Annotated in this window: 55 protein-coding genes and 2 tRNA genes (2 of these 57 only partly in view); 33 read left to right on the top strand and 24 right to left on the bottom strand. The window is 67.6% G+C overall.

The features are described 5' to 3' along the window. A protein-coding gene (locus NJ1_RS23285; protein ID WP_067697898.1) for a peptide chain release factor 3 crosses the window boundary here: on the bottom strand, positions 1-738 show its start. 891 nt of this gene lie to the left of the window's left edge; the window shows 738 of its 1,629 coding nt (coding positions 1-738); it begins with the start codon at positions 736-738; the stop codon falls past the left edge of the window. A 109-nt stretch (positions 739-847) separates the two neighbouring features. Continuing rightward, positions 848-1,414, bottom strand: coding sequence for a TetR/AcrR family transcriptional regulator (locus NJ1_RS23280; protein ID WP_084478671.1), 567 nt, complete (start codon positions 1,412-1,414; stop codon positions 848-850). 283 nt (positions 1,415-1,697) lie between these two features. On the opposite strand from NJ1_RS23280, the gene NJ1_RS23275 reads away from it, so the two are divergent. The 4 genes from NJ1_RS23275 to pth all read left to right on the top strand — a co-directional run bounded on the left by NJ1_RS23275 (position 1,698) and on the right by pth (position 4,795). Beyond that, on the top strand, positions 1,698-2,366 hold the full coding sequence (locus NJ1_RS23275; protein WP_067697894.1) for a lysophospholipid acyltransferase family protein: 669 nt from the start codon (positions 1,698-1,700) through the stop codon (positions 2,364-2,366). Positions 2,367-2,486: 120 nt separating this feature from the next. Continuing rightward, on the top strand, positions 2,487-3,275 hold the full coding sequence (locus NJ1_RS23270) for an SDR family NAD(P)-dependent oxidoreductase (protein WP_067697892.1): 789 nt from the start codon (positions 2,487-2,489) through the stop codon (positions 3,273-3,275). A gap of 320 nt (positions 3,276-3,595) precedes the next feature. Further along, a complete protein-coding gene (locus NJ1_RS23265) occupies positions 3,596-4,192 on the top strand; it encodes a 50S ribosomal protein L25/general stress protein Ctc (RefSeq protein WP_067697890.1) in 597 nt (198 codons plus the stop codon). Between the two features lie 21 nt (positions 4,193-4,213). Then, a complete protein-coding gene (gene pth, locus NJ1_RS23260) occupies positions 4,214-4,795 on the top strand; it encodes an aminoacyl-tRNA hydrolase (RefSeq protein WP_067697888.1) in 582 nt (193 codons plus the stop codon). A 193-nt stretch (positions 4,796-4,988) separates the two neighbouring features. Here pth and NJ1_RS23255 read toward each other — a convergent pair whose 3' ends face one another. Both NJ1_RS23255 and NJ1_RS23250 read right to left on the bottom strand, forming a co-directional pair. After that, positions 4,989-6,635, bottom strand: a complete 1,647-nt coding sequence (locus tag NJ1_RS23255) for a fatty acyl-AMP ligase (RefSeq protein WP_067697886.1) — start codon at positions 6,633-6,635, stop codon at positions 4,989-4,991. A 185-nt stretch (positions 6,636-6,820) separates the two neighbouring features. Then, positions 6,821-7,993 carry an aminotransferase class V-fold PLP-dependent enzyme gene (locus tag NJ1_RS23250; protein ID WP_067698016.1) on the bottom strand — a complete coding sequence of 391 codons (1,173 nt, stop codon included), beginning with the start codon at positions 7,991-7,993 and terminating at the stop codon, positions 6,821-6,823. 120 nt (positions 7,994-8,113) lie between these two features. Here NJ1_RS23250 and egtA point away from each other — a divergent pair, with 120 nt between their 5' ends. From egtA to NJ1_RS23225, 5 genes are all read left to right on the top strand, one after another. After that, positions 8,114-9,442, top strand: a complete 1,329-nt coding sequence (gene egtA / locus NJ1_RS23245; RefSeq protein ID WP_245717540.1) for an ergothioneine biosynthesis glutamate--cysteine ligase EgtA — start codon at positions 8,114-8,116, stop codon at positions 9,440-9,442. 2 nt (positions 9,443-9,444) lie between these two features. Beyond that, positions 9,445-10,782, top strand: a complete 1,338-nt coding sequence (gene egtB / locus NJ1_RS23240; RefSeq protein WP_422615770.1) for an ergothioneine biosynthesis protein EgtB — start codon at positions 9,445-9,447, stop codon at positions 10,780-10,782. Next, positions 10,782-11,561, top strand: coding sequence for an ergothioneine biosynthesis protein EgtC (gene egtC, locus NJ1_RS23235; RefSeq protein ID WP_067697882.1), 780 nt, complete (start codon positions 10,782-10,784; stop codon positions 11,559-11,561). Before egtB ends, egtC begins: the two co-directional genes overlap by 1 nt. Then, positions 11,558-12,529 (top strand): L-histidine N(alpha)-methyltransferase, encoded by a 972-nt coding sequence (egtD, locus tag NJ1_RS23230; protein WP_067697881.1) that lies wholly within the window; start codon positions 11,558-11,560, stop codon positions 12,527-12,529. Before egtC ends, egtD begins: the two co-directional genes overlap by 4 nt. Positions 12,530-12,631: 102 nt before the next feature. After that, positions 12,632-13,024 (top strand): hypothetical protein, encoded by a 393-nt coding sequence (locus NJ1_RS23225; RefSeq protein ID WP_067697879.1) that lies wholly within the window; start codon positions 12,632-12,634, stop codon positions 13,022-13,024. 34 nt (positions 13,025-13,058) lie between these two features. On the opposite strand, the gene NJ1_RS23220 is transcribed toward NJ1_RS23225, so the two are convergent. The 6 genes from NJ1_RS23220 to NJ1_RS23195 all read right to left on the bottom strand — a co-directional run bounded on the left by NJ1_RS23220 (position 13,059) and on the right by NJ1_RS23195 (position 17,651). Further along, the gene (locus NJ1_RS23220; RefSeq protein WP_067697877.1) at positions 13,059-13,697 is read right to left on the bottom strand and encodes a DUF2461 domain-containing protein; all 639 of its coding nucleotides are present in this window, start codon (positions 13,695-13,697) and stop codon (positions 13,059-13,061) included. A gap of 2 nt (positions 13,698-13,699) precedes the next feature. Continuing rightward, the gene (locus NJ1_RS23215) at positions 13,700-14,425 is read right to left on the bottom strand and encodes a PTS sugar transporter subunit IIC (protein WP_067697875.1); all 726 of its coding nucleotides are present in this window, start codon (positions 14,423-14,425) and stop codon (positions 13,700-13,702) included. Between the two features lie 97 nt (positions 14,426-14,522). Further along, complete coding sequence (locus tag NJ1_RS23210; protein ID WP_245717539.1) at positions 14,523-14,840, bottom strand: hypothetical protein; 318 nt, start codon at positions 14,838-14,840, stop codon at positions 14,523-14,525. Between the two features lie 175 nt (positions 14,841-15,015). Then, positions 15,016-15,996, bottom strand: coding sequence for a ribose-phosphate diphosphokinase (locus NJ1_RS23205; RefSeq protein WP_067697873.1), 981 nt, complete (start codon positions 15,994-15,996; stop codon positions 15,016-15,018). Continuing rightward, positions 15,993-17,471, bottom strand: a complete 1,479-nt coding sequence (glmU, locus tag NJ1_RS23200) for a bifunctional UDP-N-acetylglucosamine diphosphorylase/glucosamine-1-phosphate N-acetyltransferase GlmU (protein ID WP_067697871.1) — start codon at positions 17,469-17,471, stop codon at positions 15,993-15,995. The genes NJ1_RS23205 and glmU overlap by 4 nt, the downstream gene beginning before the upstream one ends. A gap of 109 nt (positions 17,472-17,580) precedes the next feature. Then, a tRNA-Gln gene (locus NJ1_RS23195) sits at positions 17,581-17,651 on the bottom strand. A 319-nt stretch (positions 17,652-17,970) separates the two neighbouring features. On the opposite strand from NJ1_RS23195, the gene NJ1_RS23190 reads away from it, so the two are divergent. Then, on the top strand, positions 17,971-18,600 hold the full coding sequence (locus NJ1_RS23190) for a TetR/AcrR family transcriptional regulator (RefSeq protein ID WP_067697869.1): 630 nt from the start codon (positions 17,971-17,973) through the stop codon (positions 18,598-18,600). A 202-nt stretch (positions 18,601-18,802) separates the two neighbouring features. After that, complete coding sequence (locus NJ1_RS23185) at positions 18,803-19,450, top strand: TetR family transcriptional regulator (RefSeq protein ID WP_067697867.1); 648 nt, start codon at positions 18,803-18,805, stop codon at positions 19,448-19,450. 124 nt (positions 19,451-19,574) lie between these two features. On the opposite strand, the gene NJ1_RS23180 is transcribed toward NJ1_RS23185, so the two are convergent. Then, positions 19,575-19,979, bottom strand: a complete 405-nt coding sequence (locus NJ1_RS23180; RefSeq protein ID WP_067697865.1) for a DUF1801 domain-containing protein — start codon at positions 19,977-19,979, stop codon at positions 19,575-19,577. Positions 19,980-20,074: 95 nt separating this feature from the next. On the opposite strand from NJ1_RS23180, the gene mfd reads away from it, so the two are divergent. From mfd to NJ1_RS23160, 4 genes are all read left to right on the top strand, one after another. Continuing rightward, positions 20,075-23,692: a transcription-repair coupling factor gene (gene mfd / locus NJ1_RS23175; protein WP_067697863.1), complete on the top strand. Its 3,618-nt coding sequence runs from the start codon at positions 20,075-20,077 to the stop codon at positions 23,690-23,692. A gap of 275 nt (positions 23,693-23,967) precedes the next feature. After that, a complete protein-coding gene (locus NJ1_RS23170) occupies positions 23,968-24,633 on the top strand; it encodes a nucleoside triphosphate pyrophosphohydrolase (protein ID WP_067698010.1) in 666 nt (221 codons plus the stop codon). A 213-nt stretch (positions 24,634-24,846) separates the two neighbouring features. After that, positions 24,847-25,734, top strand: coding sequence for a hypothetical protein (locus NJ1_RS39775; protein WP_169813186.1), 888 nt, complete (start codon positions 24,847-24,849; stop codon positions 25,732-25,734). Positions 25,735-25,804: 70 nt separating this feature from the next. Then, positions 25,805-26,509, top strand: coding sequence for a sensor domain-containing protein (locus NJ1_RS23160; protein ID WP_067697859.1), 705 nt, complete (start codon positions 25,805-25,807; stop codon positions 26,507-26,509). Positions 26,510-26,654: 145 nt separating this feature from the next. Here the strand turns inward: NJ1_RS23160 and NJ1_RS23155 are convergent, their stop codons facing one another. Further along, positions 26,655-27,230, bottom strand: a complete 576-nt coding sequence (locus NJ1_RS23155; protein WP_067697857.1) for a TerD family protein — start codon at positions 27,228-27,230, stop codon at positions 26,655-26,657. A gap of 137 nt (positions 27,231-27,367) precedes the next feature. Beyond that, complete coding sequence (locus tag NJ1_RS23150; RefSeq protein WP_245717538.1) at positions 27,368-27,793, bottom strand: hypothetical protein; 426 nt, start codon at positions 27,791-27,793, stop codon at positions 27,368-27,370. 610 nt (positions 27,794-28,403) lie between these two features. On the opposite strand from NJ1_RS23150, the gene NJ1_RS23145 reads away from it, so the two are divergent. Beyond that, positions 28,404-29,882 (top strand): stealth family protein, encoded by a 1,479-nt coding sequence (locus NJ1_RS23145; RefSeq protein ID WP_067697853.1) that lies wholly within the window; start codon positions 28,404-28,406, stop codon positions 29,880-29,882. Positions 29,883-29,981: 99 nt separating this feature from the next. Here NJ1_RS23145 and NJ1_RS23140 read toward each other — a convergent pair whose 3' ends face one another. The 6 genes from NJ1_RS23140 to NJ1_RS23115 form a co-directional block, all read right to left on the bottom strand. Continuing rightward, positions 29,982-30,938: a phosphodiesterase gene (locus NJ1_RS23140; protein WP_084478667.1), complete on the bottom strand. Its 957-nt coding sequence runs from the start codon at positions 30,936-30,938 to the stop codon at positions 29,982-29,984. Between the two features lie 133 nt (positions 30,939-31,071). Beyond that, positions 31,072-32,490 carry an MATE family efflux transporter gene (locus NJ1_RS23135; protein ID WP_067697849.1) on the bottom strand — a complete coding sequence of 473 codons (1,419 nt, stop codon included), beginning with the start codon at positions 32,488-32,490 and terminating at the stop codon, positions 31,072-31,074. After that, entirely contained in the window at positions 32,487-33,629 is a 1,143-nt protein-coding gene (locus tag NJ1_RS23130) for a PLP-dependent cysteine synthase family protein (protein ID WP_084478652.1), read from the bottom strand. Before NJ1_RS23130 ends, NJ1_RS23135 begins: the two co-directional genes overlap by 4 nt. A gap of 79 nt (positions 33,630-33,708) precedes the next feature. Beyond that, positions 33,709-35,169, bottom strand: a complete 1,461-nt coding sequence (locus tag NJ1_RS23125) for a type III PLP-dependent enzyme domain-containing protein (protein WP_245717537.1) — start codon at positions 35,167-35,169, stop codon at positions 33,709-33,711. A 321-nt stretch (positions 35,170-35,490) separates the two neighbouring features. Beyond that, on the bottom strand, positions 35,491-36,477 hold the full coding sequence (locus tag NJ1_RS23120; RefSeq protein WP_174557110.1) for an ornithine cyclodeaminase family protein: 987 nt from the start codon (positions 36,475-36,477) through the stop codon (positions 35,491-35,493). Further along, positions 36,477-37,556, bottom strand: a complete 1,080-nt coding sequence (locus tag NJ1_RS23115) for a TauD/TfdA family dioxygenase (RefSeq protein ID WP_067698004.1) — start codon at positions 37,554-37,556, stop codon at positions 36,477-36,479. Before NJ1_RS23115 ends, NJ1_RS23120 begins: the two co-directional genes overlap by 1 nt. A 244-nt stretch (positions 37,557-37,800) precedes the next feature. Between NJ1_RS23115 and NJ1_RS23110 the strand changes: the two genes are divergently transcribed. The 8 genes from NJ1_RS23110 (at position 37,801) to NJ1_RS23075 (ending at position 44,987) form a co-directional block, all read left to right on the top strand. Next, positions 37,801-38,535: a lytic transglycosylase domain-containing protein gene (locus NJ1_RS23110; RefSeq protein WP_245717536.1), complete on the top strand. Its 735-nt coding sequence runs from the start codon at positions 37,801-37,803 to the stop codon at positions 38,533-38,535. A 179-nt stretch (positions 38,536-38,714) separates the two neighbouring features. Further along, positions 38,715-40,001 (top strand): phosphopyruvate hydratase, encoded by a 1,287-nt coding sequence (eno, locus tag NJ1_RS23105; RefSeq protein ID WP_067697845.1) that lies wholly within the window; start codon positions 38,715-38,717, stop codon positions 39,999-40,001. A gap of 63 nt (positions 40,002-40,064) precedes the next feature. Further along, a complete protein-coding gene (locus tag NJ1_RS23100; RefSeq protein ID WP_067697843.1) occupies positions 40,065-40,724 on the top strand; it encodes an FtsB family cell division protein in 660 nt (219 codons plus the stop codon). Then, on the top strand, positions 40,721-41,257 hold the full coding sequence (locus NJ1_RS23095; RefSeq protein ID WP_067697841.1) for a DUF501 domain-containing protein: 537 nt from the start codon (positions 40,721-40,723) through the stop codon (positions 41,255-41,257). The genes NJ1_RS23100 and NJ1_RS23095 overlap by 4 nt, the downstream gene beginning before the upstream one ends. 109 nt (positions 41,258-41,366) lie before the next feature. After that, positions 41,367-42,326, top strand: a complete 960-nt coding sequence (locus tag NJ1_RS23090) for a Ppx/GppA phosphatase family protein (protein ID WP_067697839.1) — start codon at positions 41,367-41,369, stop codon at positions 42,324-42,326. A gap of 135 nt (positions 42,327-42,461) precedes the next feature. Continuing rightward, positions 42,462-43,928, top strand: a complete 1,467-nt coding sequence (locus tag NJ1_RS23085; RefSeq protein ID WP_067697837.1) for a peptide MFS transporter — start codon at positions 42,462-42,464, stop codon at positions 43,926-43,928. A gap of 136 nt (positions 43,929-44,064) precedes the next feature. Further along, on the top strand, positions 44,065-44,787 hold the full coding sequence (locus tag NJ1_RS23080) for an N-acetyltransferase (RefSeq protein ID WP_067697834.1): 723 nt from the start codon (positions 44,065-44,067) through the stop codon (positions 44,785-44,787). A gap of 126 nt (positions 44,788-44,913) precedes the next feature. Then, positions 44,914-44,987, top strand: a tRNA-Leu gene (locus NJ1_RS23075). Positions 44,988-45,086: 99 nt separating this feature from the next. On the opposite strand, the gene NJ1_RS23070 is transcribed toward NJ1_RS23075, so the two are convergent. Beyond that, positions 45,087-45,449, bottom strand: coding sequence for a nuclear transport factor 2 family protein (locus NJ1_RS23070; RefSeq protein WP_067697833.1), 363 nt, complete (start codon positions 45,447-45,449; stop codon positions 45,087-45,089). 251 nt (positions 45,450-45,700) lie between these two features. Here NJ1_RS23070 and NJ1_RS23065 point away from each other — a divergent pair, with 251 nt between their 5' ends. Next, positions 45,701-46,489, top strand: a complete 789-nt coding sequence (locus NJ1_RS23065; RefSeq protein WP_169813185.1) for a GNAT family N-acetyltransferase — start codon at positions 45,701-45,703, stop codon at positions 46,487-46,489. A 14-nt stretch (positions 46,490-46,503) separates the two neighbouring features. Here NJ1_RS23065 and NJ1_RS23060 read toward each other — a convergent pair whose 3' ends face one another. Next, positions 46,504-46,683, bottom strand: a complete 180-nt coding sequence (locus NJ1_RS23060) for a hypothetical protein (RefSeq protein ID WP_157574170.1) — start codon at positions 46,681-46,683, stop codon at positions 46,504-46,506. Between the two features lie 170 nt (positions 46,684-46,853). Between NJ1_RS23060 and NJ1_RS23055 the strand changes: the two genes are divergently transcribed. Continuing rightward, on the top strand, positions 46,854-47,216 hold the full coding sequence (locus tag NJ1_RS23055; protein ID WP_218025248.1) for a hypothetical protein: 363 nt from the start codon (positions 46,854-46,856) through the stop codon (positions 47,214-47,216). 147 nt (positions 47,217-47,363) lie between these two features. Here the strand turns inward: NJ1_RS23055 and NJ1_RS23050 are convergent, their stop codons facing one another. Next, on the bottom strand, positions 47,364-47,627 hold the full coding sequence (locus NJ1_RS23050) for a hypothetical protein (RefSeq protein WP_157574169.1): 264 nt from the start codon (positions 47,625-47,627) through the stop codon (positions 47,364-47,366). Between the two features lie 27 nt (positions 47,628-47,654). Here NJ1_RS23050 and NJ1_RS39330 point away from each other — a divergent pair, with 27 nt between their 5' ends. Then, positions 47,655-47,954 (top strand): hypothetical protein, encoded by a 300-nt coding sequence (locus NJ1_RS39330; RefSeq protein WP_157574168.1) that lies wholly within the window; start codon positions 47,655-47,657, stop codon positions 47,952-47,954. Between the two features lie 647 nt (positions 47,955-48,601). Next, positions 48,602-49,621: an alpha/beta hydrolase gene (locus tag NJ1_RS23045; RefSeq protein ID WP_084478647.1), complete on the top strand. Its 1,020-nt coding sequence runs from the start codon at positions 48,602-48,604 to the stop codon at positions 49,619-49,621. A gap of 6 nt (positions 49,622-49,627) precedes the next feature. Here NJ1_RS23045 and NJ1_RS23040 read toward each other — a convergent pair whose 3' ends face one another. Beyond that, entirely contained in the window at positions 49,628-50,443 is an 816-nt protein-coding gene (locus tag NJ1_RS23040) for a class I SAM-dependent methyltransferase (protein ID WP_422615768.1), read from the bottom strand. A gap of 186 nt (positions 50,444-50,629) precedes the next feature. Here NJ1_RS23040 and NJ1_RS23035 point away from each other — a divergent pair, with 186 nt between their 5' ends. The 5 genes from NJ1_RS23035 to NJ1_RS23015 all read left to right on the top strand — a co-directional run bounded on the left by NJ1_RS23035 (position 50,630) and on the right by NJ1_RS23015 (position 56,137). Continuing rightward, positions 50,630-51,568 (top strand): acyltransferase domain-containing protein, encoded by a 939-nt coding sequence (locus NJ1_RS23035; protein WP_157574167.1) that lies wholly within the window; start codon positions 50,630-50,632, stop codon positions 51,566-51,568. Between the two features lie 80 nt (positions 51,569-51,648). Beyond that, the gene (locus NJ1_RS23030) at positions 51,649-52,788 is read left to right on the top strand and encodes a cytochrome P450 (protein ID WP_067697826.1); all 1,140 of its coding nucleotides are present in this window, start codon (positions 51,649-51,651) and stop codon (positions 52,786-52,788) included. Beyond that, positions 52,785-53,738 (top strand): SGNH/GDSL hydrolase family protein, encoded by a 954-nt coding sequence (locus NJ1_RS23025; RefSeq protein WP_169813184.1) that lies wholly within the window; start codon positions 52,785-52,787, stop codon positions 53,736-53,738. The genes NJ1_RS23030 and NJ1_RS23025 overlap by 4 nt, the downstream gene beginning before the upstream one ends. 102 nt (positions 53,739-53,840) lie before the next feature. Beyond that, positions 53,841-54,782, top strand: a complete 942-nt coding sequence (locus NJ1_RS23020) for an oxidoreductase (RefSeq protein WP_067697824.1) — start codon at positions 53,841-53,843, stop codon at positions 54,780-54,782. Positions 54,783-54,895: 113 nt separating this feature from the next. Next, positions 54,896-56,137, top strand: coding sequence for a glycosyltransferase (locus NJ1_RS23015; RefSeq protein WP_067697823.1), 1,242 nt, complete (start codon positions 54,896-54,898; stop codon positions 56,135-56,137). Between the two features lie 17 nt (positions 56,138-56,154). Here the strand turns inward: NJ1_RS23015 and NJ1_RS23010 are convergent, their stop codons facing one another. Beyond that, on the bottom strand, positions 56,155-56,316 hold the end of the coding sequence (locus NJ1_RS23010; RefSeq protein ID WP_067697822.1) for a TetR/AcrR family transcriptional regulator. It continues 474 nt past the right edge of the window; only the last 162 of its 636 coding nucleotides appear in the window; its start codon lies off the right edge, out of view — the gene reads right to left on this strand; it ends in the stop codon at positions 56,155-56,157.

Genomic DNA, 56,316 nt, shown 5'->3' with positions numbered 1-56,316 from the left:
GAGCAGTTCGCTCTCCTCGACGGCCTCGTCCCACACCTCGCCTTCGCGCTCGGCGGCGCGTTCGGGGGTGTAGCTCACCTCGGGGGCGATGGTCGCACCACCGGCGGTGCGGGTGAAGTGGATGTACTCGGTGGCCGCGCCGTCCTCGCCGCGGCGCAGCAGGCCGCGGAAATCTCCGGCGATGCCGACCGGCAGGAACAGGGGAGTGGGCGTGAGGCCGATCCGCTCGAGGATCTCGTCGAGCAGTTCCAGCGGGGCCTGGCCCGGCCGGTCCCACTTGTTGATGACCGTGATCACCGGAATGCCGCGATCGCGTGCGACCTGAAAGAGCTTGAGCGTCTGCGGTTCCAGGCCCTTGGCCGCGTCGATGAGCATGACCGCCGCGTCGACCGCGGTGAGCACGCGGTAGGTGTCCTCGGAGAAGTCGGAGTGGCCGGGGGTGTCCACCAGATTGATGACGCAGTCGCCGTACTCGAACTGCAGCGCGGTCGAGCTGACGGAGATACCGCGCGCCTTCTCCATCTCCATCCAGTCCGACACCGTGGCCTTGCGTCCGGCCTTGCCGTGGATCGCGCCCGCCTCGGAGATCACCCGGGCGTGCAGCGCGAGCGCTTCGGTCAGCGTCGACTTGCCCGCGTCGGGATGCGAGATCACCGCGAAGGTGCGCCGCCGGGCCACTTCGCCGGCCAGCCGCCCGGATGCGGGTGCGGCGGTCGCGCTGGTGGTCGGGGAACTCACGGGGACTCCTTATTGTGCGGACGCGGCAACCTGTCCAGGGTACGTGACCGGCCGGGAGGCCGGTCCGGCGAGGTTGACCGGTGCGCCGGCGCGGTTCCGCCCGGCCGATCTAGGTAGCCGGGCTGCCGAGATGCTGCGCGACAGCGGTCGCGACCAGGCGGCGGACATCGGTTCCGGGTGCGACCGCCTCGATGCTGCGATTGGCGACCACGACCGCGATGCCGTGCAGGTTCGTCCACAGGCTCAGCGCCCGCTGCCCGTTCGGATCGTCCACGCATTCGGCGACCCGCTCGGTCCAGCGCCGGAACAACGGCCTGGTCACGGTCACGCGCAGGTTCTCGCCGGCTCCCTCGAGCAGATCGTGGCGGAACATGAGGGTGAACATCTCGCGCCGATGAACCGCGAATTCGACGTAGGCCATTCCGGTCAGTTCCAGCCGGGCATGCGGTGAATCCGCCTGCACCGCTTCGAAATCGGCGCGCAGGTCGGTGTAGCCGCGCGCCGCGACCGCGGCCAGCAGCGCGTTGTGGGTCGGGAAATACCGCCGTGGCGCGCCGTGTGACACCCCCGCCTCGCGGGCGATCGCCCGCAATCCGAGCTGCGCGGCGCCCACTTGTTCCAGCATCTCGACGCCCGCGGCCACCAGCCGTTCCCGCAGCGGCTCAACCACTTCCATGTGCACCATTCTCGCCGTACCTCTCCGGGACCTCGCCTCGTGGCCCTCGTCGGAACTCGTGGTGCACCGCACCTGTCGTGCTCCGGCGCGCATTACTCCGGCTCGGGCGCTCCGGTGTGTCCTGCCCTGTCGCCGACCTGATCCTCGGCGGGAAGTCCGTGTTCCGACCGAGCCGCTGTGGCCGACGAATCCTCGAGTGGCCGAAAATCTTCGTAGACAGTGTCTACCGGTTGGTGTAGACATTGTAGACAGTGTCTACGCGCTTCGGTCAGGGGAGGTTTTCATGTGGTACTGGGTGCTGAAGCACGTGCTGGTCGGTCCGGTGCTCAGGCTGCTGGGACGGCCGAAGGTCGAAGGCCTGCACAATGTTCCGGCTCAGGGCCCGGTCATCATCGCCGCCAACCATCTCGCCGTGGTGGATTCGCTGTATCTGTGCCTGGTGCTGCCGCGCCGGCTGACCTTCATCGCCAAGCAGGAGTACTTCACCGGCGGCGGCTGGCGCGGGCGGGTCAACCGCTGGGTCATGGCCGCGACCGGTCAGGTGCCCGTCGACCGCACCGGCGGCGCGTCCGGCTCCGATTCGCTCGCGGCCGCGGTGCGCATCCTCGAGCAGGGCGGCATGTGGGGTATCCACCCGGAGGGCACCCGCTCCCCGGACGGGCGCATCTATCGGGGGCGCACCGGCGTGATCCGGGTGGCGATGGAAACCGGCGCACCGGTCGTTCCGGTCGTGCTGTCCGGCACCGACAAGGTGAACGCCCGCCATCGCCGATTCCTGCGCCCCGCCAAGGTCTCCCTCTCCTTCGGTCGCCCGCGCTACTTCCTCCCGGCCGACCAGCAGGCCGTCCGCCGCGCCACCGACGATCTGATGGCCGACCTGGTTCGCCGCTCCGGTCGCCCCTACGTCGACTGCTACGCAACCACTTTCAAGGACCGCGCCGAAGCCGCCTGAACCCCGCGCCGGCGAGCGGGCCGTCTCGCCCTCGCCCGCAATTGAATTCGCTCGTAGCCGAAGTGTTGATGCGGTTCCCTCCCCGTGCTGAAGTCTCGATGCCGGAGTGGAAGGGCGCATATGACATCGACCGAAGACAGTGGGACCGGGACCGAGGACCGCCGGGTCGTGATCGTCACCGGGGCCGCCTCGGGTATCGGGCGTGCCGCGGTCGAGCTGTTCGCCGCCCGTGGACACCACGTGATCGCCGTGGACATCGACGAGTCCGGTCTGTCCGATCTGCGCGGCGATCCGATCGTTCTGACCGGCGACGTGTCCGCCGAGGAGATCAATGCGCGCGCGGTGCGCACGGCCCTGGACCGTTTCGGCCGCCTCGACACCGTCGTGCTCAACGCGGGCACCGGCGGCACACCGCCGCTCGAGTCGCCCGGCGCGGTGGAAGCCGCCGATCGCATTCTCGGCGTGAACCTGCGCGGGCCGATCCACGGCCTCCGCGCCGCGATCCCCGCTCTGCGCCATACCCGGGGATCGGCGATCTTCACCGCGTCGGTGGCCGGTTTGCGTGGCGATCCCGGCAATTGGGCCTACAACGCGTCCAAGGGTGCGCTGGTCAACCTGGTCCGCGCCTTCGCGCTCGACTACGCCGCCCAGGGTGTGCGGGTCAACGCCATCGCTCCCGGACTGACCCGAACCGCGATCACCTCGGGTGTTCATCGCAACCCCGCGCTGCTGGCCGAGATAGAGCGGCGCATCCCGCTCGGCCGGGTCGCCGAACCCGAGGAGCAGGCCGAGGCGATCTGGTTCCTGGCCTCGCCGGCCGCCTCCTACATCACGGGCACCACGCTGGTGGTGGACGGCGGGCTCGACGCCAATCTCGGAATCCTGCCGCTGCCCGGTCAGGGCTTCTGAGCTTCTCTCCGGACGTGCTGGGAAGCGGTTCGGATATGGTCGCGTGGGCTCGGGCATATCGGGGATCCAGATGGGTGGCCCGGCGCCCTACTCCAAGTCGGGGGGCGGTTCAAGGGGTATACGCCTGCGTGTTAGAGTCTTCGGGTTGTCTCGGCGAGGGTGTGGCACCCAGTTGCCCACCGTGATCGACGCGGCTCGGCCTTCCGGTCGTCCATGCTCGGTCTTCGCCTGACTCGCAAGCCACAAAGACCCGGTCGGGGCGGAGTATTCCCCCGACTCGCATGTAGACCATTTGCCGGAAGAGCCCGTAGGAGAGACTCATGTCTGATGCCAACCTTCTCGTAGCCACCGTTCGCACCGAGTTCGGCAAGGGCGCTGCCCGCCGTACCCGCCGCGACGGCAACGTGCCCGCCGTGCTGTACGGCCACAACGAGGAGCCGCAGCACCTCGCCGTGAACGCCCGCGAGTTCGCCGCCATCCTGCGTCAGCACGGCACCAACGCCATCCTGAACCTGGACATCGCCGGCAAGCCCGCCCTGGCCATGACCAAGTCCGTGGTCGTGCACCCGCTGCGTCGCTACATCGAGCACGCCGACCTCCTGGTCATCCGCAAGGGTGAGCGCGTCGTCGCCGACGTCAACATCAACATCGTCGGCGAGCCCGCCGCCGCCACCCTGGTCACCCAGGAGACCTCGGTGCTGTCCGTCGAGGCCGACGCCATGAAGCTGCCCGAGTCCATCGACGTCTCCATCGAGGGCGTCGAGGCCGGTACCCAGATCACCGCCGGCTCCATCACGCTGCCGTCCGGCGTCGCCCTGGCCGGTGACCCGGAAGCGCTGATCGTCAACGTCATCGCCGCCCCGCAGGCCGCCTCCGAGGACGAGGACGAGGCTGCCACCGAGGAAGCCGCCGAGTAATACCGCCGCACAACGGTTCTCGTGACCGAGGCAACGGCCGGGCCGGTGCTCGTGGTCGGACTGGGTAATCCCGGTTCCGAATACGAGCGCACCCGGCACAATGTCGGCTTCATGGTCGCCGACGTGCTCGCGGAGCGCGTCGGGGGCCGTTTCACCGTGCACAAGAAATCCGGCGCGGACCTGCTCGAGGCACGCCTGGACGGGCGAAAGGTGTTGATCGCCAAACCGCGCGACTACATGAACCTGTCCGGCCGCCCGGTGGCCGCGCTGGCCCGCTTCTTCTCGGTACCCGCGACCGATGTGATCGCCGTCCACGACGAGCTCGATCTGCCGTTCGGCGATATCCGATTGAAGCGCGGTGGCGGTGAAGGCGGCCACAACGGCCTGCGTTCGATCTCGCAGGCGCTCACCACCAAGGAGTACCTGCGGGTGCGCTTCGGTATCGGGCGCCCGCCGGGTCGGCAGGATCCCGCGGATTATGTGCTCAAGCCGTTCTCGGCTCCGGAGCGCAAAGAGGTCCCGGTGATCGTGGAGCAGGCCGCCGACGCGGTGGAGTTGCTGCTGCGGGTGGGCCTGGAAGCCGCGCAGAACCAGCTGCACTGAGGTCGACGCCGGGTAGTAGTGCCGAAGATGTCGATTCGCCCCGTCACGGTTGTCGTGACGGGGCGAAGTCGTCTGTGGGGCAGCGTTGTCGGTGGGGCAGAGTTGTCGGCGGGGCAGAGTCGCTGGTGGGGCAGAGTCGCTGGTGGGGCAGAGTCGCTGGTGGGGCAGAGCCGTTCCTACCCCGCGACCGTCCTCAGGTCAGCTGCGCCGAGGTGGCCGCGCGCCGGAGCTTGCCGGAGGAGGTCTTGGGCAGGGCTCCCGGGCCGAGAATGGTGACGCTGCGCGGGCGGACGCCGACCTCGGAGAACACCGCGTGCACGATCTCGTGCTCGATGCGTTTGACCTCGCCCGAATTCTGGAAGTCGTTGCTCTCCACCACCACCGCGAAGCTCTCGCGCTTCTGCCCGGCGTCGAGCCGGACCGCCACCGCGTTGCCGGGGCGAACACCCTTGACGTGCAGGGCCGCTCGCTCGATATCGGTCGGATAGATATTGCGCCCGCCCATGATGATCACGTCCTTGATCCGGCCGCACACCACCATCAGGCCCTCCTCGGTGAAGTAGCCGATGTCGCCGGTGTCGAGCCAGCCGTCGGCGTCCTGCGCCGGACGGAAGCCCTCGGTGGTGACATAGCCGGAAGTGACAGCGGGGCCACGCAATTCGATCACCCCGACGCTGCGGGTGGGCAGCGGTTGGCGATCGGAGTCCACGACCCGGCCCTCGAGGTTGTCGACGAGGTAACCGAGGGTGGGCAAACGGCGAACGGCGCCGTGGTGATGCTCGGGGTCGCGCACCGGCACCGCCTTGCCGAGCGCCTCGAGCAGATCGGCGTCCACCACATCGAGCACCTGACCCAGTCCCGGATCGGGAACGGACACGGCCAGTGTGGTTTCGGCCATGCCGTAGACCGGGGTCAGCGCCATCGGGTTGAGCCCGAACCGTTTTCCGGCGGCGGCCAGCGCGTCCATGGTGTCGGCGTCCACCGGTTCCGCGCCGTTCCACATGTAGCGGACGCTGCTCAGATCGAGCGCGCCGTCGGGGGCGTTGCGCAGTCGGCGGGACAGCAGTGAGTACGCGAAATTCGGTGCGGCAGTGACAGTTCCGTGATATTTGGAGATCAGCTCGGCCCACAGGATCGGCCGCATCAGGAAGTCCAGCGGCGTCACGCAGACGACTTCCGCGCCGAATTGCATGGGGACGCTGAGGAATCCGACCATGCCCATATCGTGGAAGAGCGGCAGCCAGCTGACCATCACATCGGTGTCGAGCTGGAACTTCACCCGATCGAACATGGCGTACGCGTTCACGAAGAAATTGCCGTGCGTGATCCGCACCGCCTTCGGCTTGCCGGTCGAACCGGATGTCAACTGCTGCAGGGCGATATCGTCCTCGCCGGTCGGCAGCGGATCGATCGCCGTGCCCTCGCGCAGAGCGTCGATGGTCACGAAGGCGATGCCGCGTTCGGTCAGCAGCGGTGCCGCGGCCTCGAACGGCGCGCCCAGGATCACCGCTCGCGCGTCGATCATCCGCAGCACGGTTTCGGTGTCCTGCGCCCACATCTGCAGATCGGTGCGCGGTGTGGGCTGATGCAGCATGGTGATGGACGCCCCGCGCATCCACACCGCCTGGCAGGCCGGCGCGATGTCCACCGGCATCCCGGCCAGCACGCCCACCGCGTCGCCGTGCCCGATCCCCGCGTCGGCCAGGCCACCGGCCATGCGTCTGGCGATCGAGTGGATCTCACCCCAGCCCTGCCGCAGCGGCGCATCCGGTTCCCCGGTCACCAGCCCTCGCTCGGAGACCTGGGCGGTCGCATACATCTCATCGGTGAATCGGCTCACGATCGACTCCTCAAACGCGCTGCCTGACACCCAACTATCCCGCTGCCGCCCCGGCCTGTTAACCCTTTTCGAACATGTTGTCCGAGGGCTGGAACATGTTGTCCGACTTCAGGACGGCCGGAGGGCAGGTATGAGATGGGCGGCCGGACCCCGGCCGCCGGGCAGTGCGCGAGCAGCCACCGAAGTCACGCGAGGGCGGCGACGGCGTCCAGGAAGCGGTCCAGATCCTCGAAGCTGACGAAGTAGTGCGGCGAGGCGCGCACGACCGATGTCAGTTCGCGCGCGGTCATGTCCAGCAGCGTGGATTCGCGGTGGCTGACGGTGACGGTGACGGATTCCTCGCGCAGGCGGTCGCGCACCTCGGCCGGTTGCAGACCGGCGACCGTGAACGAGACGATGCCCGCCTGTCGCACGCCGAGATCCCGGACCCTCACCCCCGGTACTTCCGGCAGTGCCTTGCGCAGGTACGCGGCCCGATCGGCGACGGCCTGGTAGGCCTGGGCCGGTCCGAGGTCGAGCAGATACCGCACGGCCGCGCCGAGCCCGAGCCGTCCGGCCACGTCGCACTCCCAGAATTCGAAGCGGCTCGCATCGGCGGCGAGGGTGTATTCGCCGGGTCCGGTCCAGGCGGCGCTGTGCAGGTCGAGGCGTCCGGGTTCCAGGGTGGCGGCCAGCTCCGGACGCAGATACAGGAATCCGGTGCCGCGGGGTCCGCGCAGCCATTTGCGTCCGGTCGCGGACAGCGCGTCCACGCCGAGCGCGGTGACGTCCAGCGGTAGCTGACCCGCGGACTGGCAGGCGTCCAGCAGTACCAGCGCGCCCACCCGGTGGGCGATCTCGGTGGCCTCGCCGACCGGGTTGATCAGGCCGCCGTTGGTCGGCACGTGCACCAGCGAGACCAGTTTCACCCGCTCGTCGAGCATCGATTCCAGGGCCTCGAGATCGAGCTGGCCGGTGCTGTCGCTCGGGATCGGTTCGACCGTCGCGCCGGTCTGCCGGGCGCGCTGCAGCGCGCCGATGGCATTGCTGGCGTAGTCGGAGCCGGAGATCAGGATGCGATCGCCGGGGGCGAGCGGCACCGAGTAGAAGAAATCCGTCCAGGAGCGACTGGCGCTGTCGCTGAGCGCGATGGTCCCCGGGGCCGCGCCGATCAGCTCTCCGATGCCGGTTTTCACCGCGGCCAGATCGTCGAGCCGCTCGGTGGCGGCGCGATAGCCGCCGATCTCCGCCTCGCGCCGCAGGTGGGCGACGGCGGTGTCCACGACGACCTGCGGGGGCAGCGAGGACCCGGCGCTGTCGAGAAATACCTGGCCCTCGCAACCGGGAGTATCCGCGCGTAACCGGGAGTTGTTCACCATGGAATCGACCATATCGGTTGGTGTGTTCTCGGTTTCGTCAGATTTTTTGTCATGCTCGGTCGCTACCCTGGATGGATCGCCGCGACCAGGCGACGACTGTTCGGTAGAGCGGAGATTGGCATGGCGATGACGGTGTCCTCTACCAGCGCGGTACGCCGCACGGTAGCCACATCCGAGACCGCGTCCGATACCGCCCGCGCCGGCCGCGCCGAGTCCTCGCCCTCGAGCGAGTTCTCCTCCCGCGCGGTGGCCGAGGCGTACGTCGGCAAAGTGTGTTTCAAGCAGGGCCCACCCGCGCTCATCGGCGCCGAATTGGAGTGGCTCACCGCGCATGGTGGGGCTTCGGCGTCAGCACCGCGTCCGGACCTGAGGGTGTTCGCGGACGCACTCGGACCCTATGCGCCACGGTCCATTTCCCCTGATTCCCCGGCCGATCCGCTGCCGGGAGGGAGCCGGGTCACCCTCGAGCCCGGTGGTCAGATCGAACTTTCCAGTCCCCCGTTCGGCTCCGCCGCCGAACTCTGCGAGAGCCTGCGCATCGACGCGGCCCGCCTGCGGGAACTGCTCGAATCCCGCGATATTCGCACCTTCTCCGCCTCCGCCGACGCGGTCAGACCGCCCCGGAGGCTGCTCCAACTGCCGCGCTACCGCTCGATGGAGCAAACCTTCTCCGCGCTGGGCCCTTTCGGCGCGCTCATGATGTGCAATACGGCCGCAGCCCAGGTGAGCGTGGACGCCGGGGCGAATCCCGCCGAGATCAGGGCCCGCTGGGAGGCGCTCTACGCGATCGGCCCGGCACTGCTGGCCGCTTTCGCCTGCTCGCCCGCCCTGCACAGCGCACCGCCCGGTGAATGGGCCTCCCAGCGCATGCGCGCCTGGTTGCGCCTGGACCACCTCCGTACCCGCCCACCCGTGCACGACTGGTCGGATCCGATCTCCGGCTACGCGCGCTGGGTCCTGGACACCCCGCTGCTGTGCGTCCGCAGCGACGGCGACGATTGGACCGCTCCGCCCGGGGCCACCTTCGCGGATTGGCTGTGCGGCGCGCTGGACGACGAGATCGATCGCCGTCCCGATCACACCGATCTCGACTACCACCTGACCACCGTCTTCCCACCGGTCCGGGCCTCGGGGCACCTCGAGGTGCGCTATCTCGACGCCCAGCCGGGTGACACCTGGTCGGTGCCCGTGCACGCCATCGACGCGCTGATGTCCGCCCCGGCGGTCGTCGCGGAGGCCACCGCGCTGTCGGCGGCGGTCCGGGACCACTGGTCCGAGGCGGCGCGCTACGGCCTCGCCGACCCGGACATTCGCGCGGCCGCGGTCTCGCTGCTGGAACTGGCCGCCGCCCATGCCACCACCGATGCCGCCGCGCGCGAGGTGGCGGACGCCGCCGAGCGATGTCGCGGCGGTCGAACACCCAACGAGGACTTCGGAGTTCAGTCATGACGATGCAGCAGGTGCCCGGAACGGATCGGGCCGAGACGGAGCGGTTGCGCGAGCGGATCGCGACGGTGCTCGAGCGAGCTCGCAGGCGCACGGTGGGGCTCACCGAATGCCTGGACGAGGCCGAACTGGTGGCGCAGCATTCACGGATCATGAGTCCGCTGGTCTGGGATCTCGCGCATATCGGCAACCAGGAGGAGCTGTGGCTGGTGCGCGATGTCGGTGGGCGAGAGGCGGTTCGGTCCGATATCGACGAGCTGTACGACGCGTTCAAACATGCCCGGGTGGATCGGCCCGCGCTGCCGCTGCTGGACCCCGCGCAGGCCCGCGTGTATGTGGGCACGGTGCGCGAGAAGGTATGGGATGTGCTGGAGCGCACACCTTTACGCGGTGAGGGTCTGCTGCGCGACGGTTTCGCCTTCGGCATGATCGCCCAGCACGAGCAGCAGCACGACGAAACCATGCTGGCCACGCACCAGCTGCGCACCGGAGACGCCGTGCTCGCGGCTCCCGCCACGCCGGTCGTCCGGACGCCGGTCGGCGGCGAAGTCGTCATTCCCGCAGGCGAATTCACGATGGGCACCGATACCGATCCGTGGGCGCTGGACAACGAGCGCCCCGCGCACCCGGTGCACGTGCCCGGCTTCGCCATCGATGCCGCCCCCGTCACCAACGAGCAGTTCCTGGCCTTCCTCACCGACGGTGGCTACGACCGCCCGGAGCTGTGGTCCGAGAGCGGCTGGGCGCATCGGCAGGAGGCCGGTCTGGTGGCTCCGCAGTTCTGGGAGCAGGACGGCGGCGGTCGTTGGTGGCGAAGGGTTTTCGGCGTCATGCAGCCGCTGCGACCGCAGCAGCCGGTCGTGCACGTGTGCTGGTTCGAGGCGGAGGCGTACGCCAACTGGTCGGGCAAGCGGTTGCCCACCGAGGCCGAATGGGAGAAGGCCGCGCGCCATGATCCGGTGTCCGGGCGTACACGCCGATTCCCCTGGGGCGATGCCGATCCGAGTGAACTCACCGCCAATCTCGGTCAGCGCCACCTGGAGCCCGCCGACGCGGGGGCCTATCCTGCGGGCGCTTCCCCGGCCGGTGTGCACCAGTTGATCGGCGACGTATGGGAGTGGACCGCTTCGGGTTTCGACCCGTACCCCGGCTTCCACGCCTTTCCCTATCGTGAGTACTCCGAGGTCTTCTACGGCGGGGATTACCGGGTGCTGCGCGGCGGCTCCTTCGGCGCGGACGAGGTGGCCTGCCGTGGCACCTTCCGCAACTGGGACCATCCCATCCGCCGCCAGATCTTCGCCGGTTTCCGGCTCGCCAGAGATCTGAGATCGGACGAGCACTGATGTGCCGCCACCTCGCCTATCTCGGCCCCCCGGCCCCGGTGGGCGACCTCCTCACCCGGGGACCGCATTCCCTGCGCACCCAGTCCTGGGCCCCGCGTGACATGCGCGGCGGCGGAACGATCAACGCCGACGGCTTCGGCGTCGCCTGGTGGAGCCTATCTTCCGAGTCTCCGGTCCTCAGCCGCTATCGCAACGCCGCCCCTGTCTGGACCGATCCCGCGGTGGAGGAGGTGCTGCCGCAATTGCATTCGAGCGCGGTGCTCGCGGCGGTGCGGTCCGCGACGGTGGGTATGCCGGTCGAGCGGGAGGCGTGCGCGCCGTTCGTCCACGGCCGCTGGGCCTTCAGCCACAACGGTTCGATACCCCGGTGGCGTCGCACGCTCACCGCCGTGGCGAGTCGATTCGGGTCACCGCCACTGCTCGACGCGGAGGCGCTGACCGATTCGGCGGTGCTGTGGGTGATCGCGCGGGAACTGCTCGATGCCGGGGAATCACCGGAAAACGTCCTGCGACAGCTGGTTCGGGCGGTGATCGAGCTGTCGCCGAACTCGCGACTGAATCTACTGCTGGGTGACGGGGAGAGCGTCTGGGCCACGACGTGGCACCACTCCCTGTCGGTGCTGGTGACCGACACGTTCGCGGTCGTCGCCTCGGAACCGTACGACGACGATTCGCGGTGGCGTGCCATCGAGGATCGGCGGTTGGTGAGCGTGCGGCCCGGGCACCTGACTGTTCTCGATCTTGATGCTGTTATCGAAGAGGGAAAGGCTTTTTCATGAATGCGGCGACTGTCGAAGTTCATCTGACCGACGAGGATCTGACCACGGCACTGCGCGAGGATGTGCGCAGCGGCCTGACTTCCGAGCCGAAGTCGTTGCCGCCCAAGTACTTCTACGACGCACGGGGCAGCGAGCTGTTCGAGCGGATCACCGAGCTGGCCGAGTACTACCCGACCAGGACCGAGCGCGCGCTGCTCGAGCGCGTGGTCGGCGAGATCGCCGGGATCGCCCAGGCCGAGGTGCTGGTGGAGCTGGGCGCCGGATCCGCGGCCAAGACACGGCTGTTGCTCGAGGCGCTGATCTCCGGTGGTCCGCTCAAGACCTATGTGCCGCAGGATGTTTCCGTCACCGCGTTGAACGCGGCGGCCGAACAGGTGGCCGTGGAGTTCCCGGGCCTGGCGGTACACGGAGTGGTCAGCGATTTCACCGCCACGCTGGACAATCTGCCCCGCGGCGGGCGGCGCATGATCGCCTTCCTCGGTGGCACCATCGGCAATCTGGTGCCGAGTGAGCGCGCGGATTTCCTGGCCGGCATCCACGAGGTCCTCGAACCGGGGGAGCAGCTGCTGCTCGGCGCGGGTCTGGTCATCGATCCGGCGGTGCTGGTGCCCGCCTACGACGATGCCTCGGGTGTGACCGCGGAGTTCAATCGCAATGTCCTGCATGTGCTCAACTTGCGGCTGAACGCGAATTTCGAGCCGGAGAAGTTCCGGCACGTCGCCCTGTGGGACGCGGAGCGGGAGTGGATCGAGATGCGGCTCGAGGCCACCGAGGCCATGCGGGTCACCGTCGCGGACCTGGATCTGACCGTCGATTTCGCCGCGGGTGAGCAGTTGCGCACCGAGATCTCCGCCAAGTTCCGCCGCGCGGGGCTCGAATCGGAGTTGGCGGCAGCGGGTTTCGCGACCGAGCGGATGTGGACGGATCCGGACGAACGTTTCGTCCTGGTGCTGGCCGAGCGCCGGTAGCGCGCCGGGTCCGGCGCCCAACCGTCCGGCCTCGGCACGCAACCGGGCGAATGCATCAATTCCGGCAATGGCGACACTGCCTCCGACCTAGGATCTGGGGCAGTGAAGCCGTGGGAGATAACCGGCCTCGTCCTCGGACTCGCCGCGTTCTGTATTGCCTTGCCGCCGTTGCTCGGCTGGAACCGGGCGCGACTGTGGTTCCCGACCGGGCTGTTCCTGCTGGTGGCCGCGGTCGCGCTGCTTTTCCTGCCGCTTCCGCACCCCGCCGGTGACGTGGACTGCGGTACGGTGCTGAGCCCGCGTCACGCCTGGATCGGCCCGCCGCTGTGCCTGGACACCCTCGATTGCAGTGACCCGACGTTCGTGCGGCAGTGCGGTGCGAACCGCACCGACCGAATCCAGACCATCGTCGTACTCGCTGTGTTCGCGCTCGGGGTGGTGACGCTCAGCGGTGTTTCGCTGCTGCGCAGACGACCCTGCCCCCGGTCGAACTGACCCCGAGGGCGCGCGTCTCACTCGAGCCCGGTTGTCACTTTTGCGCGGTGACCGCGCTGAGCCATTCCACCAGTGGCCGAATCTCTTCCCACGCCTTGCGGATCCGGGTGGCGGCCTCCGGCGTGGTCAGCCAGTCCGGAGCGCCGAATTCGTAACCGGCGGTGAGGGATTTGTGGCGCAGCAGATCGATTCGCGGATGATCGATCGAATAGCCCTTGGGCTTGGTCGCGAGCTTGTCCCCGCCGATCCGATAGCCGGCCGAGACCAGTTGCGCCAGTAGCTTTTCCAGCTCGGCTCCGCGCACCTCGTGGTCGATGGCGGCGCGGAGCGCGGCCAGTTGCGCGGCATCGGCGGCGTACAGGCCACCGCCGGTGTAGAGCCCGCCCGCGCCGATCTGCACGTACCACCCGGCGGTCGGCGCGGAATGCACGACCGCGCCCTGATGATTCTTGTACGGCGTCTTGTCCTTCGAGAAGCGCACGTCCCGATAGGGCCGGAAGATCTTGGCCGGCCCGAAGTCCTTTTCCAGGTCGGCGACCAGGGCTTTCATCGGATCCCGCACCGCGGACTCCCAGACCTTCTTGTTCGCGTTCCAGAAGGTTTTGGAGTTGTCGGCTTCGAGGTCCTCGTAGAAGTCGAGCCCGGCGAGCGGGAATCCGATGAAGTCCGACATGCCTAGTTGTATCCGACCCCGCTGGTGCCCAGCACCACGAAGGCCAGGATCAGGCCGAGCACCAGCGTCACGCCACCGGCGATGGCAGCCCACTTGCCCAGCGGCTCACCCTTGCTGTTGCCCACGATGCCCAGAATGATCGCGGCGATGCCGAATCCGGGCGGGCAGAACAGCAGCGCGATGGCCGCGCAGATGAAGCCGATGATCGAGAACACCTGCGGCCCACGGGGAACCGGGGCACCACCGTAGGGCTGGTACTGCTGTCCGTAGGCAGGCTGACCGTACTGTCCCTGCTGTCCGTACTGACCCTGCTGTCCGTACTGACCGGGCTGCCCCGGCTGCCCGTACGGCTGCTGCGGATACTGCTCGTACCCGGGCTGCTGCGGGTACCCCGGGTAGCTCGGCTGCCCACCCGCGGGCTGCCCGCCGACCGGCGGATACCCGTAGGCCCCACCGGCCGGGTACTGAGGTTGCGCTCCGCTGCTCTGTGGGTGAGGCTCCGCTCCGCCGCTCTGCGGTCCCGGGTACTGCCCCTGGGCGCCACTGTCCTGCGGTCCCGGATACTGCCCGGGCGGCGGCGGATAGCTCTGCCCCTGCGCGGCCGGATTGAACGTGGTGGGATCGGGCGGCGCGGCGGGCGCGTCGTGCGGCGGCTGCTCCTGGTTGTCGGGCTGCTTCTTGAACATGTCGCCCGGGCCGGAGCCGGGTTCGTTCGGCGGCGTGCTCATGTCGCGCCTTCCTCGAGAGGGGTGTGAGCCTTCACAGGGTTATCACAGTCTAGGGGTCCGTGCGCAACACGGACCGGTCCTCGACCGGCGCGAAGCGTCAGTCGCGCGGTTCGTCGAGGATGTCCATGGCCGCGACTTCGGCCGGTCGGTCGTCCTCGGATCGAGACTCCTCGCGTCCGCGCCGTCGCGTCCATTCCTGATCGAGCTCGTCCGCGATGCCCAGATGTCCGTCGTCGTCGTTCTCGCGATTGCGGATGACGAGGTCTTCGGGGGGATCGGTGATGTAGCGCTCGTACTCGCGGACCTCGTCGGCCTGGTCGTCGTCGCCGAGGTCGTAGTCGAGATCCTCGACGTCCTCGGTATCCAGGACCTCGTCCATGAGCTGCTCGTTGTCGTCGTTGCGCTGTTCGTTCATACGGGCACCTGCCTTCCGCGCGTCAGCGCACCTGTAGCAAACCGCAATACAGATAGCCACGCTACCGGTCCCATCGCGTCCAGGCACCTATGCGCCGCCTTTTTCTCCGCGGGCCGCATACAGAACAGCACCCCCGCCCATCGGGCGGGGGTGCTGTCACCGGAACTCTCGCGGACTACGCGTTTCCGTTGAAAAGCCCTGTGACGGAACCGTTCTCGAAGACCTCGCGGATGGTCATCGCCAGCAGCGGGGCAATGGACAGCACCGTCAGGGTCGGGAACTTCTTGGACTCCTCGATCGGCAGCGTATTGGTGACCACGACCTCTTTCGCGCCGCAGTTCGCGAGGCGCTCGGCGGCCGGATCGCTGAGGATGCCGTGGGTGGCGGCGATGACCACATCGCCCGCGCCGGCCTCCTTGAGCACGCGCACGGCCCCGGCGATGGTGCCGCCGGTGTCGATCATGTCGTCGATCAGGATGCAGGTGCGGCCGTCGACGTCACCGACCACGCGGTTGGCGGTGGTCTGGTTGGGCACCAACGGATCACGGGTCTTGTGAATGAACGCCAGCGGTGCGTCCGCGAGCGAGTTGGCCCACTTCTCGGCCACCTTCACGCGGCCCGCGTCGGGCGACACGACCGTGATGTTGGACAGGTCGTAGTTGTTGCGGATGTGCTCGGCCAGCTGCACCTGGGCGTGCATGTGATCGACCGGGCCGTCGAAGAAGCCCTGGATCTGATCGGTGTGCAGGTCGATGGTGATGATGCGGTCCGCGCCCGCGGTCTTGAGCAGGTCCGCGATCAGGCGAGCGGAGATCGGCTCGCGGCCGCGGTGCTTCTTGTCCTGGCGGGCGTACGGGTAGAACGGCAGCACCGAGGTGATGCGCTTGGCCGACCCGCGCTTGAGCGCGTCGATCATGATGAGGTGCTCCATGACCCACTGGTTCAGCGGCGCCGGGAAGCTCTGCAGCACGAAGGCGTCGGAGCCGCGGACCGATTCCTCGAACCGGACGAAGGTCTCGCCGTTCGCGAAGTCGCGCGCGGTCTGGGGGGTGACATGGACGTTGAGTTCCTTGGCCACCGCCTCGGCGAGCTCTGGATGAGCGCGTCCCGAGAACAGCATCAGATTCTTGTGGTTATCGGTCGAGAACGCGGTCACGGACGTTCGCCATCCTTTTGCTCGTCGGGTTCCTCGTGTGCCGCGATGGCCGATTCGGCCGCGCGGGCGGCAGCGGTACCGGGTCGTCTGCTCTGCACCCAGCCCTCGATATTGCGTTGCGCTCCACCCGACACCGCGAGGGCGCCCGGTGGAACGTTCCTGCGCAGTACAGTACCTGCACCCGAATACGCGCCGTCACCCACGGTGACCGGTGCGATGAACATGTTGTCGCTGCCCGTGCGCACGTGCGAGCCGACTGTCGTGTGGTGCTTCCTGACGCCGTCGTAGTTCACGAAAACGCTCGCCGCACCGATGTTGCTGTACTCGCCGATCGTGGCGTCGCCGACGTAGCTCAGATGCGGGACCTTGGAGTGCGCGCCGATGTTGGCGTTCTTGGTCTCGACGAAGGTGCCGATCTTGCCCGCCTCGCCGAGGATGGTGCCCGGCCGCAGATAGGCGAAGGGTCCGACGTTCGCGCCGGGCCCGATGGCCGCCTTCTCGCCGTGGGTGCGCACCACCTTGGCGCCGTCGCCGACGTTCACGTCGGTGAGCGTGCAGTCGGGGCCGATCTCGGCGTCCTCGCCGATCACGGTGTCGCCCAACAGTTGTACGCCCGGCCGGATGATCGCGTCGCGCCCGATGATGACGCCGCCGTCGATCCACGTGGTGGCCGGATCGACGATGGTGACCCCGGCGCGCTGGTGCCGCTCCACGATGTAGCGGTTCAGCGTGCGCGCCGCACCGGCCAGCTGCACCCGGTCGTTCACGCCGGTGACCTTGGCCGAATCGAGCAGTCGCGCACCGTGAACCGGATGCCCGGCTTCGCGGGCCAGCTTCAGCACATCGGTGAGGTAGAGCTCGTGCCGGGCGTTGGCGGTATCGATGCGCGAGAGCATGGTGCGCAGGACGGCCGCGTCGAAAACGTAGACACCCGAGTTGACCTCGTTGATCGCGGCCTGCGCCGGGGTGGCGTCGGCGTGCTCGACGATCTCGAGCACCTGGCCCTGCTCGTCGCGGACGATCCGGCCGTAGCCGTTCGGGTCCTCCGGGACGAACGTCAGCACGGTGGCCGCCGAGCCGGAGTAACTGCGGTGTTCGTCGAGCAGGGCGTGCAGCGTGTGCCCGTCCAGCAGCGGCACATCCGCGTAGGTGACGAGCAGGTTCCCGGCGAAGTTCTCCGGGAGGGCGGTGAGCGCGCACTGCACGGCGTGCCCGGTGCCCAGTTGTTCCTCTTGAACGGCCAGGACTATCTCGCGGCCGAGCTCTGCGGCCTCTTTGCCGACGGCGGTTCCGACCTGTTCACGGTCGTGCCCCACCACGGTGATGAGGTATGCGGGTTCGATCTCGTTCGCCGCATGCAGCGCGTGCGCGAGCATGCTGCGGCCGGCCAGTGGGTGCAACACCTTGGGGGTCTTGGACCGCATTCGGGTTCCGGCTCCAGCGGCGAGAACGACGACCGCGGTCTGCTGTGGCATGGATCTCCCTCGGCTGCCGGTCATCATGCTTGCTGAGTTCTGGTTGCGCTGGGCCACAGGGGGGTGGGCAGCGATGTGCGGGAGCAACGATAGTGACCCCGCTCGCAAGCTCCGCCGCCAGGACTCGAACCTGAACTAACTGAACCAAAATCAGTGGTGCTGCCATTACACCACGGCGGATTGCAGCGTTCTGCGGGTCGATCCTCGCATATGAACACCCCTCGAGGCTAATCCGCCTCCCCGTGACTCGAGCCGGTCATCGAGTGTCTCCGCCCCCGGTCACCGGGTCGTGGGCGCGTGACGCGGCCGGGGTTCGCGGGTGCCCGGCGAATTGCCCGAATCGTGCTAAATCAGTTGTTACATCGCCGAACTAGAGAGTGCTTGGTACCCGAAGCGCCCGATGCGGGGATGTCTGGAACAGTTATAGGTCGATCGGTCGGAATGCAGGGAGGCGGGAGCGATGGCTTCAGGTGAAGTGAGCAAGCCATCGCGTCCACGGATGACCGGCACCCAGCGCCGGCAGCAATTGATCGAGATCGGGCGGGCGCTGTTCGCCGAGCGCGGCTACGACGCCACCTCCGTGGAGGAGATCGCGCAGCGGGCCCAGGTCTCGAAACCTGTGGTGTACGAACATTTCGGCGGCAAAGAGGGTTTGTATGCCGTTGTCGTGGATCGAGAGATGTCGGCACTGCTGGAGATGATCACCGCGTCGCTGCATCAGAATCGGTCGCGGGTGCGGCTGGAGCAGGTGGCGCTGGCGTTGCTCACCTATATGGAAGAGCGCACCGACGGGTTCCGGATCCTGATGCGCGATCAACCCGCCTCGGCCGCGGAGGGCACCTACTCCAGTCTGTTGAACGAGGCGGTGAATCAGGTGTCGCACATCCTCGCCGAGGATTTCTATCGCCGTGATTTCGACACCAGTCTCGCGACGCTCTACGCGCAGGCGCTGGTGGGCATGGTCGCGACGGCCGCCACCTGGTGGCTGGACGAGCGGCAGCCGAGCAAGGAAGTGGTGGCGGCGCATCTGGTGAACCTGTGTTGGAACGGCCTGACGCACTTGGAAGCGGAGCCCAAGCTGGCGTCGGAATGGCCGAGTGTCAAAGGCGTACAGAACCCTTCGGTCTGATACGGGGGGTGTACGGGGGCAGAACTGGACAGTTAACCAGCGAATTGCGAAGGAGTATCGATCGAATGCTCGAATCGACTGGCACAGCGCAGCCGGGTGGTACGGTTCACCCATCCTTAGAGTGCTGTTCGAACTGTGATGTCGGTCTACTTCGGGATATCGGTCTACTTCAGGATGGCTGGTTTGATGACAGGCGGATCTGATGGCTAGGCAAGCGCGTGCGGAGATCACTCGCGACTCCGTGCTAGCGGGCGCGGCCGATGTCTTTCTGCGGCTGGGCTATGCGAACGCGAGCCTGTCGGAGATCATCGCACAGTCCAATGTGACCAAGGGCGCCTTGTACTTTCACTTCGGCTCGAAGGAAGAGCTGGCGCGCGCCGTGGTCGATCAGGGCAACGAGCGATTGATCAGTGCCTGCCAGGGTTTCTTCGATCCCCGGGTGCCCGCGCTGGAGGCGTGCATCGGGATCACCTATGTGGTCGCGGATCTGACGATGAACGATCCGATGGTGGGAGCGATGCTCAAGCTCACCCATCAGATCGGCGACTACCGTGGCGCCGCGGGTGAGAACATCGCCAAGACCTGGGGCGAGACGCACCGGTTGCTGGCCGAACGTGCCATCGCCCAAGGGGATCTGCAGCACGATCTGGATCCGGAGACCATCGGCCTGCTGTTGCAGGAGGTGACCACCGGCGTCCACATGGTCGCTGTCAGTACCGAGTCCATCGATCAGATGGCGACTCGCATGGAACGCGCGTGGTACTTCCTGCTGCCCTCGATCGTGCCGGAGGAGAAGGTCGCGTACTTCCGTGAGTTCGCCGCGCGCCGGCTCCGCCGCTATGTGCAGTGAGGCCGCTGTGTGCAGTGAGGCCGCTGTGTGCAGTGAGGCCGCTGTGTGCAGTGAGTCGGTACGTGCAGTGAGTCGGTATGTGCGGTGAGTCGCTGCGTGCGGTGAGTGGACCGCACGCGGTGAGCTAGAGATCGGGGTTCTCCCGCTTCAGTTTTCGCCAGCCGCCCGCGCGGTTGTTGGCGACGATCTGCCGGAACATGGCCAGAAGTGCTGAGGCGTCGAGCTTTTCGTCCCGTTTCACCGCGATCATGCGCGCGGTCTTGTTCTCGTGTCCGCCGGTGATGATGCCGGCCGGATCCGGGACGATGGCGCCGTCGTAGAGAAAGATGTCCACCGCGTCCCTGGTGGCGAGCAGAGCGCAGATATTGCCGTCGAGCACGAAGTAGGGCTGCACGCGCCGCTTGACGGTCTCGCTCACCCCGGGATCCGCCTCGTGCACGATCTCGCGCACCTGCCGGCAGATCACCTGCTGCCACTCGGGCAGGGCGTCGATGTAGTCGTCCACTCGCGGATCCACGACATAGGACATATCGGTATCAAAGCACGCAGATCCGGGTCTGTCCGACAGGGTGACTAGACTCGGTTGGCCGTCTGAAACGCTGATCCGCGCCCAGGAGTCCGCATATGCCCACCCATCGTCCACCTTTAGCGGGATTGGCCGCAGTGGCTGGTACCGACTCCGCGTTGCAGCAGGTCACCAAGCTGATCGGGCGGGGCTCGGCCATGCTGGTGGCGCCCTCGGCGGCCCGTCCCTTCGTGGCCGTGACCATTGCCGCACAGCGGCCGCTGGTGGTGGTGACGGCCACCGGACGCGAGGCCGACGACCTGACCGCCGAGCTGACGGAGATCCTGGGTGACACCGTCGCGCTGTTCCCGTCCTGGGAGACGCTGCCGCACGAGCGGCTCTCGCCGGGCGCGGACACGGTCGGCAAGCGCCTGCAGGTGCTGCGGCGGCTTGCCCACCCCGACGATCCGATCTACCACGAGCCGCTGCGCGTGGTGGTCACCACGGTGCGCTCGCTCATGCAGCCGATGGCGAGCGGACTCGGCGACGTCGAGCCCATCCTGCTGCGGGTCGGGGCGGAGCACGACTTCGACGAATTGCTCGCACGACTGGTCGAGTTCGCCTACGAGCGGGTCGACATGGTCGGCAAGCGCGGTGAGTTCGCGGTGCGCGGCGGCATTCTGGACCTGTTCCCGCCGACGGCGGATCATCCGGTGCGCGTGGAGTTCTGGGGTGACGAGGTCTCCGAACTGCGTGCCTTCTCGGTCGCCGATCAGCGCTCGCTGCACGACACGCCCATCGATCTGGTGGTCGCACAGCCGTGCCGGGAACTGCTGCTGACCCCCGCCCTGCGCGAGCGGGCCGCGGAGGTGGCGGCCGAGAATCCCGCCGACGCCGCCCTGGTGGAGATGCTGGAGAAGCTGTCGCAGGGCATCCCGGTCGAGGGTATGGAGGCCCTGCTGCCGGTGCTGCAGCCGGGTGAGCTGCGGTTGCTCACCGAGGCGCTGCCGCCGGAAACCCATGTGCTGCTGTGCGATCCGGAGAAGGTCCGCACCCGCGCCGCCGATCTGGTGCGCACCGGGCAGGAGTTCCTCGAAGCGTCGTGGACGGCGGCGTCGTTCGGTGGCGCGGCGCCGCTCGGCGCGCACGGCCTGGATCTGGCGGCCTCCTCGTATCGAGGCCTGGACGTGGTGCACGCGGACGCCGACAAGCGCGGCCTGCCGTGGTGGACGCTGAGCCCGCTGATCGCCGATCATCCGGACGAGATCGTGCTGCCGGTGCTGGCCGCGCCCTCGGCGCGCGGCTCGGAGGAACTGGTCGCCACCCTGTTCGCCTCCTTGCGCGCGCACGTCTCCACCGGTGGCCGCGCGGTCATCGTGGTCGCGGGACACGGTACGGCGCAACGCTTCCTGGAGCGTCTCGGTGAGGCCGAGGTGCCTGCGGCGACGCTGGAGCCGGGCGCGGAACCGGTGCGCGGACTGGTCGGCGTGCTGTGTGGATCGTTGCACGACGGCGTCGTTTTCGAGGACGCCAAGCTCGTCGTGATCTCGGAATCCGATCTCACCGGCAATCGCGTCACGGCCGCGGGCGACGGCAGGAAGCTGGCCGCGCGGCGGCGCAATCAAGTCGATCCGCTGGCGCTCAGCGCCGGTGACATGGTCGTGCACGATCAGCACGGCATCGGCCGGTTCGTGGAGATGATCGAGCGGACCATCGCCGGAGCCCGGCGCGAGTACCTGGTCATCGAGTACGCGCCGAGCAAGCGCGGGCAGCCGGGGGACCGGCTTTTCGTCCCGATGGATTCGCTCGATCAGCTCTCGCGGTACGTGGGCGGCGAGCTGCCCAGTCTGTCCAAGTTGGGCGGCTCGGACTGGCAGAACACGAAACGCAAGGCGCGCAAGGCCGTTCGCGAGATCGCGACCGAGCTGGTGCAGCTGTACGCGGTGCGCCAGGCGGCGCCCGGTCACGCGTTCGGTCCGGACACGCCGTGGCAGCAGGAGATGGAGGACGCGTTCGCGTTCACCGAGACCGTCGATCAGCTCACCGCCATCGCCGAGGTGAAGGCGGACATGGAGAAGACGGTCCCGATGGACCGCGTGGTCTGTGGCGACGTCGGCTACGGCAAGACCGAGATCGCGGTGCGCGCGGCGTTCAAGGCCGTGCAGGACGGCAAGCAGGTCGCGGTGCTGGTGCCGACAACGCTACTGGCGCAACAGCATCTGCAGACCTTCACCGAGCGCATGTCGGGCTTCCCGGTGAAGGTGAAGGGTCTCTCGCGCTTCACCGACGCGGCCGAATCTCGCGAGATCATCGAGGGAATGGCCGCCGGTGAGGTGGATATCGTCGTCGGCACGCACCGCCTGATCCAGACCGGCGTGCGCTGGAAGGATCTGGGCCTGGTCGTCATCGACGAGGAGCAGCGCTTCGGCGTCGAGCACAAGGAGCACATCAAGGCGCTGCGCACGCACGTGGACGTACTCACCATGTCCGCCACGCCGATTCCGCGCACCCTGGAGATGAGCCTGGCGGGCATTCGCGAGATGTCCACCATCCTCACGCCGCCGGAGGAGCGGCATCCGGTGCTCACCTATGTCGGCGCGTACAACGACAAGCAGGTCGCCGCCGCGCTGCGGCGCGAGCTGCTTCGCGACGGCCAGGTGTTCTACGTGCACAACCGGGTGTCCTCGATCGACAAGGCGGCGGCGCGGATTCGCGAGCTGGTGCCCGAGGCGAGGGTCGCCGTCGCCCACGGTCAGATGAACGAGGACAACCTCGAGAAGACGGTGCAGGGTTTCTGGGAGCGCGAGTTCGACGTGCTGGTGTGCACCACCATCATCGAGACCGGGCTGGACATCTCCAATGCCAATACGCTGATCGTGGAACGCGCTGACGCACTGGGTCTTTCGCAGCTGCACCAGCTGCGTGGCCGGGTCGGCCGCAGTCGTGAGCGCGGCTACGCCTACTTCCTGTACCCGCCGGAGAAGCCGCTCACCGAGACCGCCTACGACCGGCTCGCCACCATTTCGCAGAACTCGGACCTGGGTGCGGGCATGGCGGTCGCCATGAAGGACCTCGAGATTCGCGGTGCGGGCAATGTGCTCGGCGCGGAGCAGTCGGGTCACGTCGCGGGTGTCGGTTTCGACCTCTACGTGCGACTCGTCGGCGAGGCGGTGGAGGCGTACCGGGCCGCCGCGGACGGCCGCCCGATCGCGGTGGACGAGGAGCAGAGGGAGGTGCGCATCGACCTTCCGGTGGACGCGCACATTCCGCCCGACTACATCGCCTCGGATCGTCTGCGCCTGGAGGGCTACCGCAAACTGGCTGCCGCGCAAGACGATTCGGCGCTCGCCGCCGTCGTCGAGGAGCTGGTTGACCGCTACGGCCCGCTGCCGGTGGAGGTGGGCAGGCTGGTCTCGGTGGCCAAGCTGCGCCTGCTGGCACGGCACTACAGGCTGACCGAAATCGGCGTCACCGGAACCTCTCTCAAGGTCATGCCGCTGGAACTGCCCGATTCCAAACAGCTTCGGCTCAAGCGCCTCTACCCGAACGCCACCTACCGTCCCACCACCGGCATCGTGCAACTCCCGCTCCCGCGGGTGGAGGACAGCGTCGGCGCGGCGCGCGTCCGCGACGTGCAGGTCCTGCAGTTCGTCGCGGATCTGCTGCTCGCCCTCGACGGAAAAGCGCCCGGCGCGGTGGACGTCACGGTCGAGACCGAGGTGTCCGCCGCCCGATGACTCGGTCACACGCGTCCGGCAACGGCCGGGATTTCGGGCCCGGACGTGACTCCGTGCCCGGACGAGAGCTCGCCGAGGGTTCGAGTGCGCCCGCGCGGTCCGCCGGAACACGTGCTGCCTCAGGCGAACTCGATGCGATCAGTTCGACCGCGGGTGAGCCGTCCGTGCCCGCCACCGCTGTGCCCACCGACCCCGGGACGACTGCCGCTGTGCCCACCGCTGCTGGGACGACCGACGCCGTACACGCCGCCGGGGCGACCGCCGACGTGGCCCGGATGACCGAGGCGCTCGGCGAGGCCGTCGACGTCATGGATCGCCTGTGGAATTTCGGCGGGTGGGAGGTCACCCAGACGCACGATTCGCTGCGCCCGTATCTGCTCGAGGAGACCTACGAACTGCTCGACGCGGTGCAGGCGCAGGACGCCGAGACGATCAAGGAGGAGCTCGGCGATCTGCTGCTGCAGGTGCTGTTCCACTCCCGGATCGCCGAGGCCGCAGGCGAATTCACGGTCGCGGACGTGGCGGCCGCACTGGTGGCCAAGCTGGTGAATCGCAGTCCGCACCTGACCGAGGCGGATTTCGGGGCCGACGCCGCCGTCGAGGACAAGATCGCCGCGCAGGAACGCGCCTGGGAGGAACGCAAATCCGCCGAGAAGGCCCGGCGCTCGTGTCTGGACGGCATCGCGATGGCCCAGCCCGCGCTGGCTCTGGCGGAGAAGGTGCGCTCGCGCAGCGCGAAAGCGGGCCTGCCCGACTCACTGGTCCCCGACGGGCTCCGGGCGGTCCGTCTCGGCGGCCCCGACAGCGCCGAGGAGCTCCTGCGCAAGCGGACGCTCCTTTTCGCCGCGGCCATCCGCGAGGCCGAGGACGCCGCCGAGCGTGCCCGCGGCACTCGCTCGCCGTTGTCCGCGGCCGACTGGATCGAATTCTGGCCCCGATAGTTCTGGCCCCGATAGGTCGCGCAGACAGGTCGCGCATTCCCCGTCGCGAGTGGCCGGATTTCGGTCGCGAGAGATTTCGCCGGATTGCGGCAGTGTTGCAGTCGGCTCGAGTGAGCTAGCGTTTCCGGTGTGCATGATGCGGGGCGCGATTCGATCACCGAGTACTACCCATCCAGGTCGGGCGCATTCGGCGGTCTAGTCTTCTTTGTGATCATGGCGGCCCTGCCCGGGTTGCTGGTCTTCGATGCCGCCGAGAGCACGCCGCTGCGCCTGCTGGGCGGATTCTCGATGGCGGTGTTCGCCTTCGGCGTGCTGGCCATGCTGCACGAGTTGATCCGTCCCGCACCCTCGCTGATCATCACCGATCAGGGCTTCACCTATCAGGGGTATCCGCACGTCGCGTGGCACGAGGTCGATCGGATTCGGGTGCGGGTGGGGCGGCTGCTCGGCGGTGGCCGTGAGGAGCGGTTCGCCGAGGTGCTCATGCGCGATCCGGAGGATTACCGCTCGCGGGTGCTCGCGCTGGGTGACGCGCGCGCCAAGCGGGCCGTGGATCAACCGCTGTACCTGACCGCCGACCGGCTACCCGTCGCGGTGGACGTGGTGATGGAGGCGATGTCCGCGCATCACGCGGATCTGATCGTGGCCACGGGGGAGCAGGAGCCGGATTCGCTGTCCGCGGTGCCGCGTTCGCCGGACCGGGACATGGTGGAGAGCGCCCTGATCAGCGCGCTCACCGATGAGCTGCCCGCGAACTGGCAGCTGGCAGTGCTGTGGTTCTCGCTGGTCGGCGAGGACGGGCACGCGGGCATCCAGCTGCAGCTGGGTGACGAGTCGGTCGATGACGCCAAGCCCTCGGAGGAGGTGCTGGCGCTGGTGAACAAGCTCAAAGAGGTCTGCTACGACCAGATGACCGGAACCTGGCTCAGCGGGCAGGTGGCGATCAAATCCGATGAGGATCGCGCGCAGTTCAAGCTGTCGTTCCAGGACGTTCCGGAATGGTTGCCGGTGCCCGACGCCGACGAATGCCGCCGCGAGCTGGCCGCGTACCCGCGCGCCGGTGACGAGATCCCGGAGTGGTTGCGGCAGCGTATCTCCTGATCTCGACGGCGAGCGTTGCGTCCGCTGTGGCGGCTATGCTTCGAGCTGTTTCGGGTTCAGAGGAGGACCAATGCGGGGGCGTCATATCGCCGTGGGCTTGTCGCTGCTGATGTTGGCGGCGGGTTGCGGCGGGGTCACGAGTGGTACGGCCGTGCCGGATCCGGTGGTGGCCAAGATGCCGCGACTGACCCCCGACAAGATCCCCGACGTCATGCTGACGGTCGACGAGATGAACAAGCTCGTCGCGGCGAAGACGTTGGCGCAGAAGTTCGAGAACACCGTTCCCACCGTCCCGAACTTCACCTACAGCAAGCCCGAGTGTGCGCCCATGTTCTACACCGGCGACTCGGAGACCTACGGCGACAAGTGGAACGGCTACCGCCTGCGCTCCCTGCAGGAGCCCGGCGACGATTATCAGCACGCCATCTACCAGACCGTCACCACCTTCAAGAATTTCCTGCAGGCCGAGGCGATGGTCACCCAGTACACCGACACCCTGGCCAAATGCCGCGACAAGGACGTCACCAGCACCTCCCAGGACGGCAAGGCCACCAAGTCCACCCTGCGCGTCAACCAGGTCCCGCACACCACCGACGCCTCCGCGACGTCCGTCGACTGGACCCTCACCCCCAAGGACTCCAGCACCTGGGTGTGCTCGTTCACCATGCGGACCCAGGGCAACGTCCTCATCGAAATCTCCAGCTGCGCCTACGCCGATTCGCGCACCTCCGCGGTGATAGCCGACCGCATCGCTACCAAGATCCGCCAGATCTGACCGCTCAACCGGCTCGAACCCGCGGCCCGGCAACGGTTTACGGCCTGGGAACTGTTCGCTGCCCCGGGAACGAAAGAGCGCCGCTCGGCCGGAGCTGGTCCGGGGCCGAGCGGCGCTTTCGCACGTGGCGGTCAGGCGGTGCCTGTCAGACGTTGACGCCGTAGTCGCGGGCGATGCCGCCGAGGCCGGAGGCGTAGCCCTGGCCGATGGCGCGGAACTTCCATTCGTTGCCGTGGCGGTAGAGCTCGCCGAAGACCATGGCGGTCTCGGTGGAGGCGTCCTCGGTGAGGTCGAAGCGGGCCAGTTCGGAGCCGTTCGAGGCGTCCACCACGCGGATGTACGCGTTGCGGACCTGGCCGAAGGACTGTTGGCGGTTGTCCGCGTCGTGGATCGACACCGGGAAGAAGACGTTGGTGATCGTCGGGGGCGTGGCCGCCAGGTCGACGTTGATCACCTCGTCGTCACCGTCGCCGGCACCGGTGAGGTTGTCACCGGTGTGCTCGACGGTGCCCTCCGGGGAGCGCAGGTTGTTGTAGAACACGAAGTGCGCGTCGGACAGCACTCGCTGGTTCGGCCCGCAGACCAGAGCACTCGCGTCCAGGTCGTAGTCCGCACCGGTGGTGGTGCGCACGTCCCAACCGAGGCAGACCGCGACCTTGGTCAAGTTCGGGGCCTGTTTGGACAGCGAAACATTTCCGCCCTTGGCCAAGCTGACTGACATGATCTCCTTCCCCGCGGTGCCATTCGCACCGCATCCCCTGCCGATTATGGTGGAAATGAAGACCCGCTGTGCGCATTCATTTCGCCGCTACCAGCACGGAACGCCTGAAATGTCCGATTTCAAGCGGGGGGAGATGCTCAGTTGCGTTCCGTGGCCATGGCTTTCAGGGTCGTGACCCGCTTTTCGAGGTAGCGCAACTCCGTGGGATCGATCACTGTCCGCTGGATGCCGGTCAGTACCGCGAACGCCGACTGCCGGTGATCGTCGATCACCGTGACGTCGATGGCGACCGCGACGTAGTCCTCGGCTCCCGGCATCGGATCGGCGATGACGTGTGCTGCGCCACGCGCGCACAGCGCCACATTGCCACCGCTGAGAATCAGCAGCGCGACCTCCGGCCGATCCCGTAGCCGAGCGAGTGAGCCGCGATCGGACTTCAGGCTGAGCAGGATTCGCCGATCCCCGGCGCGCACCGGCCACGAGACCGGAATGGCGTGTGGCGCCGGATCCGCGGTCACCAGCACACCGATGGTGTCCAGTGGCCACTCGGGTAGGGCGTCCAACTCTGGGTGATCGGGCGTATGCTCCGTTAAGGGCTCCTGACGTTCCCGCGATTGCGCTACCATCTGCGTCACCTCATGATCCGGTACCAACACAGCGGGCTGGACTGTGTTGCCATGAAGTGTATGCCGTTGTGGCGGTGACGCGCTGGCCTCCGACGGCCTCGCCAGGATCCGGAGTCCTGTCCCGAATGTCGGTTACAGCTGTGAAAACACCTGTGGACCTGCGCGGGAATGGATTGACGAGAAGCCTCGGCGGTTGCATCATTCGTTACAGTCCCTCATCTATTCGGGGCCAAGCGAGTAGCCGGCCGATGACCGTCCGGTGAAGATCGTCCGCCTCCTGGCGTCGACGAACGCGAACAGTTTTCGCATCGAACGCGGCTCAGCGCCGCCGGAACGAGTGAGGTGAGTGCGAATGAATTTCCGGCCGTACCGACGACCGCCGACTACGGCCACAGTGGACCAGTTCTCACGAACTCTCTGCTGCGCACCGTTCTTCTGAATGCGCTCACCGTGTTTCGCGCGCCCTGCCGGAGTCATTCCGGGTTGGGCGCGCCGTGCATGGGGTGCGGACATGTGGGCGAAGAGTGCGACGAGGACGGAGACGGTGATGGTGGAGATGGGCCCGGGGCAGCAGCCGACGGTGAGCACGAACGAGACGGTGGAGATCGTCAGCGGCTCGGTGGCCGCGAATCTGGTGGTGTCCGCGGCGGTGATCGACGACCTGCGCTATCTGCGCGCGGAGTTGACCCAGTTGGAGGTGCCGTACCTGCTGGTGCGCGATTCGGCGCATCGCCTGGTGCTGGCGGTGGACAATACCTACCGCGCCGCGGTGCGGCGGGTGCTGGGCGCGGCCATGGTGTCGGGTTTCTCGTGCAACGAGAAGCAGCACAATGTGTTCCGGCTCGGCCGGGACCTCGATTCCGCGCATCACGTCGACATCGAACTGTGGGAGTACCACGGCGACACCGTCGAGTGCCCGCGCCCGAACGCGCTGACCCGCAATGTATTCGACCTCGCCGACGTCGATCCGAGCACGGTGCTGCTCTACGACGCGAGCTGGTCCACGCTGGCCGGCATGTTCACCCCGCACTCCACCGATGTCGGCTTCGACATCGACATCGTGTTCTCCTGGGTGGACGGCACCGATCCCGAATTCCGTGCTCGCCGTGCGGGAATGATGGCGCAGGTGGTGGTCGGCGAGGGTGACGAGGCCGATGCCCGCATCCGCCAGATCGACGAGCTGCGCTATGCCCTGCGCTCGGTGCACAAGAACGCGCCCTGGATCCGCCGCATCTTCATCGCCACCGATTCCAAGGTGCCGGACTGGCTCGCCGAGGATCCGCAGGTGACGGTCGTGCGCGCGATCGATCATTTCCCCGACGCCAGCGGGCTGCCGGTGTTCAATTCCCATGCGGTGGAATGCCAGCTGCAGCACATCGAGGGTTTGTCCGAGCACTTCCTGTACTCCAACGACGACATGTTCTTCGCGCGCCCGGTGCGCCCGTCCATGTTCTTCACCCCGGCCGGTATCAGCCGCTACATCGAGGCGGGCACCCGAATCGGGCCGGGCGTCAACGACGAACGCCGCAGCGGTTTCGAGAACGCCGCGCGGGTGAACCGGCAATTGCTGACCCAGCGGTTCGGGCACATCATCACCCGGCATCTCGAGCACACCCCGGTTCCGCTGCGGCGCAGCGTGCTTCGGGAAATGGAGGCGGCCTTCCCGGAGGACTTCGCCCGCACCCGAGCGAGCCGTTTCCGCGCCGCCACCGATATCTCGGTGACCAATTCGCTGTACCACTACTACGCCTTGCTCACCGGCCGCGCGGTGCCGCAGGAGTCCGCCAAGGTCCGCTACGTGGACACCACCATGTACACCGGCCTGGCTCTGCTCGAGGGCGTGGCCAGACGGCGCAATGTCGATTTCTTCTGCCTCAACGACGGCAGTTTCCCGGAGGTCCCGGAGATCGAACGGGTGCGCGCGGTCTCGGAGTTCCTGGAGACCTACTTCCCCGAGCCCGGTCCCTGGGAACAGCCGGACAGCATCGCGGGCTCCATCGCGGCCTTCGAATCCGGCGCGGCCTGAACCGGATTCGGCCTGAACCGAATTCGGTGAATCGACCCCGAGCGGCCGCGAGCCCGTAGACCCCGAGCGGCGGCGTGGATTCGCCGCCGTTCGGCCGATTCAGAGCGACCCGTCCCCGTCCGCCTCCGCCGCGGTAGGCGTCCGCCGCCGCAGCACATGCGGAATCCCGGCCGCGGGCGGAATGACGATCCCCGCCTCGGCCAGCCGTTCGGCCGCCTGCTCGGGCGTCGCGGGTTCGCCGACCGCGGCCCCCGACCCGATCGGCACCACCGAATGCGTGATGGTGTCCGGGAACACGTGCACGTAGTTGAACGCCTGTGCCCCGTCCCGCCCGCGCTGGCCGCCCTCGCGCACCGCCATGTCCTGGCTGTAGCAGGTGGCCGAGGCGACCGACACCGGAATCCCGGCGAAGGTGGCGCTCGTCGAGAAGTGCAGGTGCCCAGCCAGAATGGCGCGCACGTCGGTGCCGTCCAGCACGTCGGCGAGACGCCGCTGATCGCGCAGCTCCACCGTCACCGCCAGATCCTGCACGCACGGCACCGGCGGATGATGCATGGCCAGAATGGTGCCGAAGGGTGCGGGTTCGGCGAGAACCGCGCGCAGCCAATCCAATTGGTCGTCGGTGATCTCGCCCCAGTGATGGCCGGGCACGGTGGTGTCCAGGACGATGATCCGCAGCCCGTCGAAGGTGTGCACACGGTCGAACGGTGCGGCCGAACCGGTTTCGCCGAGCAGCGTTTCGCGCAGCACCGCGCGATCGTCGTGATTGCCCGCCACCCAGACCAGCGGTGCGCCGATGCGGGCCGCCCATGGCTCCACCATGTCACGCAGCTTGCGGTACGCGCCGGGCTCACCCTGATCGGTGAGGTCGCCGGTGAACACGATGGCGGTCGGGCTGATGCGGCTGGCCTCGGCCTGCCCCAGCAGCATGTTCAGCCGGGCGGCCGCGTCGACCGCGCCGTACAGGTCGGCATCGTCGGCGATGAGGTGAGTGTCGCTGAAGTGGAACAGCACGTGATCTGCTCGTGGGTGCTCGGCGACTCGTGAGATGTGCACGGACATCCTCCCCGGCATTGGTGGTTCGCCCTATTTTGCCGATTTCGTGGCAAGGATAGCGAAGCCCGTTTCTACCAGCGTGCCCAGCTCCAATGACGACATGCTTTCGGGAAGGTGAGATTTACGTGTCGGCTCAGTGGCCGAGGCTACCGGCCAGCACGCGGGGATGTTGCTGCTCACGCGTGTGCAACAGGGTGAAGTAGCGGCGCAGCATCAGAACAGCGGTGGTGGCCAGTCCGGCGGTGAGCCCCCACCACACGCCCGGGGCCCCCAGACCGAGCGGGAACGCGAGCAACAGCGCAGTGGGCAACCCCACACCCCAGTACCCCACGAGCGAGAGCCGGAACCCGGCCTTGGTGTCCTTGAGTCCCCGCAGCAGCCCCACTCCGATGTTCTGGGCCGAGTCGAACAGTTGCAGCACGATCGCGATCAGCAGCAGTCCGTGCGCCAGTTCGACCGTCGCGGTGTCGCTGTCGGCCAGGAATGGTCGGAGTACCCAATCCGGCGCTGCCACATACGCGATGCCCGTCACCGCGACGATCACCGCGGAGTACCGCAGCGCCAGCCACGCCACCGATCGCGCATGGGTGAACTCGTCCCGCGCCACGGCCTTGCTGACCAGGATCGACGCCCCGTGCGAGAGCCCGATCGCGACCTGGAAAACGATGTACACGATCTGATAGACGACATTGTGCGCGGCCAGCGCCGCCGCCCCGAGACTGCCCATGACCAGCGCCAGAACCGAGAACATGCCGGCCTCGGAGCCGTAGGTGAGCGCGATCGGCGTCCCCAGCCGCAGTTCGTCCCGCACCGTCGACATCCGGACCGGCCACATCCGAAGCGGCAGTGTCGCACCGAGTTTCGAGTCCCGGCGCACCATCACCCAGAACACCCCGAAGGTGATCAGGAAGACCAGCGAGGTGGCCACGCCGATGCCGGTGAGTCCCAGTTCCGGCAGCCCGGCCCAGCCGTGCATGAATCCCAGTGCGAGAACGACGTTCAGCGCCACCGACCCGAGCGTCACCAGCAGCAGCGCCTGCGGCCGCTGCATACCCACGGTGTACTGCCGCAGTACCTGGAACCACAGGCACGGCACCAGCCCCGGGGCCAGCGCCACCATCATGGGCCGAGCCTCGGCCAGTACCGCCGCGTCCTGGCCCAGCCACTGCAGTGACCAGCCCAGTCCGATCAGCACTGCGCCACCGAGCAATCCGGCCATGGTCGCGATCACGAAACTGGATCGCACCACCTCCCGGACCTCGGCCTCGATCAGCCTGGTGTTCCGGTCCCGGCGGCTCACCACGGTCGCCACCTGATTACCGGTTCCGGTGATCAGCCCGACGCACATGGTCCGAATCTGGTTGAACAGCACCAGCGCCAGCCCGCCGGCCGCGACCTGCCGCACCCCGAGCGTGCCCATCAGCGCGATATTCGTGGTCGACACCGCGACCTGCGCGAGCTGTGTCATGGCGATGGGCATGGCGAGTGAGGTCAGCTGCCGCCCGTCCGATTGCCGTGGGGCGAAGCTCGACTGCCGAGGGCCGAAGGTCATTTGCCCGCAGCTCCGATCGAATCCGGAACGGCCGACGGCACCAGGATGGCGTGCGTGTTCGCGGCCCGCCGCGCGGCATCACGCGTCGCCGCGTCGTGCGTCGGCGCGTACCGGTCCAGGAGCTCGGCGACGGTGGTCTCGGCGCGGGCGTCGAGCAGATCCCGGTCGCTCATCCAGTCGTCGTCGAAGACGGTGTCGAGGTACTTCTCCCCGCCGTCGCACACGATCGTGACGACCACCGATCCCGGCGGGAACTCGGTCAGCCGTTCCAGCGCCGCGACGACCGACCCACCGGCCGATCCGCCGATCAGCAGGCCCCGTTTGGCGGCGAGCACCCGGGCGGCAGCGAAGGCGTCGATGTCGGAGACCTTGAGCCCCTCCTCGAGCAGTTCCAGATCCTCCGCGACGATCTTGCCCGGATCCGCGCCCTCGGGCGTTCCGGTGCCCGACTGCCAGTACGGTCCCGCCGGTCCGCCGAAGGCGATCGAGCCCACCGGTTCCACGCCGAACAGCAGCGGCTCGTGCCCGAGTTCGCGCAGTCTGCGGGCGGTGCCGAACATCGAGCCACCGGTGCCGACGGCGGAGATCAACACATCCACCCGGCCCAGATCGGTGAGCAGTTCGTCCGCCAGCGGGTGATAGCCCACCGCGTTCGCGTCGTTGTTGTGCTGTTCGGTGAAGTAGGTGTTGGGTTCGAGCCCCGCACGCCGGGCGGCGTCGCACTCCTCGCGCGCCAACCGCTCGGCGAGGTCTTCCCGGGCGGATGTCGCCAGCCCGTCGTCACCGTCGTCGGCGACGAATACGAGTTCTGCTCCCATGGCCTTCATTGCGCGCAATTTGTCCCGGCATGCGTGGTTGTCGACCACCGCTGTGAAGCGATACCCGCGTTCGGCCGCGACTACCGCCAAACCCAGCCCGGTATTCCCGGACGTCGATTCGACGATGTGCCCGCCCGGCCGCAGCAGTCCGCGTGCTTCGGCGTCGTCCACCATGGCCCGCGCCATTCGAATTTTCGCCGCGCCGGTGGGATTCATGTTCTCCAGCTTGAGAAAAAGCCTGGTGCCGGTGTCCGTGGCGGCGAGTTCGAGTAGCGGCGTCTGGCCGATGAGATCGGTTACCCGCGTCGTGACGACCGGCATGATGTCTCCTCCCGAGCTGGCGGTACGTGAACGTAAGAGGGAATGAAAGGTATCGGGACCGCTGGAGCAAACCTACCGCTCACAGCGCGGCCGAATCGAGTGCCCAGGTGAATCCGACGCCGTCGGGGGCATCGTGCAACACCACTTTCGGCGGGATCGGTAGATCGTGGAAGCGCGATTCGTTGCTGTCCATCTGATAGCCCGCGGTATTGGGATAAATCAGCAGATCCCCGTATTCGGCGGCCCGGGGCAGCGGAATTCGACGACGGCTGAGCATATCGCTCTCCAGGCAGGTGGCTCCGCCGACACACGTCGGCGTGCGCGTTCCCGCGCGTTCGGGCCACAGCACCGGATCGGGCAGATATTCACTGTCGAACCATTGTTCCGAGAGGCTCAGACTCGTCCCGTTCGCGGTCAGCACGAGATACGGATATCCGTGGTGGGTAAGAGTTTTCACTCCCTGGACCGTGAAGACGGTATTACCGGCTCCGGCCAGCAGCGCCCGTCCCGGTTCGATGGCCACCCGCAGCTCCGCTGCCCTCACTCGCTCGGCCAGACCGCGATGGCCGAGGATGCGGTCCAGCATCGCCGCACCCGGGTCGGCGAAGTGATACGGATAGAAGGCCTCGTTCGCCTCGCGCGGGAATTCGTACCGCCGCAGGCTGTTTCCGTGGAACCAGTCCGGGGTGACGTTCGCCGCGAAACGCGCCCAGTCCTGCGCGCTCACATAGTCGACGCCGAAACCCCCGCCGAGAGAGATGGTGGTGGCCGGATGTCCGCTCCGTTGCGCCTCGGCGCAGTTCCCGATCAGCTGCGAGGCCAGGTCCGCACGCGGTGCGTAGTCGTATCCGGAAAGATGGAAGCTGAAGCCCTCCAGCCGAATTCGATCCCGGGGTATGCGGTCGAGTGCCGTGGCGAGATCCGCGGGGTTCAGTCCGAAGCGGCTGCCCGAACGCTCCGGCAGCACCCGCAGCAGAATGCGCGCCGCGATATCGAGTTCGATCACGCGCGCCAGTTCGTCCAGGGCGTCGACGGCGATGAGCGCGCCCCGGCTCGCGGCCAGCAGCAGCAGATCCTCCGACTTGGCCGGCCCGGTCACCACGATGTCGTCGCCGCGGATTCCGCCGGTGAGCGCGGCGGTGAACTCCCCGATGCTCGCGACGTCCACACCCGCTCCGGAGTCCGCGCACGCGCGTACCGCGCACGCGGCCTTGTTCGCTTTCTTGCCGTAGTAGATCGTGCCGTCCACGCCGTGGCTGTCGAACACCTGCCGGAATGCGCCGATATTCGCGGCGATCCGGGCGGGATACAGCACGTGGAACGGCCCGCCGACCGTGTCGGCGATGTGTGCGAGCATTTCCCGGTCGGCGAAGAGACGGTTCTCCCATTCGGCGCGATGCGCGGTCATGGGCGCCGCGGTGATATCGGCGATCGAGGCGGGCGGGTTCGCGGCGGTGGCCGGTCGATTCGCGAGGGTGCCGTGCGGTCCGGGCCCTGCCGGGGCGTTCGCGGTGGCGGTCATTGTTGCGAGTGCGTCCATTTCGGTATTCAGCGGCTTCGGTATTCGGGGCGGCAGGGGTGTGAATCGCATCCTCGGCGCTCTGCGATGCTTCCTCGGCCCTCTGCGATCCGGCACGGATGCGGCGGTATCCGGCATGGAGTCTCGTGAGCAAATGCCGTGCGCACGCGGTCGGACCCGGTAATCGGGGCGAAGATGAGGGCAACCTTATCCAATGGTCCGAGCGCGCATCAGCGATGCCCGAAAGCGTCCGAATGTCCAGTTCCGGGCGTCGGAGTCATTCGCCGGAAATGGCGGAAATATCGCTGTCCCTGCGTATTTCGCGCGGGATTCGCCGCGTGGCTACTCCCAGAGTGGAACCTCCGTTCCCCGGCCCTCGGCGATGGCGCGAGTGGCCAGGGCATGCGCGACGGCGATATCGGTCAGTACGAGTCCGCTGTTGTAGACGAAAATCCGTTCGTCGTCCGAGGTTCGGCCGACGGCGCGGCGACTGAGAATCTGGGGCAATTCGGCGTCCACGGTGCGTAGTCGCCCGTCGGGACCGGCCATATCGGTTCCGGTCAGGGTCATCTGCTCCGCGCTGGTGGCGATCACGCGATCGGCGTCGGCGAGGGTGGAGGGGGACAGGCCGTAGCCCACCAGAACCACCGTCGCCCCGGGTAGTAGATCCTTCGATTCCACGGCCACCCGCGTGCCTGGTCCGGCGGTGGCCAGGATGATGTCCGCGCTGCGGGCGGCCTCGGCCGGATCGCTGACGATCTCCAGTTCCGCCTGCGGATCATGTTGCAGCAGTAGCCGGTTCACCGACTCCAGGCCCTCCGGGTGGGTGCCGTAGAGCATCAACCGGTTCAACTGCGGGTTCGCCGCCAGCAGATGTGGCAGTGCGTTGCGGCCCTGTTCACCGGTGCCGATCAGCAGCACGCTGCGCGAGCCCGGCCGGGCGGTCTCGCGCACCAGCAGCGCGGACACCGCCGGGGTGCGCAGTGCGCCGACGCGCGCGCAGTCCATCATGGCGATCGGCATGCCGGTGGCGTCGTCGTAGAGCGTGATGGTGGTGTAGTACCGCTTGGTCGAGCGATCGTGGTGCGGATCGAACTTGTACGAGGTCTTCATGGCCACCACCCGCCGGCGGCCGTCGCGGCCGAGCATGGCGTAGGCCACCGACCAGCCGTCCGGGTGGGCGACGCTGAGCTTGCGCGGATTATCCGAATCTCCGGACGCGAGAGCGAGATACGCGTCCTCGACGGCGCGCACCACCTCGGCCGGGCTGATCGGGACATCGGCTAGATCACTGCGGCTGAGCACCCGCAGCGGAGTGGGTCTGGACATCACGTACTACTACCTCGAGTTGTGCGAAAGGGCGCCACCACGCGCTGGCCGTACCCGTCCTCGCCGGACTCGGCGGCATCGCGGCGGCGCTGGGACAGCCGGATATTGACCCGCTTGAGCCAGCGATCGGTGCCGTCGTAGCGAGGGGTGAACGGCACCCGTCCGTGCACCACCACGTCATTGTCCACCAGCAGCAGTTCTCCCGGGGTCAAAGCCGCCGTGATGCAGACCCTTTCGAGCTCTTCCGCCAAATGCCGGTACGCCGAGCGGAATTCGAGATCCGCGTCGTCGAGCGGCGTGTACGCGGGGTCGAAGCGCAGTGTGAGTTCGCCGTCGCGGTCGGCGAGCGTGGTGATCGGGGGAGTGTGCGTGTCCGGGAAGCCTTCGCCGTAGGAGACATCGGGCAGGATCGGCAGTTGCGCCCGGCCGAGTCGTTCCCGTTGTGCCGCTGCGAGTTCCACGCGTCGCACCGAGGACACGGTGGTGCCGACCTCGTCCGGATTGCGCAGGCAGCCGAGCATCAGCAGGTTGGCGCGCTGCGGATGGAAGGCGTCCTCGGTATGAGGGCTCAGCAGGGTGGTGCTGCTCGCGCCGGACTGCTCGTGCTCGTGTCCCGGCGTGGGCACGATGTTGTTGACCAGACGGCCCCCCTGCTGTCCCTGCCAGCCGAAAGGCTCACCGGCACAACGCGCGAGCAGCAGCATCATGATGTCGAGCTCGAACGAGGCGGCGCACTGTCGCGGATCCCCGGCCCACATGGCGGCTTCGCGCCAATCGACGGGTGTGGGGCCGAGTTCGGCGTCGCTCAGCGGCAGCCGTCCGATGACCGTGACTCCCGCGGCGGTGGCGGGCGGGCGCATGGCCTCGTGCAGGTCGGCGGGCAGTTCGCGGTAGCGCGCGTCGATGTGGCATAACAGGGCCGGGTCGTTCAGGGTGGTCGCGGTCGCGGGATTCGGACCCACTGTGACGGCGATCTCACCGGCGAGTGTGCGTACCGCCGCGGCGGCGTGTTCCGGCAGTTCGCGTCGTTCGAGTTCCGAGGGGTGAAGCGTTTTACGTTCGGAGAGAACGCTTTTCACCAAGGCGTTGCCTTCCTGGCATGTGAGGTGACACGGGTCTTCTCGGTCCGAAGGCGAAGTTAGTCTGCCCGAACAGTTTTGGCAAGCCTTACCTAAGGGCGCGGCGGAGAAATAGCTGCAAAGCATCAAAGGCTAGCCGGGAGGGTAACCGAACAGCCTCGATCCGAGCGATTCTCGGGCGAGTCGTTCGCGTTGCGGGCGTCGCGGGCGATCGACCTGGATGATGGATGGAGTGCGTTTCGATATGGCTGGCGCTCGTGCCACTCTCACCCGCGCCGGCCTGTTGGGCACGGCGCTCGCTCTCGTGCTGCTGACAGGTTGCGGCACAACAGAACTCACGCCGGTGCCGGATGGTATCCCGCCCGGAGCGGGTGCGCCACTGCCCCCGATCGATCTCGACTCGCCGGGCCGCAGTGCCGCTCAGCTCGACGCGTGGGCCGAGGAGAACGACAAACTCGGCATCCCGAAGACCTCCCTGGAGGCCTATGGCTACGCCGCCGCCGTCATGGCGCGTTCCCGTCCGGACTGCGGCATCGCCTGGACCACCCTGGCCGGCATCGCCAGCATCGAGAGCCGGCACGGGACCCACAAGGGCGCGAGCGTGGCCGCCGACGGAAAGGTGAGCCCGCCGATTCGCGGCATCGCACTCGACGGCTCGCCCGGCGTCATGCTCATCAAGGACACCGACGGCGGGGCGCTGGACGGCGACACGGTCTACGACCGCGCCATGGGACCGTTCCAGTTCATCCCCGAGACCTGGAAGCGCTACGGCGTCGACGCCAACGGCGACGGCGTCGCGGATCCGGACAATATCGACGACGCCGCCCTGACGGCCGCCCGCTATCTCTGCGCCAGCGGCGGCGACCTGACCGGCGCCCCCGGCTGGGAGAAGGCCCTGCTCACCTACAACCAGTCCAGCGTCTACATGGACACGGTCCGCTACCGGGCCTCGGCCTACAGCGTCGGCCGCCGGGTGTGAACGAGCCCGGCGCGCAACGTGACTCCCTTTCGCACCGCGTGTGACGCGTCACACGCGGTGCGAGGTGGAGAGGCACGCCGACAGGGGGATGTGGCACGGAGAGTCCCGCAGGTTAGGCTCGCAACAGCACGGGTCAGCCGTGCGACCTGCCGAGTCAGCAGCCGAAGGAGTGTCGTTTCGTGGCCATCATCGAACAGGTCGGAGCTCGCGAGATCCTGGATTCGCGTGGCAATCCCACTGTCGAGGTCGAGATCGCTCTCGACGACGGCACCCTCACTCGCGCGGCCGTGCCGTCCGGAGCTTCCACCGGTGAGCACGAGGCTGTCGAACTTCGCGACGGAGGCGATCGCTACCAGGGCAAGGGTGTGCGCAAGGCCGTAGAGGGCGTCCTCGACGAGATCGCGCCGGCCGTCATCGGCCTGGACGCCGTCGAGCAGCGCGCGGTCGACCAGACCCTGCTGGATCTGGACGGCACCCCGGACAAGTCCCGCCTCGGCGCGAACGCCCTGCTGGGCGTGTCGCTGGCCGTGGCGCGCGCCGCCGCCGAATCCTCGGGCCTGGAGCTGTTCCGCTACGTGGGCGGCCCGAACGCTCACGTGTTGCCCGTCCCGATGATGAACATCCTCAACGGTGGCGCGCACGCCGACACCGGCGTCGATGTCCAGGAATTCATGATCGCCCCGATCGGCGCGCCCACCTTCAAGGAGGCGCTGCGCTGGGGAACCGAGATCTACCACTCGCTCAAGTCGGTGCTCAAGGCGCAGGGCCTGTCCACCGGTCTGGGTGACGAGGGTGGCTTCGCACCGGACGTCGCGGGCACGCACGCCGCGCTGGACCTGATCTCGGTCGCCATCGAGAAGGCCGGCTACAAGCTGGGCACCGATGTCGCGCTGGCCCTGGACGTGGCCGCCACCGAGTTCTACACCGCCGGTTCGGGTTACAAGTTCGAGGGCAGTGTGCGCACCGCCGCCGAGATGAGCGCCTTCTACGCCGAGCTGCTCAACGCCTACCCGCTGGTCTCCATCGAGGACCCGCTGGACGAGGACGACTGGGACGGCTGGGTGTCGCTGACCGACGAGATCGGCGACAAGGTGCAGCTGGTCGGCGACGACCTGTTCGTCACCAACCCGGAGCGTCTGGAAGAGGGCATCGCCAAGGGCGCGGCCAACGCGCTGCTGGTGAAGGTCAACCAGATCGGCACCCTGACCGAGACCCTGGACGCGGTCGACCTGGCCCACCGCAACGGCTACAAGACGATGATGAGCCACCGGTCCGGCGAGACCGAGGACACCACCATCGCCGATCTGGCCGTGGCCGTCGGTTCGGGTCAGATCAAGACCGGCGCCCCGGCTCGCTCCGAGCGCGTCGCCAAGTACAACCAGCTGCTGCGCATCGAAGACGCGCTGGGCGACTCGGCGCGCTACGCGGGCGATGTGGCCTTCCCGCGCTTCGCGTTCGAGAGCTGAGCGGTTCGTACCCTCCCAGTAGTAAGCAAGTCCCACTCGATCGGCTGAGTTTCGAGGTGTGAGATGACGGAGCGACGGGCACGCGGTACCAGTCCGGCCGGACGAGGTGACCGACGCCCGTCGCGGTCCGTCAAACCGCGCACGAGTGGTAAACGCACGACCTCCGGCGCCGGGAGCGCGGCGAGTACCGCCCGCACCGGCGCGGGGGAGCGTGCGGCCCGGCGGCGCACCCCGTCCAGGGCCCGCGCCGGTGCGAAAGCCGAACGGCACGAACACAAGATCCTCGGCCTGTCCACCGGCCGGGCGGTGTTGCTGGCCGCCGTGCTGTGCGGTCTGGCCCTGACGCTGGCCGTTCCGCTGCGCACCTATTTCACCCAGCGCGCCGAGGCTTCCGAGCTGGCCGCGCAGCGGGTGCAGCTGGAGCAGGACGTCTCGCAATTGCGCGATCGTCGTGCGCAGCAACAGGATCCGTTCTATATCAAGACCGAGGCACGCGATCGGCTCCGGCTGGTGCTGCCCGGCGAAACCCCGTACATCGTGCAGGTGCCGGGCATCGAGCAGCCCGCCGTGCCCACCATGCCGGTCAAGACCCGGGCGCCCGATGCCTGGTACACCGAGCTGTGGCGCAGCATTTCGCTGGCGCAGCCGAAGCCGTCGACCGCACCGCCCGCCAATCCGGCGCCGGCTCCGCCGCCCGCCACCGAGGAAGGACAACCCAGGTGACCACCGCCCCCGAGAACCCGCCCACCGAGCAGGATCTCGAGATAGTCGGGAAACAACTGGGCCGGGAACCGCGCGGCGTGCTCGCGATCGCCTACCGCACCCCGGACGGCCTGCCCGCGGTGGTCAAGACCGCGCCGAAACTGCCCGACGGCACCCCCTTCCCGACCCTGTTCTATCTGACCGACCCCCGGCTCACGGCCGAGGCGAGCCGGTTGGAGACCACCGGCATGATGCGTGAGATGACCGAACGCCTCACCCACGACACCGAATTGGCGGCCGGGTATCGGGCGGCGTACGAGGGCTATCTGGCCGAGCGCAACGCCATCGAGGATCTGGGCACCGATTTCGCGGGCGGCGGCATGCCGGACCGGGTCAAGTGCCTGCACGTGCTGATCGCGCATGCGCTGGCCAAGGGGCCGGGTGTGAACCCCCTCGGTGACGAGGCGGTGGCGGCCGCGGCCGACAACGGGCTGCGCGGCACCGCGATTCCCGCGGACTGGCCGAAGAGCCGTCGCGATGAGGACTCGCAGTAATCACGCGGGACATCGGCCGAAGCCGGAGAACCAGGGCATGATCGGATCAGTCCTCGGCAGCCCGCGTCACCGGCGCGGGGCCTGAGGAACATGCGAAAGAGAGCGCAGCATGAGTGAGCGGATCGCCGCAGTCGATTGCGGCACCAACTCCATCCGACTACTGATCGCCGATGTCGCACCGGACGACGCGGGATCGGCGCGGCTCACCGATGTGCATCGCGAGATGCGCATCGTCCGGCTCGGCCAGGGCGTGGACGCCACCGGCGCGCTGAACCCCGACGCCATCGAGCGCACCCGCGTCGCGCTGCACGACTACGTGGACCTGATGATCGAGGCAAAGGTGACCCGGGTGCGCATGGTCGCCACCTCCGCCACCCGCGACGCGAGCAATCGCGAGGATTTCTTCACCATGACCGCCGCCGAACTGGGTCGTGCGGTGCCCGGCGCGCAGGCCGAGGTCATCACCGGCGACGAGGAGGCGCGGCTGTCGTTCGCCGGTGCTGTCGGCGAATTGTCCAGTGCCGAAGGACCTTTCGTGGTCGTGGACCTCGGTGGCGGTTCCACCGAGGTGGTGCTCGGCGACAGCGACGGCGTGCAGTCGGCGTACTCGGCCGATATCGGCTGCGTGCGGATCACCGAGCGTTGCCTGCTGAGCAATCCGCCCACCCCGGAAGAGGTTGCCGCCGCGCGCTTCTTCGCCTCCGAGCGGCTCGCGCAGGCGTTCGGTGTGGTGCCGGTGGAGCGGGCTCGCACCTGGGTCGGCGTGGCGGGAACCATGACCACGCTGGCCGCGATCGCGCTGGATCTGCCCGAATACGATTCGGAGAAGGTGCATTTGACGCGGCTCCCGCTCTCGGAGGTGCGCAAGGTGTCCGATCGGCTGATCGGGATGGATCACGATCAGCGGGCCGCGCTGGGGCCCATGCATCCGGGTCGGGTGGACGTGATCGGCGGTGGCGCGGTGATCGCCGAGGTGCTCTCGGACGAGCTGGCGCGCCGCGCCGGGATCACCGAGTTGATCGTGAGCGAGCACGACATCCTCGACGGAATCGCGTTGTCCATCGCCTGATCGTCCGGCTCGCGCTCGGGCGAACACCGCTGCTCCGGCCGAGCGCGCTGCCACCGGTGTGTTCCTGAAAATTTTGTGACCGGTGTCCACGGATGTGGTTGCTGTCAGATTGCCCCATATGGGATGGTCTGACCTATGTCAGGAGTAGCACACCCCGCGACGCCGGATGCCGAGCGCACACTGTTCGGTCATCCGATCGGCCTCGCGAATCTGTTCGGCGTCGAGCTGTGGGAACGATTCTCGTTCTACGGCATGGTCACGATCCTCGGCTACTACCTGTACTACTCGGCCACCGACGGCGGCCTGGACCTGCCCAAGTCGACCGCGACCGGCATCGTCGGCGCGTACGGCGGCCTGGTCTACCTGTCCACCGTGCTCGGCGGCTGGATTGCCGATCGAGTGCTGGGCATGGAGAGGACCGTCTTCTACGGCGGCGTGGTCGTCATGGCCGGTCATATCGCACTGGCGGTGCTGCCCGGGCTGGCCGGTGTCGGCGCGGGTCTGGTGCTGGTGGCGCTCGGCTCGGGTGCGTTGAAGGCCAACGCCTCCTCCCTGCTGGGCACGCTCTACGACAAGGACGACGCGCGCGCCGACGGCGGCTTCACGCTCTTCTATCTGGGCATCAACCTGGGTGCGTTCGCGGGCCCGCTGATCACCGGCCTGCTGCAGTCGCACGTGGGTTTCCACTACGGTTTCGGTGCGGCCGCGATCGGTATGGCGCTGGGTCTGACGCAGTACGTGGTGTTCCGACGCAATCTCGGGACACACGGCCGAGAAGTGCCGAATCCCTTGCCGCACAGCGAGATTTCGAAGGTGGTGGGCGCGGTCGCCGCGCTGATCGTGCTCGTCGCGATCGCGTGGGCGACCGGGCTGCTGACGCTGTCGAACCTGCCGGACGTCACCACCGGCGTCATCGTGGTGGCCTCGATCGCCTACTTCGTGATCATGCTGACCAATGCCAAGGTGACGCCCGTCGAACGCACGCGGGTGCGCGCGTTCATTCCGCTGTTCATCGCGAACGCGGTGTTCTGGTCGCTGTTCCAGCAGATCTTCACGGTGCTGGCGGTCTACTCCGACGAGCGGATCAACTGGACGATCTTCGGCTGGACCGCGCCGTCCAACTGGATCGGCTCGATGGAGCCGGTGTGGATCATCGCGCTCTCGCCGCTGTTCGCGATCTTGTGGACGCGGCTGGGCAATCGCGCACCCAGCACGCCGCGCAAATTCGCGCTCGGGGTGGTCGGCATGGGTGCGGCGTTCCTGCTGTTCGCGCTGTTCTCCGGCACCGAGGGCAAGACCGTGCCGATCCTGTTCGTCTTCGCGGTGCTGTGCGGCTTCGCGATCTCCGAATTGCTGCTGTCGCCGATCGGGCTGTCGGTCACGACCAAGCTGGCGCCCAATGCCTTCCGGGCTCAGATGATGGCGCTGTACTTCTTCTCCGTCGGCATCGGCACCTCGATGTCCGGCGTGCTGTCCAAGTTCTACGACCCGTCGCACGAGCTCGCCTACTTCGGGATCACCGGTCTGGTCGCGATCGTGGTCGGTGTGCTGGTGTGGGGTATCGCGCCGTGGGTGAGCCGCCACATGGAGGGCGTGCACTGAGTTCCGGAAAGGCCCTCGTGCCCGGGCATGTCGCTTCGTAGCGCCGAGCATTACGGATGGGTGTGAAACCGTCCCAGGTCGGTCCCGAGCCGCGTCGTAGCCGAATTCCGCGGTGAGTGGTCGCTAACCTGCGAATATGGAGATCACGACGCTGGCCGAGCGCCCGGAACTCGAAGCGGCACTGTTCGACCTGGAGTTGTCCTGGCCGGAGTTCATCGACAACGAGCCGATAGCCCAGAGTCTCTGGTCGTCCATTCCGGAAACCTTCCCCGAGTTCGTGCTGGTCGCGACCGACGGGCCGGACTTCGTGGCGCGAGCTCTGAGCGTCCCGTTCGCCTCGCGCGGATCCCTGCCGGCCACCGGCTGGGATCAGGTCCAGATCTGGGCCTTTCAGGATCACGCCACCACCGAGGTCCCGAACCTGGTGAGCGCCATAGAGATTGCCATCCATCCCAGCCGCAGAGGCGAGGGCCTGTCCACCCTCATGCTCGACGCCATGCGCCGCAACACGCGCTCCCAGGGCTTCTCCGAAATGGTCGCCCCCGTGCGCCCCAATCACAAACACCTCGAACCCTCCACCCCCATGGCCGAGTACGCCTACCGAATCCGTGACGACGGCCTACCCGAGGACCCCTGGCTACGGGTCCACATCAGAGCCGGCGGCACGATCGACTCCATCGCCCCCGCCTCCATGCTGGTAGCGGGCTCCCTCTCGCAATGGCGAGCCTGGACCGACCTCCCCTTCGACACTCACGGTCCCGTGGAAGTCCCCGGCGCCCTCGTCCCCGTCACCTGCGTCCCCGCCCACGACCAAGCCATCTACGCCGAACCCAACGTCTGGATCCGCCACTTCCTCTGACCCACCCACCCCTGGCCACTAAGCGCCACCTCCGAACAAACGCTTGGAACATGCCCACTCCACTGGGCAGAATCATCACCCTGGGCAATTCCAGCACGACCGTACGGCTCGGTAGTGTGACCAGACGCCCCCGTAGCCCAATTGGCAGAGGCAGTGGACTTAAAATCCACAAAGTGTCGGTTCGAGTCCGACCGGGGGCACCGTATTTCCGCAGGAAGCGAAGTGGTGTCGGATATGCGCAGGAACTCGGCGATCCTTCCTGCCCGCCCTGGCACCCATCGCGGGCCGGACGGGGTCGATTACTCGACCGTGGACGCATGGGCGGCAACGATCCGCCACCCGCGTGAGTCGTCGCGTGCCCACGTGCGGGTGTAGCGCATTCTGGCCGCGAACGGTGACCCGTGAACGCTGCCTTCTACGACGCCGAGGAACCAGGTCACGCCTGTGGTGCCTTCCACCAGCACGGTCAGTTGTTCTTGCTCCAGTCGGGTCATGACCTGCGCTTTGCTGCGGTGCAGCTCGAGATCATCGGCTTTGGTGAAGGTGTCCGCGCCCAAGGTGAAGATCAGCCGATCGTCGAGCAACTCGTCCAGCGCCTCGACATCCCCGGCCAATTGCGCGGCCTGCAGTCGCAGTTCGGCTTCCCGCAAGTCGTTCTCCATATTCGTGCCCTTTCCATCGGCTGGCCGGAAATCGCGTCTCGCTGAGAGCGGAGACACGAAACGATATGTGGGACTATGCCATCGGCGACGGCGCGCCGGCCGGTGCGCCGAAGGGGCGCTGTTCTGGTGAGTGCGGGCAATGTCGTATCGCCGTGATCCGGGTCGGTGCCGTGCGACGCCTCGCCCCCACGTCCACTGTCTGGTCGGGGGAGTTGATCGGCGATGCGGACGGTTGCGGGATGATCCAGTGCATGACCGACGAAACGGTAGGTCCGAAGGAATCCGGCACAGCGGCGGCGTCGGAGGAGCAGGCGCGCACTATTCGCAACGACGAGGGCGTGCCCATCGCTCGATACGAGTACGAGCTGCGCGGCGAACGGCCCTGGGCAGACGAACTGTCGCTGTGCGCCGGTGTCGTGGCCGATGCGCGGGTCGTGGCCTCGGTCGTCGCCGAGCTCGCAGGCTGGGGCGCCACCGCCACCTCGGAGATCGCCGGTCCACTCATCGCCGGAGGCGCACACCCCGTACGTGTATTCCACACCTACACAATGGATCTGACGGCCTCGCCGATCGCGGCACCGGATCTGCGGCCCGGCCTGCGAGCGATCCCCGCTCAGGATCTACCCGCCGCGGCCCTGCACCCCGCGTTGTCGGCCGCGTACCCGCCGTCGCACCCCGACTTCGACAGCGAGGCCTTCGCGGCACTCGACGGCCTCTACGACGGATCCCTGATGGGCCCCTTATTGCCGTGCAGCACAGCGATTCTCGAGGGAGAAAAGGCGGTGGCGGCCGCCTTGGTCAATGCCTCCGAATCGGACGGTCCATGGCTGTCGGAGATATTCCGAGCCCCAGGCGCGGAACTCGCCGGACTCGGCTCCACCCTGCTACAGATGGTCATCGCCGATGCCTCCAGCGCGGGCCTGCCCACCCTCGGATTGGCCGTCACCGAATCCAACCCCGCACGAACACTTTACGAGCGACTCGGCTTCCGTCACACCGAAACCTGGACAACTCTCATCTTCCCGAACTCGGGTGAGTGACCTACTCAGGCAAGTCATTCCGCGATGCGCGCCCAGGCATCTCGAACCGTGGCCATCGCGCGGTCGGCGCTGATCATCAACCGAGTTTGCCCGCCCAATTGGGCATTCCAGTCGTCTTCATCCGGCGAAGTTTCGAACAATTGTGGGCCGGAAGCCGGTTGGTCGGGCCGTTCCAAGATGTGCGGATCGGGCATGGTTCTGAGTGAATCGGGCATTGGAAAGGCCGGTGGGGGTGCTTAGCGTTGATCTTGAATCAATGGTCCGGGCGAGTCGGCGGTCTGCTGCTCGGTGATCGAAAGAGTGGAGTATGCCCACGATTCCGTGGATCAGAAGTGGTCTTCCCGCGACCGGCGAGGTGCAATGTATGGCCTCTCGGCTGGAGGTCGAGTCGTTGATGGACGCGCCGGGGTTCCTGGTCGCGTCGCTGTCGCTGTGGCGGCAGGCGCGGCGGTCTCCGGGGGTGCTCGGGGTCGGGTTGAAGGCGGAGATGCGCAAGGGCACGTTCTGGACGTATTCGGCGTGGGTCGACAAGGCGGCGATCTATGCCTACGCGGGGGCTGAGCCGCACCGGTCCACCGTCGCGCGGAAGCGGAAGGTGATGCGGGAAGCCACTTTCGTGTTCTTCACGGCACCCGCGGCCGAATTGCCCATGTCCTGGGCCGAGATTCGTCGCCGCATCGCACAGGAGCGTGAGTCGACGGAATCGCGGGACACACCCGCGCAGTGATCCGCGCACCTGTCCTGGATAGCCGGGTGCGCGGATCGAGTGTTTTTGATCGGTGTCCTGTCGGTACGAACGGGCGGGTACTCGGCCGAAGTCGCAGCCGGAGAGTGCGCGGATGTGACCGGGGGCGAAGGGCTCTGTATCCCGGGCTCACATGGGCGTGGAGTCGTTCTCCTCGTCCTGGGCCAGTTCCCTGTCCACCACGGACGTCGGATCCACATTGATCACCGGAAAGGACTCTTCCACAAGGGATTCGAGTGCGTCGGCGTCCATATCCGCCGGGTTGTAGAGCCATCCGTCCTCACCGATGAGCGACCACGACCCGTCGCTGTGGTGCAGAAAACGTGGATTGTCCGTCGGTGCGAGTGCCAGCTTCCGGGCCTCTTCGTCGTCCCGTCGCGCGGGCGTGTCCATGTCCTCGCCCCTTCTGTCGTCCAGCCGATGGGAACCATTTCCGAGCATGCCGATGACGGTCAACGGCAACCTGCCGGAACGTCCAGCGATGCGCGGCCGATCGCAGTCTCGAGCCATCGGCGTGCGCGGGCGGTCAGCTTCCAGCTCTGCTCGGGGGCGCCGCCGAAGCGCTCGACCATCCCCGAACGCGTCAGTGAGACGAGCGATCTGCGGATCGTCGTCACGCTGAGCGCGGTGGCTTGTCTCGATTTCCCGCACACTCAGTGGTGTTGTGCCGGCGTGCAACGCCGCCAGCACTCTGCTCTCGGTGAGGTTGGTCATCGCTGAATCCTTTCCGTCGCAGCGAGGAACCGTGAGGCACGCTCCGGCGTACAGCCCCAGGTCGGAGGCCGGATCGCCAGGCCGCACCTTCGGCGTACCGGGTGCATGGACAGACAGTAGGAACCGGCAGGAGCTGGTTCAACCCCTGTGCGCAGACTGGCTAGAACCGCTGTGTTCCGCCGTCGTTTTCCGTACATCGCACGGGTGCGATGCCCGATCCGCGCACTCTCGGGACCGCGAGTCACACCCAGGATCTGACCTTCGCGCTCCTCGTTATGTTCGGGTGTCCGGTGCAGGTTTGTCGGTGGCGTCCGGTCGTACGAACAGCGGGAATTCGGCCGGAGCTGTAGATGAAGACACCGTGGCGACGCCGCGGAGCTCGACGCGCCCACCCACATCCTTACCCCGAAGGACTATCCGGCCCTGCTGGGCAGCGCGTACGACGTTCAGCGAAACGACGCCGCGGCCTCGTTTCTCACTGTGCCGCTCGCCGAACGGTAGCCCGCGTGGCGACGAGATCCTCACAGTGACCAAACCGGGGACGGGGGCAGCACGACTCTCCTGTAGTGCCGTTTCGGGATGGCCGCACGTCATTCCGGCACGGCGGACCGCATCAGGAGAGGCTTCATGTGAGAACACGACGATCGAACCGGATGAACAGCTCGACCCCGATGGCCATGGTGCGCGGCATACTCGCCGCTACCCTGGCCGCGGCCGGCCTGGCCGGAATGGCGAGTACCGCCGCCGCGGAGCCGGGAGCGGCCCGCGTGGTCTCGGTGCAGGACGAGAACGACCGGCAGCAGACCGTCATGGTGTATTCACCCGCGATGGACCGCCCGATTCCGGTGCAGGTCATCCGTGCCGCGGAGTCCGCGCGCCCGACCATGTACCTGCTCAACGGTTCGGGCGGCGGCCCGAACGAGAGCGGATGGGACGTGCAGACCGACGCCGTGAGCTTCCTGCGCGGCAAGGACATCAATGTGGTGACCCCGTACGGCGGCAGCAATTCCTATTACACCGACTGGATCCGCGACGACGCGGTGCTGGGGCACAACCGGTGGCAGACCTTCCTGAACGACGAGCTGCCGTCGGTCATCGAGAACTTCTTGGGCGCCAACGGAAATCGCACGCTGGTGGGCGTATCCATGAGCGGCACTTCGGTATTGAACCTGGCCATCGCCAAGCCCGGCTTCTGGACCAGCGTGGCGTCATACAGCGGTTGCGCGCAGACCTCGGATCCCGTCGGCCACGAGTTCGTGCGCCTCACGGTCGAGAACTGGGGCGGCGGACAGAGTGTCGAGAACATGTGGGGCCCGAGTGACAGCCCGCTGTGGCGCGCCAACGACCCGCTGGTCAATGCGGAGCGGCTGCGCGGCACCGCCGTCTATCTGAGCGCGGGCAGCGGTCTCGCGGCGGCCCCGCACGACACTCCGACCGATCGTCGAGTCCAGGAGGGCCGGATCCCGCTGCCGGTGCAGATCGCGCTCGGCGGTCCGATCGAGGCCGCGATCCACTACTGCACCGTGAACCTGACGAACCGCCTGCACGAGCTGAACATCCCGGTGACCTTCGACGAGCGCCCGGTCGGCACCCACTCCTGGGGATACTGGGAGGACGATTTGAAGCAGTCCTGGCCGTTCCTCGCCCAGACCGTCGGCAGTCGGGTCAACTGACCGCGATCACCGGCTGAGGCTCACGACGCCTCCCCACGGCACCGAGCCCGGACCGCGCGGGTCCGGCTCGGGAAAGTAGGCGAACGGGCGTTTGAACCAGGGGAGCCGGTGAAACCGCGCGGCGGCGTGGAACAGCGAATCCGTGCTGTCGACGGTCCAGCCCAGTTCCTCGAAATATCCGACGCCGTTCGCCGGGCCGAAGCGCAGCGGCGCGTTGTCCAGCATCGCGCCGCTGCGCGAGCGCATCACGGTGACCAGGGCCTGCGACATCAGATCCAGCACCCACCAACGGATTTCGGGCCTGTGGAACGACGCGGACAGGCCGGCCACCTCGTCCGGGGCGAGATAGACGAGCAGCCCCTCGGTGAGCACCAGTGCCTTCGACGCGCCCGCGAGCACCGCGTCCAGAAATTCTCGCCGTGCCACCGGGTCCGCCAAATCCACCGCGTACCTGCGCAGGTCGCAGACCGGTCGCTCCGCGTCGAGGAGCCGCTCCTTCTCCGCGATCAGCTCCGGCAGATCCGCCTCCACCCAGCGCAACCCCTCGGGCAGCGCCATTCGATATGGGCGGGTGTCGAGGCCCGCCGCCAGATTCAGCACCAGATCGCATCCGGCCGCGATCGCCGCCGCGATCGAATCGTCGATCACCCTGGTGCGGGCGACGATCCACCACCCGTTGCGCATGGAGCGCGGCGCGGCCGACAGGATCGCCTGCCCGCGTTCGGCGGCCAGGACTTCCGCCAGCGGATCCCGGAACAGCGCGTCCGCGCGCCCCGATTCCGTCGATCTGTGCACCGCGACCCATCGGGCGGTGTCCGACACGTTCGAAATCACTGATTCAGCCCCTGTCGCCCTCGGTATTGCTATTACTACAGCCCCGCGCCAATTCTGGAACGCGTTCTAATATGGCACCTTCCTGTCACCGTGCACCGGTTGCGGCGCAATCATCGATCCTGTTGGCTCGCAATCACATTCGGCCGTGCCGAACTCGTTCTGCGAGGAGTGATCATGAGGGTTTCGTATCTCTTCGGTGGCCAGGTCACGCTCGATGACGCAGTCGTCGACGACTACTACCGCCGCAGCCCGTCCATCCGGAACGCGTATGCCGAAGCGGCCTCGTGCGCCGGGCTCGCGGTCGAGGATTTCCGATCGACGACCGCCGTGCGGGGCCCGGAGTTCGGGCACAGCCTGTCCGCATTGCGCCATGCCGCACTGACTCTCGGCCTCGCCGAGGAACTGCGTGACCGCGGCATCGAGCCCGACGCGGTCGGCGGTCTGAGCCTCGGCGCGCTGATCGGCGCGTGCGTCGCGGGCGCCGTGGAGCGAGAAGAACTGTTCGCCATGCTCTTTGCGCGTCGACTCGTCCCACCCCTGCCCGAGGATGCCCCGGCGCAGGGCATGGTCCTGGTCTCCGCTCCGATCGACCACGATCCCGAGGACTACTACGGCGACCGCCCCGGCATCTACCTGGCCGTGGACACCGGACCCATCGATCAGGACTCCCGGTCGTTCGTCCTGTCGGGATACCGTGCCGCACTTCAGGAGTTGATCTCGTCCGTGCCCGAGGGAACCCACATGTTCCTGCTGGACGGCTACAAGGGCGCGTTCCACTCGCCACTGCAGCGCTATGCCGCCGACTTCATGGCATCCTTCGTCGCGACGATGACCTTCCACGATCCGAAGATCCCGATCTGCTCGCCCATCGCCAGGAACGTACTGACCACGGCGGCGCAGGTCGAGGAGTTCGTCACCGGCCACAATCTGCTTCCCGCGCGGTACGAACCGCTCATCGACGAGATGTACGTACTCGGCATTCGCAGCGGACTCGTGGTGGGCGCCGGCCTCCCCGCGCCCGCCGTCTCGCCGTTTCCGGTGGAGCTCTTCACCGAGCCCGCCGATCTGGATCGCCTTCCCGAGGTGCTCCCGCTCGCGCTCGGGCGGCGATAGCGCCCTGAAACCACCGAGCACTCGGCCCACTCGACCAGGCGCGAATACCCCTGTCGCGCTGCGACATCAGAGGAACGCATATGACCTCGGACTCTACGCAACTCACCTGCCCGTACACCGGCGCGGCAGCCGGCATCATCCGCCGGATCAGCACCGAGGTGGGTGATGACGCCTGGTTGCTGACCGGCCACAGCGCGGTGAAGGAGATGTTCTCCGACAAGCGCCTCGGCCGCTCGCACCCGACTCCGGAGACCGCGCCCCGAAAGTCGGCGTCGGTGCTGTTCGGTGGCCCGATCGGCGACTTCGACACCGAGCTGGAGAACGCCGAACGCCTTCGCGTGCTGCTGAATCCGTTCTTCGGGCCGAAGCAGATGCGGGAGATGCGCCCCAGGGTCGACGCTCTCACGACGCAGCTGCTCGACGAGATGGCCGAGCGGGGATCTCCGGCCGACCTGCACGAGGCGGTCGCGGTCCCGCTGCCGATCCTGGTCATCTGCGAGCTGATGGGCGTGCCCGCGTCGGACCGCGAGCGGTTCCGGGCGTGGAGCGCCGCGATTTTCGACAAGCACGACGGCGCGAAGTCGGGCCAGGGCGGCGCGGAATGGTACGAATACTGCACGGAATTGGTGGCGCGCAAGCGGATCGAGCCCGGCAACGACATCTTCTCGCGACTGTGTGAGAACCCGGAGCTGACCGACGAGATCATCACGGCCATGGGCATGGTGCTGCTGCTGATCGGCCACGAGTCGACAGTCGTGGAGATCAGCCTGGGCGCGATGAACCTGCTGAAGCATCCGGACCAGTGGCAGCTGCTGGTGGAGCAGCCGACGCTGGTGCGCGCCGCTGTGGAGGAACTGCTGCGGGTGCACGACAACACCGGCTTCGTGCGATACGCGCGCACCGATATGCGGATCGACGGTGTGGAGGTGCGGCGCGGCGATCTCGTTCTGCTGGACGTGGATTCGGCCAATCACGATCCGTCGATGTTCACCGATTCGCGCCGCCTGGACATCACCCGCGAACAGGGCGCGCACCTGACCTTCGGGCACGGCACGCACTACTGCATCGGCGCACCGCTGGCCCGGGTCGAATTGCAGGCGGTGTTCGGGCAACTGGTGACGCGCTTTCCGACCATGCGCCTGGCGGTCGCCCCGGAGGAGCTGCAGATGCGCGAGGACATCGTCACCCGTGGGCTGGTCTCGCTGCCGGTGCGGTGGTGAGATCCCGGTCCCTCGCGGCGGTGATCGCGGGCGTGCTGCTGGGCTCGGGTCCCGTCGCGACGGCGCACGCACAACCGGCCGCGGCGGGCGAAGCCGGTAAAACCCTTGTCGTGCTCGGTGATTCGTTCACGACGAACGGCAGCTGGGTGGCCGCGCTGGCGGCCCGGGCGAACGGTGACAGCGAGCTGAGCTGTGATCATCTGCCGACCTCCTGGCCCACCCGGCTCGCACAGCAGAGCGGACTCGAGCAGACCGGCGACTATGTCGACGCCTCCTGCGAGGGCGGGAGCCTCAACACCGCGCCGGGCTTCTCCGTCGTGCACGAGACCCAGAAGGCAGCTGCGGCAAAGGCTTTCGGTCCACGGACCACGGTGGTGGCGATTCAGCTCGGCATGAACGACGCGTGGGGCGAGTACGCCCGCGCTCGCGCGGGGACCAATCCGCAGACAGTCGCCGGGGTGGATCTGCTGCAGTGCGTACTCGAACCCACCGGCTGCGGACCGGAAGCCGTCGCACAGGGCAGAGTGAACGATCCGGAGGAGGTCACCGGATCGGCATATGCGGCGCGGATCGCATCGGTCATCGACTACCTCCGGTACTACGCACCCAACGCCCGCATCGTGCTGGTCGGATATCCCGAGATACACACGCCCGGTACGGAATCGGTGTGCATCGGAATGCTGGGGGTGACCCTGACCCAGTCTCGGGCCGCCGCGTACACGCGATACCTCGATCACCTCGACGCGGCCCAGCGCGACGCCGCGCGATCACTCGGCGTCGAGTTCTTCGACGCCAGAGCTGAAACCGCCGGACACGGAACGTGTTCGGCGGATCCATGGGTCAACGGGATCGCGGATCCGCGCACCGAGGCGACCGGAATCCCGTTTCACCCGACCGCTCGCGCGGACGACGCCGTAGCGCGCGGACTGCGACCACTGCTCGACCACTAGCGCGGGGCGGCGATCACCCGGGCCGCGCCCGCCGCTGGACCACGCGCGCCGCGCACGCGGCCCGGCAATCGAACACTCCGAGCCGACCGAACCGAGGAGCCCTTGTCCACCCGAACCGTCAACACCGGCCGGCAACCGTGGACCGCGGCCGATATTCCGGATCTGCACGGCCGGATCGCCGTGATCACCGGCGGCGCGGCCGGACTCGGCCGGGCGATCAGCACCGCGCTCGTGACCGCGGGCGCGCACCTCGTGGTGGCGTGCCGAAACACCGCGCGCGCAGAGGAATTCGCCGCGGCTCTGTGTACGCGGGTCACGAGCGCGAGCGTCGAGATCGTGAGGCTCGATCTGAGCGATCAGGCGTCGGTGCGCGCCTGCGCGGCACAGCTGCGAGCGCGGTATTCGCATCTCGATCTGCTGATCAACAATGCGGGCGCGGCGACACCCGGTCGGGTCCTCACCGTCGACGGGTTCGAATCGACCCTCGCGACGAACCATCTCGGCCATTTCGCCTTCACCGGCCTGCTGTGGGAGCGCCTCGCGGTCGCGCCCGAGGCTCGGGTGGTGACCGTCACCAGCACCATCCAGAAACGGGGCGTGGTGGCTGTCGATGATCTGCATTTCGCCCACCGCCGCTATCGGCGCTCGGCCGCGTACGCCCAATCGAAACTGGCCAATCTCATGTTCACCCTCGCTCTCGCGGGGCGGATCACCGGCGGTTCCGTGCGTGCGGTCGCGGCGCATCCGGGCCTTGCCGCCACCGATTTCAGCGGCAATTGGGGCCGCGCGACCCGGGCGGTGATGGCCGCCCCGGGTCCGCTGCTCACGCGGTTCACCCAGACTCCCGAGATGGGCGCCCTGCCGATTCTGCGCGCAGCGACCGATCCGTCCGTGGTCAACGCGGATTTCTACGGCCCCGATCGGTGGAACGGCCTGCGCGGTCACCCCGTACCCGCACCGACTCACTCGCGGGCGCTGCGGCGCGACATCCAGGATCGGCTGTGGTCGGAGTCCGAACGGCTGACGGGTGTCGGCTACCCCTGACAGTGGTGGTGCCTTTCGCCGCGACTACTCGCGGATTATGTTGTCGCGCAATCGATACCGAGCCGAGCAGGGCGAACTCTCCTAGTATCCGGACCACTGGAACAAGGAGGCGTATGAGCAGGATCGTGATCGTCGGGATCGGCACGCGAGGCGATGTCGCACCGCTGACGGGAATCGGAACACAGCTGCAGCGGGCCGGGCACGAGGTGGTACTCGCGGCGCACGAACCCTTCGGGGAGATGATCGAGGGCTGCGGGCTGAAGTTCCGGCAGTTGGCGCTGGACTTCGGATTCGAGGGCGACTACGCGCAGGTGCAGCGTCAGACGGTGGCGGCGTTCAATACCCCCGAGGGATTTCGCATCATCGGCGAGGGCGTGATCGCCGCGCTGCGTGCGGAATCGCCCGAGGTGCTGCTGGTGACGCCCTGGGCGGAGTTCGCTGGGCATCCTTTCGCCGAGGCCGCGGGCATTCCGATCATCGGGGTGCGGTTGCAACCACTGTCGGCCACCGGTGACCACCCGCCGTCGGTGGCGGGAGTGTGGTCACTCGGTTCCGTCGGGAACCGGGTGGCCGCCGACATCGGTACCTGGGTGGTGGATCGGCGCTATCGCGCTGTGGTGGAGGGTTTTCGGCGGCAGCTGGGTCTGCCGAAGGTCTCGGTGCGAGAGCTGCGCAGGCGGCGCACCGACGTCGAATGGCCTATCCTGCACGGATATTCACCCGCCGTGGCTCCGCGCCCCGGCGACTGGCGGCCGGGTCTGGACGTCACCGGATTCTGGTGGCCGGCCCGCCCGGTCGGCTGGGAGCCGCCGGCGGATCTGGTGCGTTTCCTCGAATCCGGTTCGACGCCGGTGTTCATCGGCTTCGGCAGCAATATGAACGATCCGGGCCGCGCGGCCGAACTGAGCGAGATCGTTCGCACCGCACTGCGGCGAGCCGGGTCCCGGGGCATCGTCCAAGCCGGGTGGACCGGACTGGATGTGACCGACGCGGATGTGTTTCCGCTCGGCGATATTCCGTACGACTGGCTCTTCCCTCAGGTGTCCGCGGTCGTTCATCACAGCGGTGCCGGGACCTATGCCGCGGCAGTCCGCGCCGGCGTGCCCACCATCGCCGTACCCCAGTCACCCGAACAACGGTTCTGGGCAGACCGTTTCGAGCGATTGGGCGTCGCCGCCGCGACGATCCGCGAGTCCGACCTCACCGCCGATCGGCTCACCGAGGCCATCCGCACCGCGATCAGCGATGGAGCCCTGCACGCCACCATCGCCGAGGCCGCCGCGCGATTCGCGCGGGAGGACGGCTCCGTCGCGGTGCAGCGCACGATCGAGTCCGTGCTGACGCCCACCGCCTGACGGTCCGGCCGGAATCTCTACGAGGGCTGTCGCTGATCACCGATCCCGGAGTCGGTCAGGAAGGCTACGGTGGCTTCGAATGCCGCGTCGACGCGCTCGCGGTCACCGGTGGTGATCAGGTCCAATTGCAGGCCGCGGATTTGCGCGAGCACGAATGTGGCTGTGCGGGAAGTGGTTTC

The organism is Nocardia jejuensis NBRC 103114 (assembly GCF_001613145.1).
Lineage (GTDB): Bacteria > Actinomycetota > Actinomycetes > Mycobacteriales > Mycobacteriaceae > Nocardia > Nocardia jejuensis.
Note: the sequence above shows the minus strand (reverse complement) of the source record. Positions and strands in the feature narration are given on the sequence as shown.

Coding starts and splice junctions, on each gene's coding strand:
- NJ1_RS23170 (WP_067698010.1), top strand. CDS start 23,968: ATGACCGAGGCGCTCGGCGAGGCCGTCGACGTCATGGATCGCCTGTGG.
- NJ1_RS23250 (WP_067698016.1), bottom strand. CDS start 7,993: ATGGTGAACAACTCCCGGTTACGCGCGGATACTCCCGGTTGCGAGGGC.
- NJ1_RS39330 (WP_157574168.1), top strand. CDS start 47,655: ATGGGAACCATTTCCGAGCATGCCGATGACGGTCAACGGCAACCTGCC.
- NJ1_RS23110 (WP_245717536.1), top strand. CDS start 37,801: ATGGCTGGCGCTCGTGCCACTCTCACCCGCGCCGGCCTGTTGGGCACG.
- NJ1_RS23160 (WP_067697859.1), top strand. CDS start 25,805: ATGCGGGGGCGTCATATCGCCGTGGGCTTGTCGCTGCTGATGTTGGCG.
- NJ1_RS23065 (WP_169813185.1), top strand. CDS start 45,701: ATGACCGACGAAACGGTAGGTCCGAAGGAATCCGGCACAGCGGCGGCG.
- NJ1_RS23155 (WP_067697857.1), bottom strand. CDS start 27,230: ATGTCAGTCAGCTTGGCCAAGGGCGGAAATGTTTCGCTGTCCAAACAG.
- NJ1_RS23210 (WP_245717539.1), bottom strand. CDS start 14,840: ATGAACGAACAGCGCAACGACGACAACGAGCAGCTCATGGACGAGGTC.
- NJ1_RS23050 (WP_157574169.1), bottom strand. CDS start 47,627: ATGGACACGCCCGCGCGACGGGACGACGAAGAGGCCCGGAAGCTGGCA.
- NJ1_RS23045 (WP_084478647.1), top strand. CDS start 48,602: ATGAACAGCTCGACCCCGATGGCCATGGTGCGCGGCATACTCGCCGCT.
- NJ1_RS23190 (WP_067697869.1), top strand. CDS start 17,971: ATGACCGGCACCCAGCGCCGGCAGCAATTGATCGAGATCGGGCGGGCG.
- NJ1_RS23185 (WP_067697867.1), top strand. CDS start 18,803: ATGGCTAGGCAAGCGCGTGCGGAGATCACTCGCGACTCCGTGCTAGCG.
- NJ1_RS23265 (WP_067697890.1), top strand. CDS start 3,596: ATGTCTGATGCCAACCTTCTCGTAGCCACCGTTCGCACCGAGTTCGGC.
- NJ1_RS23130 (WP_084478652.1), bottom strand. CDS start 33,629: ATGCCGGTCGTCACGACGCGGGTAACCGATCTCATCGGCCAGACGCCG.
- mfd (WP_067697863.1), top strand. CDS start 20,075: ATGCCCACCCATCGTCCACCTTTAGCGGGATTGGCCGCAGTGGCTGGT.
- NJ1_RS23125 (WP_245717537.1), bottom strand. CDS start 35,169: ATGGACGCACTCGCAACAATGACCGCCACCGCGAACGCCCCGGCAGGG.
- NJ1_RS23090 (WP_067697839.1), top strand. CDS start 41,367: ATGAGTGAGCGGATCGCCGCAGTCGATTGCGGCACCAACTCCATCCGA.
- NJ1_RS23055 (WP_218025248.1), top strand. CDS start 46,854: ATGGCCTCTCGGCTGGAGGTCGAGTCGTTGATGGACGCGCCGGGGTTC.
- NJ1_RS23080 (WP_067697834.1), top strand. CDS start 44,065: ATGGAGATCACGACGCTGGCCGAGCGCCCGGAACTCGAAGCGGCACTG.
- NJ1_RS23215 (WP_067697875.1), bottom strand. CDS start 14,425: ATGAGCACGCCGCCGAACGAACCCGGCTCCGGCCCGGGCGACATGTTC.
- NJ1_RS39775 (WP_169813186.1), top strand. CDS start 24,847: ATGGCGGCCCTGCCCGGGTTGCTGGTCTTCGATGCCGCCGAGAGCACG.
- NJ1_RS23030 (WP_067697826.1), top strand. CDS start 51,649: ATGACCTCGGACTCTACGCAACTCACCTGCCCGTACACCGGCGCGGCA.
- glmU (WP_067697871.1), bottom strand. CDS start 17,471: ATGCCACAGCAGACCGCGGTCGTCGTTCTCGCCGCTGGAGCCGGAACC.
- NJ1_RS23180 (WP_067697865.1), bottom strand. CDS start 19,979: ATGTCCTATGTCGTGGATCCGCGAGTGGACGACTACATCGACGCCCTG.
- egtA (WP_245717540.1), top strand. CDS start 8,114: ATGGCGATGACGGTGTCCTCTACCAGCGCGGTACGCCGCACGGTAGCC.
- NJ1_RS23100 (WP_067697843.1), top strand. CDS start 40,065: ATGACGGAGCGACGGGCACGCGGTACCAGTCCGGCCGGACGAGGTGAC.
- NJ1_RS23135 (WP_067697849.1), bottom strand. CDS start 32,490: ATGACCTTCGGCCCTCGGCAGTCGAGCTTCGCCCCACGGCAATCGGAC.
- NJ1_RS23085 (WP_067697837.1), top strand. CDS start 42,462: ATGTCAGGAGTAGCACACCCCGCGACGCCGGATGCCGAGCGCACACTG.
- NJ1_RS23035 (WP_157574167.1), top strand. CDS start 50,630: ATGAGGGTTTCGTATCTCTTCGGTGGCCAGGTCACGCTCGATGACGCA.
- NJ1_RS23015 (WP_067697823.1), top strand. CDS start 54,896: ATGAGCAGGATCGTGATCGTCGGGATCGGCACGCGAGGCGATGTCGCA.
- NJ1_RS23275 (WP_067697894.1), top strand. CDS start 1,698: ATGTGGTACTGGGTGCTGAAGCACGTGCTGGTCGGTCCGGTGCTCAGG.
- NJ1_RS23270 (WP_067697892.1), top strand. CDS start 2,487: ATGACATCGACCGAAGACAGTGGGACCGGGACCGAGGACCGCCGGGTC.
- egtD (WP_067697881.1), top strand. CDS start 11,558: ATGAATGCGGCGACTGTCGAAGTTCATCTGACCGACGAGGATCTGACC.
- NJ1_RS23070 (WP_067697833.1), bottom strand. CDS start 45,449: ATGGAGAACGACTTGCGGGAAGCCGAACTGCGACTGCAGGCCGCGCAA.
- NJ1_RS23120 (WP_174557110.1), bottom strand. CDS start 36,477: ATGTCCAGACCCACTCCGCTGCGGGTGCTCAGCCGCAGTGATCTAGCC.
- egtC (WP_067697882.1), top strand. CDS start 10,782: ATGTGCCGCCACCTCGCCTATCTCGGCCCCCCGGCCCCGGTGGGCGAC.
- NJ1_RS23145 (WP_067697853.1), top strand. CDS start 28,404: ATGGTGGAGATGGGCCCGGGGCAGCAGCCGACGGTGAGCACGAACGAG.
- NJ1_RS23060 (WP_157574170.1), bottom strand. CDS start 46,683: ATGCCCGATCCGCACATCTTGGAACGGCCCGACCAACCGGCTTCCGGC.
- NJ1_RS23220 (WP_067697877.1), bottom strand. CDS start 13,697: ATGTCGGACTTCATCGGATTCCCGCTCGCCGGGCTCGACTTCTACGAG.
- NJ1_RS23280 (WP_084478671.1), bottom strand. CDS start 1,414: ATGGAAGTGGTTGAGCCGCTGCGGGAACGGCTGGTGGCCGCGGGCGTC.
- egtB (WP_422615770.1), top strand. CDS start 9,445: ATGCAGCAGGTGCCCGGAACGGATCGGGCCGAGACGGAGCGGTTGCGC.